This is a genomic window from Streptomyces sp. CC224B (genome assembly GCF_030010595.1).
GTDB classification, from domain to species: domain Bacteria; phylum Actinomycetota; class Actinomycetes; order Streptomycetales; family Streptomycetaceae; genus Streptomyces; species Streptomyces longispororuber.
Genome location: NZ_JASCXL010000001.1, coordinates 1 through 57,671 on the forward strand (window position 1 = coordinate 1; position 57,671 = coordinate 57,671).

Genomic DNA, 57,671 nt, shown 5'->3' on the forward strand with positions numbered 1-57,671 from the left:
GCCGCCCCCCGCCCCCGCCGCGGGGGGGGCGGCGCCCGCCGCGGGGCGCGCGGCGGGGCGCGGCCCCCGCCCCCCCCCCCCCCCCCCCCCCCCCCCGGGCGGGTCAGCGAGGCGCCGGGCCTCCCGGTCCGGGCCGCGTCACGGAGACGGCGTGCGCCGTGCCGCCCGTCCACACCGTCAGGCCGCCGGCCAGCTCCTCGGGGCCCTTCCCGGCCGCCAGCCAGGCGAACAGCGCCGACGCGCAGGCGGCCGGGTCCACGTCCCGCGCCCCGCTGGTGAGGACCAGCACCCGGCCGTCACGGGTGCGTACGGTGCACTCGCCCGGGCCGGTGACGTAGGCGGCGAGGCCGCAGTGCGGGTACCGGCCGAGGACCTCCGCCGCCCAGGCGGCGGGCGGCCCGAGCCGCGGGTCGTCGGCGGCTCCCTCGCGCACGATGACGTCGGCGACGGTCAGCAGCGCCGGGTCCAGGGTGTCCTCGTGCACGGCCGTGTGGGCCTCGCCCTCCGCGTCCGGCTCGTCGCGGGGGTCGGCGTACCGGGCCACCGCCACCTCCGCCGCGCCGCGCAGCCGGGTCAGGACCCGCACGGGGGCGGTGCGCCCGGGCGGCTCGTAGGGCGGCAGCGGCAACGGCTCCAGCAGGGCGGGTGCCGCCGGCTCCGGTATCCCCATCAGGCCGTAGAAGGCGCGCCGCAGCAGCTCCGCCGAGCGCCCCGGCGCGGACGACGTCAGCTCCGCCGGGCCGGGCACGGGGACGTGCCGCGCCACCGCCGCGTCGAGCTGCGGGCGCAGCGGCCGGTGCGGGTCGAGCCGGGGCGCGGCCCGCACGAACGCGGCGAGCGGCGAGTCCGCGCCGAGGACCCGCTCCCCGGCCGCGCCGAGCAGCACCGGCGTACCGAGGGCGGCGCTGTAGTACGACACGGACCCGAAGTCGCCGAGCGTGACGTCGGCGGCGACGAGCGCCTGCCGCCAGCCGCGCAGCGGGTCGACGAGCGTGAGCCCGCCCCGGCGCGCCCGGTCGAGCCACATCCTGACCTGGCCGGGGCCGTGCCCGTACCAGATGTTCGGGTGCAGCACGGCGGCGACGCGGTACTCGTCGGCGGGCAGCTCGGCCGTGAGGCGCGGCAGCAGCGCGGGCAGCACGTCACCGTCACGGCCGTCCCGGCCGCCCCGGTCGTCACCGGCACCGCCGTCGCCGAACAGCGACTCCGGGTTCCAGGTGGAGTTCAGCAGGACGAGGCGCTGGCCGCGCCGCACCCCCAGGGCGCGGCGGTACCGCTCACGGTGGTGCCGGGCCGCGAGCAGCCGGTCGTAGCAGGGGTCCCCGGCGAGCACGGCCGACGGCACGGCCTCGGGGCAGACGGCACGCAGCCGCTCGACCTGCTCGGGGTGCGACAGGACGAGGGCGTCCACGAACGGGGCGCCGTCCGCGAGCAGCCACTCCGGCGACAGCCCGAACACCGGCTCCGGGGCACCCGGGGCCTGACCGGGCCTGACCGGGCCTGACCGGGCCTGACCGGGCCTGACCGGGCTGTACCAGCCTCTTATTGTAGCCAACGCCGTGCGACAGCACGGCCAACTGCCCTGCGAAAAGCGGAAGTTGACCGCCGAAGCTGGCGGCGACCGCCAGGTCCACCGGGGTCCGCAGCGCCTGGTCCCAGGGCAGGACGGGAACCCCGACGTCCCGCAGCAGCTCCGCGACCCCGGCCCGGTACGGCGACGAGCCGGTGCAGGTGGCGAGGAGCTGCACGCGCAGGTCGTCGCGGAACAGCGGCAGGACGTCCAGGAGCCGGGTGGCGGACGTGACGTTGTGGACGATCAGCAGCACACGACGGCACCGCCCCCGCGTCGTCCACCGCCCGGCGTCCTCACCGACCGGTACGCGGATCCACTCCTGCCGCGCCTGCGGCGCCTGCCGCTCCTGCCCCTCGTGTCGCTCTTGCCGCTCCCTGAGCACCGCACCCCCTGGTCCCTCGCGCACGCCCGCGCCCCTGGCGCGCAACGATAACCGCGCGCCCCTCGATGCCCGAGCGCCCGTCCGGGACCCTGATGTGCGCCGCCTCACCCGCGGCCCGCGCCGCGCGGCTCTCCTACGGCCGCCTGCGGAACCGCGTGGAGGCAAGGCGGGGGAGTGCCTCCTGCTCCGTGCGCCTCCGTGCCCGCCGTGCGCCGACGCGCCCTCAGCGCGTGCTGACGCCCTTTCTCCGCGCGGACGCCGTGCCGCGCAGCTCCGCGAGCTCGCGCTCGCCCTTGCCTCCCCACACCCCGGACGTCTGCCCGGAGTGCAGCGCGTACGTGAGGCACTGCCGCATCACGGGGCAGCGCCGGCAGATCCGTTTGGCCTCCTCCTGCTCACGTTCGGCCGGTCCAGTGGTCCCGACCGGGAAGAAGAGCTCAGGGTCCTCATCGGTACACGCGGCCCGACGAGTCCAGTCCTGTCGCAGAGGTACCCATGTCATGCGCGCCGGGTGCCCGAGGCCCTGGGTCCGAAACGAAGTTTGGCGGACAGGGGGACCGGTTACACGTGGTGGTCGTGGTCCGGGCCACGCCGTGGCACCGGCCCGTGGACGCCTCAGCACGGAAGGACGCGTCATGCCCCGAGGATCGAGTGCCAAGCGCGAGCGGCAGTACGAACACATCAAGGACAGCGCCGAACAGCGCGGCGAGCCGACGAAGCGGGCGAAGGAGATCGCCGCCCGCACGGTCAACAAGGAGCGGGCCCGCAGCGGCGAGTCGAAGACGGCCTCCCGCACCTCCAAGGAGGACATGTCCTCCAGCCGCCGCGGCGGCCTGCGCTCGCACAGCGGAGCGCAGGGCCCGACCCGCGACCAGCTCTACGAAGAGGCCAAGAAGAAGAACGTGAAGGGCCGCTCGTCGATGAACAAGGCGGAGCTCTCGCGGGCCGTCGGCCGCTGACTCCCCGCGGACCGGGCGGCGCCCGCCACCGCTGTGCCCTCGTGGACCGGGCGGCGCCCGGCCCGAGGACGGCGCCGCCCGGCGGACGGCCGGCCCCTCGGGGAAGCCGCCTCAGCCGCCCGGCCGGGCGGCCGGCGGTGCGCGGAACCGGCCGGGTCAGCCCTTCAGGGCCCCGGGTCAGCCCTTCAGGGCCGCCGAGACCTCCGCCGCCCACCGCCACGGCTGCGCCGTACCGCCCGGCTGGGAGTTGAAGTACTCCCAGCCCATGACGCCGCCCATCTGCGGGTACCTGGCGACCAGGCTGCGGATGGTGGACTTCAGGCGGGCGACGTCCACATAGCCGCTGCCGCCGTTCGACGGGTCGGTGAGGGTGCCCGCGACGACCTTCGAGGCCGGGACGAGGCCGCGCCGCATGACCGCGTCGTAGCTCGACGTCGACGCCATGCTGCCCCAGCCGTTGTAGAACTGGGCGTTGAACCAGGCGATGTCGCCGCCCCGGTCGCGGTACAGGCGCTCGTAGTTGAAGCCGGAGAGGTTGCCGCCGCCGCTGAGCGCGCTGCCCACCGGCGCCAGCGTGATGAGGAAGCCGGGGCCGAAGTCGCGGCGCAGGGCGTCGATGACCCGCTCGATGCCCGCGAGGGACATCCGCTCCTCGACGTCCAGGTCGACGCCGTCGAGCCCGTACCGGCGTACGAAGTCCCGCAGCAGCGGGTAGTACGTGTCGAACTCCGTGTCGAGCCGGGTGAAGCTGCCCGGCGCCGCGCCGCCCACCATCGCGAGCACGTGCACGCCCTGGCCCTGCAGCGTCTTCAGGTCGCGCCACATCCGGTCGTACTTCGCGGCGCTCGGCGGGTCGTCGTTCACGTGCACCGGCGCGTAGGGGCCGTTGACGTCGTTGAGGTGCACCGCGGCGACGATGACGTCGGTCACGCCCGTGCGCTGCGCGGTCAGGTTCAGCGGCGAGACGTACGTGCCGTTCGTGTACTGCGTCTGGTAGTAGACGACCACGCGCCTGCTCGCGGCGGCGCGCGGGGCGGCGTGCGCGGTGGCGGCGGCGCCCGCCGTGAGCGCGAGGGCGCCGAGAAGTACCGAGCGTCTTTTCATGCGGAACTCTCCTCCGTGTGCAGCGCGTCGGCGGCCGGGCGGCCGCGGGCGCCCGGCGACCGGGAAAGACCTGGTCAGCGGGCGGGGCCGGCCCCGGCCGTGGCCGCTGACCAGGTGATCGGGGGCCCTGGTCGAGGCCGCCGTCATTCTGACGACGGAGGAGAGGCGCGGGCTAGGGTTCGGCGGGAACTAATGCGCTTTAGTTGGGCGTGGGAGAGTGGTGGGAGCGAGCGGAGGCGGGCCGGGCAGGCACCCGGCCTGCTGCCCCCCCCGGAACGCCGGGAGGGCGCGTGGCGGGCGCGTACCGCCCGACATGCGCCCTCCCGGGCACGGCAGTCCCGCAGACCTACGCCACCGGCCCCGTCGGCTCCATCGACTCCGTCGCCTCGGTCGGCCCGCCGGTCAGCGCCGCGGCCAGCCGCAGATGGGGAGCGGCCTCCGCGTCCCGGCCCTGGCGCTCCAGGGTGCGGCCCAGCATGAGGCGGGCGTAGCTCTCCACCGGGTCGCGCTCCAGGACGGCGCGCAGCTCGGTCTCGGCGCGGCGGAGCTGGGCCGAGTGGTAGTAGGCGCGGGCGAGCAACAGGCGCGGGGCGACCTGCTCGGGCACCTCGTCCGCCAGCGGGGCGAGGATGCGCGCCGCCGTGGCGTACTCCTTGGCGTCGAAGAACTGCCGCGCACGCTCCCAGCGGTCGGCCGCGGTTCCGTGGTCGTAGTACGTGATGTTCACTGCTGCCTCCTTGCCGCCTCCAACAGACCGCGTTTGTTGAATATTCCACTACACGTCGCCGCGGTGCTGCCGTCCCGCCGCCGCTCACCGGCGGGACGGCCAGGACGGCCTGGGACGGGCGGGGACGGCCCGGGACGGCCCGGGGTCTGGTCGAGCGGCGACGGTCGGCGGGCGGATGCTGACGCGGGGCCCCACCGGGGCTAGGTTGTGCGGCATGAGCAATCTTGATCGTGAGGCGGTGCCGTCCCCGTGCGGCGGCCGCGGGTTCGTCGTCGCGGAGCCCGTGCGGGAACTCCTCAGCCCGAAGAGCGTGAAGCTGGGCGAGTCCACCGAGGTGCGCCGACTCCTGCCGAACCTGGGCCGCCGCATGGTCGGCGCCTGGTGCTTCGTCGATCACTACGGGCCGGACGACATCGCCGAGGAACCCGGTATGCAGGTGCCGCCGCACCCGCACATGGGCCTGCAGACGGTGAGCTGGCTGCACGAGGGTGAGGTGCTGCACCGCGACAGCACGGGCAGCCTCCAGACGATCCGCCCGCGCGAGCTGGGCCTGATGACGTCGGGCCGGGCCATCTCGCACTCCGAGGAGAGCCCCAAGGCGCACGCCCGGTTCCTGCACGGGGCGCAATTGTGGGTGGCGCTGCCTGACGCCCACCGGCACACCGAGCCGCACTTCGAGCACCACGCCGACCTGCCGGTCGTCACCGCCCCTGGCCTGCGCGCCACGCTGCTGCTCGGCTCCCTCGACGGCGCCGCCTCGCCCGGCGCGACGTACACGCCGATCGTCGGCGCGGACCTGGCCCTCGCGCGGGGAGCGGACGTCCGCCTGCCGCTCGAACCCGACTTCGAGTACGCCGTCCTGTCCATGTCCGGCGAGGCCCACGTGGACGGTGTGCCGGTACTCCCCGGCTCCATGCTCTACCTGGGCTGCGGCCGGACCGAACTCCCCCTGCGCGCCGCCTCCGACGCGGGCCTCATGCTCCTGGGCGGCGAGCCGTTCGAGGAGGAGCTGGTCATGTGGTGGAACTTCATCGGCCGCACCCAGCAGGACATCGAGCAGGCCCGCACCGACTGGATGACGGGCACCCGCTTCGGCGAGGTGAAGGGCTACGCCGGCGCCCCGCTCCCCGCCCCGGAGCTGCCGCCGGTGCCGCTGAAGGCGCGGGGGAGGGTGCGCTGACCTGCAGGGACAATGATCGACGACGGCTCAGGGCGAAGGGCGAGGGTATACCGGTGCAGCGGTAGTCGCTCCTCTCAGGAAGTCGCCCTACTCGCCTGCCGGTGACCGTAGCGGTGTCGCACCAGAACCCAATCTGAGGCGGCCGCGGTCGGCGGCAACCGGACTCATGCCGACTGGCCCGGACTGGCCGCGGTGCGCGATCGACTCCGTCAGCGTCCGCGCCTCCACAGCGAGCAACTGACGGGACCCCATCCCGGCCGAGCGCGGCAAGAACCAATCGGCGATGCATCTCAAGCTACTGAGCGCCCGGCACTTGAGCACAGGAGGGGAGCCGGAGGCGGCGGGGGCGTTGTCACGCGGTGCTCGTGGGCGTGGTGTCGGCCGACGCAAGGCGGGGAGGGGAATGTTCATCAGTTGTTGAGATTTGTAAGTGCCATGTCATGTTGGCTGTACTGAGAAGGCTTGAATGTATGCCATCGTGGCGTATTCGCTGCCGAGATGAGGGCCGCTTCAGCAAAGGCACTGGCGCCGCGTGTGATCGATGGGCGGCAGAGCCCTCCACGCAGGGACTGGCTCCGGCACGCGGGGGCGTGAGGCCGCGGCTGCGTGGCGGCTCCGCCGGCTGGGTCCGGATTGCGGTGGGCGTGCGTGGGTCTTCCGAAACCAAGTTCCGTTTCTGCGGCGGGGTTTGGGCGTGCAGCAGGAGATGCTCGCCCCGTACCACCACTTGCTGACGACTGTCCCAGTTCGGGGCGTGCTCGTGAAGCCGGCCCGGGGTCTCGCATGCCCCCGAGGCTTTCCAGGCGCAGTGGCCGCGGGGTGCCGAGGCAGTCCCACGGTGCCCGCCATCGGGCTCACCTGACGCAATGTGCGCAATTGCAAATTGATGCATTCGATGATAGCATTTTGAAACGGGTTTGACTGCATGACTTTTGCATGGGTGGAGCGGGGGGTTATGGAGATCAAGGTTCTCGGGCGTCTTTGCGTCATGGCGGGGGAGAAGTGCACCGTTCCGGCGGACCAGGAAGTGTGCCGGGTGCTGGCCCTGCTCGCTCTCAACGCCGACCAGGTCGTGCCTACATGTCTCATCGCTCAGGAGCTGTGGCCGAAAGGGCCTTTGCCGAAGGCCGATTCCCAGGTCGTGACCTACGTCGCCTTCATCCGGGAGCTGCTGATGGCGATGTTGCGGGAGGGGGAGGGCGTACGTGGGCGCGAAGCGAGCGGTGGAGACCTGCTGATCTCCGCCCCGGGCGGCTACAGGCTGGACAGCAGAGGGTGGGACCTTGACGCTCGTCGCTTCGAGCGTGACCTCGGTGCGGGATACCGAGCGATGGCCACCGGGGAAGCCGGTCAGGCCGCAGAGCGGCTGCACGCCGCACTGTCTGTGTGGCAGGGGGAGGTGCTGGCAGGACTGCCGCACGGTGTGGGGCTTCGGTCCCATGTCGCACGGCTCCAGCGAGCCAGGGCGGATGCCTTGGAGCAGTGGGCGGGGATCGAGTTGCAACTGGGCCGGCATCGTGAACGGCTCGCCGAGCTGAGCGACCTTGCCACCCGGTATCCTTCCCACCAAGGGTTGTACCGGCACTACATCCGGGCTTTGGTGCGTTGTGGCCGACTGGCCGACGCACTCCAAGCCTACGAACGTCTGGATGCGGCTCTGCGTGAATGCGGCACGGAGATGTCTCTCCCACTGCGTCGGCTCGGACGCCGGATCGCGGTGGCCGCCGACGAGCTCCGTCACCCGCTCCTGGCGGTCGGTTGACCGCGCAGGGCTGGGGACACGCCGGGCGCGCAACCACAGTCTCGGACGGCCGAGTCCCCGGCCGGTCAGTTGTTACCGGTGCCGGGCTGAGTGAAGTCGCGGGCACCGTGCAGCCACGACACTTTGTCGTACATATCCTTGACCGACAGCGATCGCAGCATCGCGTTGCGTGCCTTGGCCGCGTCGCCCGCCGGATGGTACAGCTGGGCGCCCATCTCGCGAGCGAGCAACTGCGTCCGGCCGGCGCGCTCACGCCGCTCGGCATTGAACGTCCTCAGCTGCCGGACCAAGTCGGCACCGCCGCCACCATCGAGCAGGTCCCCAAGGACGACCGCGTCTTCCAGTGCCTGGCAGGCGCCTTGGGCCGCGTACTGCAACATCGGGTGGGCGGCGTCGCCCATGAGGACAACGCGGCCGTCGACCCAGTCGTCAACAGGATCCCGGTCGCACAGAACCCACTCACGCCAACTCTCACCGAGTTCGAGGAGGCGTCGGGCTGTTGGGCAAAGCCCCGGGAAGCGGTCGAGGACGTGTGCCCGCTCGACCGGGCGGCCCGCCACCGCCTCACGGGCGCCGTCGTCCCGGGTCGCTGCGAGGTTCAGGTACTCGCCGCCGGCGATGATGTAGTGGACGAAGTGCCATTGTGGGCCAGCCCACAGGGTCACAGCGTTCCAGCGCAGTTCCTCCGGTACTTTCTCGATCGGAATCACGGACCGGTAGATGGTGTGCCCGGAGACGCGGGGTTCGCCGTCCGCGAGCGCCTGGCGGCGTACGGCCGAGCGGATGCCATCGGCCCCCACGAGGACATCTCCCGTGAATTGCCGACCGTCCGCCGTGTCCACGGTGATGCTGTCGGCGTCCTGTGCATATCGGTCTACGGTGGCGCCACCGAACAGTTCCAGGGTGTCGGCAGCCTGGCAAGCGGCGAGCAGCGGCTGATACACATCCCCTCGATGCACCACGGCGTAAGGGTTGCCGAATCGTTCACGGTAGGCACTGGTGAGCGGCATGACGGCTATTCGTTCATTGGTTGTGCCATCCATGAAGCGCAGTTCGTCGATGAACACGGCGCGTGCTCGTACTTGCTTCCCGACGCCCAGCAGGTCCAATGCGTGGAAGGCATTCGGTCCCAGCTGGATGCCCGCACCGATCTCGGCGAAACTACTGCGGCGCTCAAGCACGACGGCGTGGTGCCCACGACGGACGAGGGACACTGCGGTGGCGAGTCCGCCGATACCGCCCCCTGCGATGAGTATCCGAGCCATCTTGCTCCTGGTGTCCCTTCTCGCTGCGCGCCCTGTGTCGAGCCGCTATCCAGCCACGGGAGTGCGCACGAGGCAACGCCACTCAGGACACTTCGTCATAACAATGCTTACTTGGTCAGATCGGCTCGCTGTATCTGCGCCACCTACGCCCCACATTTCCGGGAGCGCTCTCTTCCCAGAACCCACTCGCCGGACCGCCTGGCCGGCTCGCGGCGGCTCGCCTCTGGCGACCACAGGTGCGGGCCTGTGGCCGAGAACGTGTCCAGAGGGTGTGCAGCCGGGACCTGGCCCTCACGGGGCGGGGCTTCATCGCTCTAGTCTGCAGCGAGTTCAGCAATGCGCATTGCCTTTCGAATGCTGGGAAACCTACTGGGGGAAGGTGCCCTCGTGTCTGATGCGGCGTCACTGCATACTTACGCCTTGTCAATCCTTGAGCTGTTGGCGCATGAAGCGCCTGCCGACGAGATCGAGAACCTCCTGCACGCGGCCCTTGACGCCTCACCAAATCCCGAGCAGTCGGCGTATTTGGAACGGGCCTCTCAGTTAGGTCTGGAGGTTTTGGCACTGTTCAGCCAGCGACAGAAGCGGGAGGCGGATATGGCGGCTCTCATCGACACGGCACGTGACTTGACCTACCCGCATGACCTCGACAGCCTGCTGCGCGTGATCATCCGCCAGGCCCGTCGGCTGCTGGGCTTCGACATGACGTACATCGCCCTTCAGGACGAGAACGGGGGCGGATGGCACATCCGGATGTCCGAAGGAGAGACTGCCGACCTGCATATCGGGCTCCAGGTTGAGCCCGGCTACGGCTTCGGTCACGCACTCAAACGCAATGCCGCGTTCTGGACCCCGGATTACCTCAGGGACGGGCGCATTCAACACACCAAGCGCATGGACGATGTGGTGCGAGGCGAGGGGCAGCGCGCCATACTGGCCGTACCGCTGCATCGCGGCGGTACACCCTTCGGTGGCCTGTACGGCTCCGACCGCGCCGTGCGCCACTTCTCCCCCCACGAGGCCGGCCTCCTGCGCATTTTGGCCGACTTGGCGGCTGTCGCCATCGACAAGTCCTGGGTACTTGATCAGGCACGTGCGGATGTCGACGACTTGGAAGACGACGCCCATCAAGCCCGGCTGCAAGTGGCGCGGATGCGAGGCCTGCTCGAGGCGGAACGGCGGCTGATCGGGCTGGTGCTCGGCAGTGGAGACGTGTCCGCCGTCACCGTGGCTGCCAGTGACGCTCTGGACAGCGTTCTCGTCGTCCGGGACACCTCGGGTCAAACCATCACCGCAACGGGCGACATACCGGACCTGGATGAACGGAGTGTCGCCAGGGCTCTGCTGGATGCCCAAGCAGGCAACTGTCCAGTGGCAGCGGAGAACGGGGTCCGGATCGCTCCGCTTCAGGCCAGTGGAGAGAACCTGGGGTCGCTGTTTGTGCATCCGCGTGAGGCGCTGACGCCGGAGGACGAGCAGTTGCTGCAGCTTGTCGCACAGTGCCTCACGATCACCATGCTGCTGCAGCGGCGCGCGGTCGTTGTCGGAGGCCCCGTGCGAGACGAACTCCTCGATGACCTGCTGGCGGATCCGCCGAGCCATTCGCAGCGCCACCTCGTGGACCGGGCGGCGCGTTTGAGTATCGATCTGGCTGAACCACACGTCGTGGTGGTAGCGCGTCCTGAGGGCGGAGAGCAGGGCAGGGCCGGGGTCTGGGCCGCTTCGTACGCGCATCGCCTGAACGGACTCAAGGGAGTGCTTTCCGGTTGTGTCGTGCTCCTGTTGTCCGGCAATGACGCGTCGGATGCGGCCAAGCGAGTCTCGGCCGAGCTGTCATCGCTCCTCAGTAACCCGGTGACAGTGGCCGCCGCCGGGCCAACACGTGGCGCGACCGATGCCGGACGCGTATACCGGGAGGCGATGCGCTGCCTGGACGTTGTCACCTTGTTGCAGGGCAACGGGGCGACGGCCGCTCTCGACGACCTCGGCTTCCTTGGCCTGCTGCTCTCCGACGACCGGGACATCGACGGCTTCATCGACTCCATCCTCGGGCCCGTGCTGGCCTACGACAGCGAGCGCCTCACCGGGCTCGCCCGGACACTGCAGGCATACTTCGAAGCGGACCGCAGTCCTACCCACGCCGCAGACGTGCTTCACGTGCACCCCAATACGGTTTCCCGGCGCCTGGAACGCATCACTGAACTCCTCGGCCCGGAATGGCAGAAGCCGCAGCAGGCGCTGGAGCTGCAGCTGGCGCTCAGGCTTCAGCAGAGCCGCAGTGCCCTGCGCACGCAGGGACGCACCGCGTCGCAGTCCGACGGAGACCTGTGAGGCGTGTCCCAGCCGCAGGACACGCCGCACAGGTCGGGGTGTTCTCGCTTCCAGCGCCGCTCCACGGCCCGCCGGCGACGACGTACCCCGGAGTTTGTTCAAGAGTTCGGACACAGAAACCGCACCCTCGGCCTCTCGACCTCGGAGAAGCGGTCCACGACCTCGTCGCGAAGGAAGCCGTGTGGCGACTGCACGGTCCGCGCGGGTCGCTGTCAGGTCCCACCGGACCGCTGCCGCATGGACGGCCGCACCACCCCGGTCAGCAGATCGCGGATGATGCGAGGGCCATCCCGGGTGAGCACCGACTCGGCGTGGAACTGTACGGAGGCGAAACGGCTACCACGTAGCGCGTGAATCTCACCGGACTTCGGGTCGCGGCTCACCTCGACGGTTCCGGCGGCCGGGTGCTGGAACCAGTCAAGATCGCTTCGGGCCGCGAAGGCGTTGTAGAACCCCACCCGCTCGGTACGGCCGAACAAGGAGATCTCGCGCTGTACGCCTTGGTGGGGAACCGGACGGCGGACCACAGCGAGGCCCAGCAATGAGCTGAGTACCTGATGGCTGAGACACACCGCCAGAAAGGGTTGTCGTTCGTCCAGCAACTGGGAGGCGAGAGCCCGCAGATACGCGACCTTCGGGTGCCGGGCGTCGCAAGGGTCACCGGGCCCCGGGCCCATGACGACGAGGTCGTGGGCCCGCAGGTCATGGTCCTCGTCGAATCGCCGTACGATCACCTCGGGCCCCATGGCGCGCAGTTGTTGGGCAATCATCGCCGTGAAGGTGTCCTCGGCGTCGATGACCAGGACCCTGCGTGCGGCGAGTTCATCGACACCGTGCGCGCGTCCATCCGGTTCCCGCTGCCAGAAGTCGGCGATGCCGTCGTTGCGCCGGCCGAGTGCTGTGCGTACGTCCGGGTGGTCGGCGAACCGGGTGTGGGGGCCTTCCCCGAGCGCGGCCAGCAGTCCCGCAGCCTTGGCATGGGTTTCGCGGACTTCGGAGTCCGGATTGGAGTGGCGCACCAGTGTTGCTCCGACACCGATCCTCAGCAGGCCCGCGGCCGAGATGTCCGCGGTCCGGATCAGGATGGCGGAGTCGAGGACCTGGGCACCGGAGACGTCCCGGCCGATCAGCGCGGCCACACCGCTGTAGTAACCGCGTCCGGTCGGCTCGTGGCGGCTGATCACCTTGGCGGCGTTCTCCAGCGGGGAGCCGGTCACGGTCGGAGCGAACAGGGTCTCGCGCAGGATGTCACGGACATCGCGGTCGGTGCGGCCCTCGATGAGGTATTCAGTGTGCGCCAGCCGTGCCATCTCCTTGAGGTGCGGACCCACCACCCGGCCGCCCGACGGGCAGATCCGGGCCATCATCTTCAACTCCTCATCCAGGACCATATACAGCTCGTCGGCCTCCTTACGGTCGGAAAGGAAGGCCAACAGCCCCTGCAGAGTGGGACCGTTCGCCGGATACCGGTAGGTGCCGCTGATGGGGTTCATCACCGCCGTACCGTCACGGACGCTGATGTGGCGCTCCGGTGTGGCGCCTACGAAGGTGCGATCACCCGTGTGTATCAGAAACGTCCAGTACGCCCCGGCTTCGCGTTCGAGCAGCTTTCGGAAGAAGGCCAGTGCCGTGCTCACGGAGAAATCAGGCAAATGTGCGGTGAAGGATCGCTTGATGACAAAGTTGGCCCCCTCGCCGGTACCGATCTCGTCGGCGATGACGCGGCGCACGATGTCCGCGTAATCGCTATCGGACACATTGAACCCGGCATGGTCCACTTTTACGGGGGTATGGGGGAGCCGCGACAGCGCCTGATCGAGCGGGAGCGCCTGCTGGGCGCGCACGCGATGGACCATCAGCGGCTCACCGTCGTCGTGGACAGCGAAACCACGCTCGGCGATCTGACGGTAAGGAATGAGGGCCAGCAGTTCATGGCCGCCATCGGGGCCATGGGCCGGTACGGGAAGGTCGGCCAGCGAAGTGCATTGCGTGGCGTCGGTCAGCAGCACTTCCAGGGTTCCTCGGCCGACGGTCTCGGGGCGGTGCAGGAGGGCGAAAGCCTCGGACGAGCCGTCAAGAACCTGGTGCAGCACGTCGGATGTGCCGCGGTGTGGTGGCATGAGGATCCTTAGCGGGTCATTAGCGGGTCAGAGGTCCACGGAACGGGGAGCCGAACCGGGCCGGGCCGTGTCGAGTGCGTCGATCACGGACTTGGTGGCGACGACTCGGGCACAGCGCTGTGCCGCGTAGTCGAGGGCAAGGCGGTGGTAGGCGGCGGAGAAGTCGCCGACGGCGTCAGCCACCACGAAGGACTGGATGTCATGGGTGAAGGCGTCGACCGCTGTCATGAGTACGCCGATGTGGGCGTACACGCCACAGATGACGAGCTGGTCCCGTCCGTGGGCACGCATGCGTCGCAGCAGCTCGGACTTGAAGAAGGCACTGTAACGCCACTTCGTCAGGACCCAGTCGCCGTCGTCCGGCGCCAGGGGGCGGACCACCCGGCGGTGTTCGGATGAGGTACGCATACCAGGCCCCCAGAAGTCCGACAGCAGGCCTCGCTGTGCGGGTGTCATTCCGCCCGGCTGCGCGGTGTACGCGATCGGGACATCGAGCGCGGCACAGTGGCGCCGGATCAGCGCCGCATTGCGGATGAGCGCTTCACGTGGCCCGGCGTGACGCGGAAAGGCGTTGAGGAAGTACTCCTGCATGTCGTGGAGCAAGAGGACCGAACGCTGTGGATCCACCTGCCAGTCGACGGCCGAAGGCGGCAGTTCGCCCGGTTCGGGCAGGGCGTACGGTTCGATCGCGGGTATGCCGGCCATGGCGTAGGTCTCCTTTCTAGACGCCGAGGGTCGCCCCACCGTCGACGGTGAGGGAATGCAGGGTGATGTGTCCCGCCTCCTCCGAGAGCAGGAAGGCCACAGCCTGGGCGACGTCTTCGGGCTGAGCGACCTTGCCCAACGGGATGCCGACCCGGTACGCCTCCGGAGTACCGGCGACGGACACGGCCACGGCCGTGCGGGCTGAGTGCATGCCGTGCAGCATGAGGGTGTCCGTGGAACCCGGGGCCACTACGTTGCAGCGGATGTTGTGCCGTGCCAGTTCCAGTCCGAGGCACTTGGTGAACGCCGTTGCCGCCGCCTTGGAGGCGGCGTAGGCGGCCATTTCGGTCCGGGCCGTACCGGCCGCGTTGGACGCTACGGTGACGATGGCGCCGCTGCCGCGCGGGGCCATGCGGTTGGCAACGGCCCGTGAGACGAAGAACACCCCGCTGGCGTTCACCGCGAAGGTAGCCGCCCAGTCCTCGTCGGTCAGGGTCCTGGCCTCGCCCATGCGCAGCACACCGGCGGCGTTCACCAAGTGGATGATGGCGCCCAGCTCGCTCTCCACTTCATGCACCAGGCGCGCGACCTCATGACTCGAGGTGACGTCGGCCGGGTAGGCGGTCACAGGCAGTCCGTCGGCGACGAGCTTGTCGACGGCTCGGGTCAACCGGGCCGAGTCCAGGTCGACGGCGGCGACGGCGACTTCACGCTCGGCGAGCAGTCGCACCACGGCCTCACCGATGCCGCCTGCTGCTCCGGTGACGAGAGCCACTGTCCGCTTCATATGGGTGCCCCTTCTGTCGTGTGGAGTGGGCCGAGACATCAGCCGCGCCATGCCGAGACGACCTCGACCGCTTGCTGCGGGTTCAGGCGCGGGTCGCAGAAGCTGAGGTACTTCTCGCCGAGCCGTGCGACGCCGGACGCGTCACGGACGCATTCGGTGACGGCTTCCGGGGTGGTTTCCAGGTGCAGGCCCGCGGCGACACCGCCATTGGTGGCGACGGCATACTGGAAGCACTCGAGTTCCCGGACAGCGGTCGCGACGAAGCGGGTCTTCAGTCCCTCGGGGCCGGTGACCGTGTTGCCGTGCAGGGGGTCGGACAGCCAGAGGACCGGGTGACCGGTGTCGACCACCGCCCTGACCAGCGGGGGCAGCCTGTGGGCCACGGTGTCCGCGCCCATCCGGACGATCAGGGTCACACGGCCGGGGTGGCGCATCGCATCGAGGCGTTCGCACAGGGCCACCAGTTCGTCAGGTGTCATGCTCGGACCGACCTTGACGGCCACCGGGTTGGAGATGGCCGCGAGCAGGGCCACGTGCGCACCGTCCAGCCTGCGGGTGCGCTCACCAACCCATGGCCAATGAGTCGAGGTGAGCAGGAGCGATCCGTCGGGTTCCCGGCGCAGTTGGGAGAGTTCGTAGTCCAGCAGCAGGGCCTCGTGGCTGGTCCATACCGGTACTTCGAGCTCCGGGCGTAGTGCGCCACCGCGCCAGCCGAGGAAGTGCACGATGTCGCTGGCGGCCCGGTACGCGGTCAGCATGTGCCGTGGGTCGGGACGGCGCATGTGCGGGTCGGGTTCCGGGCGGTTGACCATATGGCCCCGGTAGGCCGGCAGTTCCGTGCCACCGACGGTCTCCGTGGGCTTGGTGCGCGGCTTGGCGTACTGTCCCGCGATGCGTCCGACGCGCAGGACGGGCTTGCCCGAGGCGAGCTTGAGGGTGCCGGCCAGGACGTCGAGGAGTGCGGTCTTGCGCGTGACGTCGTCAGGAGTGGCCTCTGCGGGGTCCTCGGCACAGTCACCTGCCTGCAGCACGTGCAGGTGGCCGAGGGCTGTCTCCATGAGCAAGCTGCGCAGGCGGCTCACGGCGGCTGCGTCCACGAGTGCGGGCATGCGGCTCAGAGCCTGGCGGACCTGGCCGAGATGGGTGTCGTCGCCCCAGTCCGGCTGCTGGTCCGCCGGGAGGGAACGCAGATGGTCGGTGATGTCAGTCATGGAAAGCCCTTGGTTTGGGTGAACCGGTGCGATGCCCGGTGGGTGTGAGTGAGGCTCGGAAGGCGGAAGAGCCACCACGAGCGTCCGGCGGGGGTCACGGCGAGGAGGAGGTGCTCGCGGACCCCCGCCGGAGTTTCTGGCAGCCCAGACCAGGACGTATATGACTATTACGGTGAGTATGTTCGTATAGCAATAACGAGTGTTTGATTTCGTCAAGTACGACTGGATCTGATGACTCGTCATGGAAAGTGCGGGTAACAGACCCGCTGTGACGCCCGCACTACGGACGGCTGTCGCGGGGGAGGCTCCGGGCCGCCGATGCTGTCCGCGTGGTGGCAGGGCCACACGCCCCGGTGGCCGGGGTGGTGGTGCGGCCACCATCTGGCCTCAGGCCGTCAGAAGGGGAGAATTGGTGGCCGGGTCCGCGGGCCCGACCACGGCACCGGCACCGGCCAGCAGACAGGCGGCGTGCGCCACCGAAGCGAGCGTGGCGTGGCGATGCCAACCGGGGTACGAGCGCCCCTCGAAATCCAGTAGTCCCACGCGCTTCCCCGTGGTGGCGAGAGCATGTGAGACCCGCTGGGTGACCTTCGTCAGCCGCAGGAGCCCGCCCACGGGCGCCGCCAGGTCGGTGAGCCAGATGCGGGTCGGTGAACGCCACAGGTCGTCCCACTCGCCCAGGAGGTACAGTCGCCGCTCTGCCGTCACGCCGGTGCTGTGTGCGGTCCGGACCGGGACCATCACGGCAATGGATGTGCGAAGGGTGCCCTGCGCGGCGTCGTGCCATTCCACACGCCGGCCCAGTCCGCGTACGGACATGAGGAGTTGCTGCGCGGACAGCGGACCGGCACCGTAGCCGGGCATCGACCTGTCGGCCATGATCATTCTCGTGCCCGCGGGGACGCGTGCCACGAGAGGAATGTCTGCATCGGCGAAGGCCCGCAGCACCGTGGGACGGGCCCAGGCGCCGGGGGCGTCCAGCAGCACCGGCCGACGCAGCACGTTCGCTGTTCGGGTCTCGGTGACTGCGGCGACCACGCTCTGCTCCAGGGTCTCGTATGACGCACGTTCCGGTACTTCGGCGCGACGCCGCAGTCCGTCGTCACGGATCCACCGCTCGGGCAGAAGCAGCCGCCAGCTGATGGGTGTGCTCATCGCTGGTGCGGTGAGCCACACGCCCAAGGCGTGCTGCCCCCGTTTCGTCTGGCCCGTCTGCGGTACGAGGCGACGTCCCACGCCCACTGAATGCACTCCTGACTTCGGGATGGCCAGTGTCTGGACCACCCAGGCCACTGGTTCGGCGATGTCTTGGAGGTGGGAGGCGAGGGCGGCCCGTACGGGTAGCCAGTCCCAGGTGGAGCAGGCAACGAAGTGGTGCAGGCGCTGCACCGCTGATCCGCCGCCCGCGCCCGACGCGATATTGCGGACCGACTTGCGGCCCGGCGTCGTCAGCAGTCCGCGCACGTATTGCTCACCCCTTTGCCGCTGGTCCCGCCTGGGCAGGGAGGCGAACACGCGCGAGCACAGTTCGCTGACGATGTCCTCGTTCGTCGTCACGTACCTCACCGGCCCGGGGGACCGTGGGCGCGAAACCTGGTTCACGTCCGGTCCTCGATTCACCCGTGGCAGTTCGAGAGCTTCCACTACAACCTCGTCTCGCAGTCGTGCAGTCTCGATCGACTGCCTCTCAACCGTGGCTGGACGAGGTGCAGCACACGAGGTGCACCAGTCACCGAGATCTGCGGGAAAGCGGTTACCGGGCCACCGCCGCCCTTGTTGGGAGCAGCGGCGAGCTGCCCGGCGCTGGCCGCCGCCGGCGCCGGGCCGTGTACCGTCTGTGGCCTGAGCACACCGCTGGGCAGCGGTTGCGTTCGGGCCGTGACCGCAGTACGCGCGGTGCGCGCGCCCGAACGCGCAACGGCCGGCACCACGCATGACGTGGTGCCGGCCGGTGCCCGGAGAGTCGCTTGCCGGGATCAGTCCGTGTGCCGGCCTCGCCGCAGCGCCGCGGCGACCTCCACGCAGCGGGTGGCCTGGAAGCGCATCGAGGCCAGGTTGTCCTCGGTGGGGCGGGCCTCGCCATGGGCGGACACACTGCTGGCGCCGTACGGATTGCCGTTGCTCGGGGCGAACTGCACCTCGTCGGCGTACCCGGGTGGGACGATGATTGCGCCCCAGTGGTAGAAGGTGTTGTTCAGCGCGAGGATGGTCGACTCTTGCCCGCCGTGCGTGCTCGATGTCGACGTGAAGGACGACACGACCTTGTCGACCAGCGCGCCCTGCGCCCATAGGCCCCCCGTGGTGTCGATGAACTGTTTGAGTTGGGCGGCCGGGAGGCCGAAGCGGGTCGGGCTGCCGAAGAGGATGACGTCAGCCCACGTCAGGTCGTCGAGCGAGGCGGGCTCTATGTTCTTGGTGGCTTCGTGATGGGCCGTCCACCCGGGATTCGCCGCGATGGCCTCTGCCGGAGCCAGCTCGGCCACCCTGCGGAGCCGGACCTCGGCCCCTGCCTTCTCGGCGGCCGTGGCTGCTGCGACTGCTAGTTCGTGGACCTGCCCGGTGGACGAATAGTAGATGACGGCGGCGTTCGTCACGTTTTCTTGCTCCTCACTCAGGAAGTGCGGGTGCCCGGGTGGCCGGGCCGGACGGTCGCGGCTGAGTGTCGCAGCGCGCCGTCGGTGCCGCAAAGCTCCGAAAAGGACTTGGTCACGTACGCCGTGATGGCGCAGGCTCGAGACCTACGCCTGCGACCGGCACGTTCTGGTGCTCGCGACGCGTCGGTGTCCGCGCACGTGCTTCCCGGCCGCAGCGGGCACCTGACGAAGTGGGGAGTGCGGCATTGCCCGGTTCTTCCCGGGCTCGGCACGCTCGGGCGCATGTCTCGATTTGACAGGACCAACGCAGTACTGGGCCGCCGGACCCTGTTGGCCACCTCTCTCTGTGCGGCGGGCGCCGGGGTCGTGGGCGCCGCGGGGTCGGCCGCTTCGGCACCGCTGTTCGGTCGGGCCGCCCGCGCGCGCAGCGCTACTGTCCGGACCACCTCCGGCTTGGTGTCTGGGAGGCCCTCCGGGCAGCTGCTCGCCTTCCGCGGCGTTCCGTACGCCCAAGCACCCACAGGGAGCCTGAGGTTTGGATCGCCCCGGCCGCCTCGGCCGTGGTCCGGCGCACGCGATGCCACCCGGTTCGGCCCTCCTTCGTACCAGTCGGCGATGCCTGGCAGTAGTGAAGACTCGCTGTACGCCAACATCTGGACGCCCGGGGTGAAGGGTTCGCGACCGGTACTCGTCTACATCCACGGCGGCGGCTGGTTCGTTGGCGCGGGTAGCGACCCCGTGTACGACGGAGAACGGCTCGCCCACCGCGGTGACCTGGTCGTTGTTACCTTCAACTACCGTTTGGGCGCGCTGGGTTGGGGGCTGCATGAAGACCTGGTCGACCCGGTCACGGGATCCTTCGCCAACTGGGGCCTGCAGGACCAGGCGGCCCTGCTCCGCTGGGTGCGGGCCAACGCCGAGGCATTCGGAGGCGACCCGGACAACATCACGCTCTGCGGTACGTCCGCCGGCGGTTCGAGCGCATGGCAGTTGGCCCTCGTGCCCGAGCTTCAGTCCGTCATCAGGCGGATCGTACCGATCAGCGCGGCACACGCCTGGAGTCCCGCGATGAGTCTCACCCCGGAGGACGCCACGGAGGCGTACGAGAGGATCGCGCACAGACTCGGCACCACGGTCCGAGGGCTGCGGCAGGTGGACGCCGCCGCACTGAAGGACTCCTGGGAGGCGCTGTTCACGGGCTCTCCCGACCGTCGTCCGCTGCGCAGCGGACGGGAGTACCGCGGGCCCGTCGTCGATGGCGCATGGGTACCCGCCCACGACCACGAGCGCCCCACCCCCTCGATGCCGGTCCTCTCCGTCCACACTCGCACCGAGGGCTCCTTCTTCACCGGGCCGGGCTCTCCCGCCCCGTCGCCCATACCCACCGACGAGACGGAGCTGCGTACCGCTGTACGCGCCAGCCTGCTGAAGGGGATGGATGAGGTGCCCGATGCGTTGGCAGAGCGGTGCATCGCCGAGTACCGCTCGGCCGCGATCACTGAAGGGCTGCCGGACGATCCCTTGTCCCTGTGGACCGAGGTCTGGGGCGACAGCCTCTTCCGCCGCCCGGTCATCCGGTTCGCCGAGCGGCACGCCCGCACCGGCACCTCGCCGGTCTACGTCATGGACTTCGCTCACCCGGTGCTACCGCCGCACTTCGGCACCCCGCATGAGGCCACTTCCCGCTTTCTGTTCGGGACCCACCGACTACCGGAACAGGCTCCCGTGTACGGAGACGGACCCCTGGAACGGCGCGTCAGCGACACGTTCATCGACCTGGTTGCCTCGTTCGCACGCGGCGCCGTCCCCATGGCGGCCCACGTGCCGGACTGGCCCGCCTTCGCGCCCGGCCGTGCCACAGTCCTGATCCTCGGCGGGAAGCAGGTGGCACGGATCGCGAGTATGCCCAAGCAGCGCCAGCTGCGCTTCTGGGACGAGGCCGGATGGGGACCGCACATCTGATCCGCCGCCGAGCCCGCACCCCGCGCGAGCACGCCGAACACTTACGAGAGGGGACGATCCATCCATGTGCGGTCTTGCCGGATGGCTGAGCTACGAGCGTGACCTGACCCCGCACACCTCCACCGCCGCCGCGATGAACGCCACCCTGGAGTGTCGCGGCCCTGACTCCCACGGCGTGTGGGGTTCTCCGCGCGTCCTGCTGACCCACCGCCGTCTGGCCGTCATCGACCTCGACGGCGGTAAGCAGCCGATGGGGGCAGGCCCGGGACCCGGGGAGCCGGTGATCACGTATACCGGCGAGACGTACAACTACCGGGAAGTGCGCGAGAAACTCCGCGGACTCGGTCACACGTTCCGCACCGAATCCGACACAGAGGTGGTGCTGCGCGCGTACCTGGAGTGGGGCGTGGCGTTCGCCGAGCAACTGACCGGCATCTACGCGATGGCTGTCTGGGACCCGCGCACCGAGGAGCTACTGCTGGTGCGCGACCGTATGGGAGTCAAACCCCTGTACTACTGGGCAACGGCCGACGGAGTGATCTTCGGCTCCGAGCCCAAGGCGATCCTCGCTCACCCCGGTACCAAGGCCGTCGTCGACGCTGAAGGGCTGCGTGAGGTATTCGGCATCGTCAAGACTCCCGGCCACGCTGTCTTCCGCGGGATGAAGGAGGTCAAGCCCGGAACCGTGCTTCGCTTCACGTGCTCCCGCAGTGAGGAGTTCCGGTACTGGCGGCTTACGGCACGTGAGCACACCGATGACTTCGGCACCACGGTCGCCCGCGTGCGCACGCTCCTGGAAGAGATCGTCTCGAGCCAGTTAGTCGCCGACGTCACGGTGGGCACACTGCTGTCCGGCGGCCTCGACTCCAGCGCCGTCACCGCCTTGGCGGCGCGGGTCCTGGCCCGCGGTGGTGCCGATAAGCAGCGCGGGGGACCGGTGCTGGCCTTCTCGGTGGACTACAGGGGGCTCGGTGAGCGGTTCAAGGCCAACGGCCAGTGGGCTGACCCCGACACACCGTTCGCTGTCGAGGTGGCCCGGCACGTCGGCGCGGAGCATGTGATCGTCGAGCTTGACAACGCCGACGTACTCGCCGACGAAGTGCGCGACCAGGTGCTGCGCGCACAGGATCTGCCCGTGTCCACGGGGGACATGGAGTACTCGCTTCTTCTGTTGTGCCGGGCCTTGAAGGAGCAGATGACGGTAGCGCTGTCCGGTGAAGCCGCGGACGAGCTGTTCGGCGGTTACACCTGGTTCCACGACCGTGAGGCGGTGGAAGCCGATACCTTCCCCTGGCACCACCCCTTCGAGAAGGCAGGGGGCATCGGGGCGCTGCGTACCATCGGTCTGTGGGGTCGTCTGGGGCTGACCGAGTACGTGAAGCAGCGTTACACGGAGGCACTGGAAGAGGTCCCCCGCCTCGCGGGCGAGGGCGGGTTGCAGGAGCGCATGCGGGAGCTGACGTACCTGAACTTGACCCGTTGGGAGAACTTCCTGCTGGACCGCAAGGACCGCATCTCGATGGCGGCGGCTCTGGAGGTGCGTGTGCCTTTCACTGACCACCGCCTGGTGGAGTACGTGTACAACGTGCCGTGGGAGATGAAGAGTTTCGACGGCCGCGAGAAGAGCTTGCTGCGGGCCGCCATGGGCGGGGTGCTGCCGGATGCGGTCCTGAACCGCAAGAAGAGCCCGTACCCGTCCACGCAGGACGCCGACTACGAACATGCGCTGCGTCAGCGTCTTGAGGCGGTGGTCGCCGTCGACGACGCGCCGGTACTGCGCCTTGCCTCCCGTGCGGAGATCCACCGACTGCTGGACGCGCCGGAGGGCAGTTACTCCATGGGCGGTCCCTGGAGTGCGCGTGCCGTGCTGGAGCGTCTCGTCGAGTTCGACCGCTGGGTCAGGGCGTACGGGGTGCACGTTGCGCTCTGACCGGTGCCTCTGCGCCGGCGCTTCGGGGCCTGTCGGCTGAACGACGGGCCCCGGCGCGGGCCTCATTCGTGCGGGGTGGAGCGCTGCGCCCGCAAGGCGGAGGCCAGGGCGCGCAACGCCGGGGCAGCGGCGGACAATGCGGCGCGCTCGTCCCGTGAGAGCGTCGCCAGGGAGTCCGCGAAGATTTCGGCCCAGGCCTGCTCGATCATGGCCATGCCCTGGGTGGCCGCCATGGTCGGAAAGAGCTGGACCGCGCGACGGTCGTGCGGGTCCGGTTGCCGGCGGATCAGGCCTTGCGCCACCAAGCCCCGCACGGTCGTGCTGACGTTGCTGGCGTGCATCCCCAGCTCCTGGGCGAGGGAGCCGACCCCGACGCCTGGTGAGTCCAGGACCTGCCGTAGTACCTCCAGATCCGCCAAGGGCAGCGGAGGCAGTCCGGCCTCGATGCTGCCGCGCAGCCGGAGCACACGCCCGAGTGCGTGGAGCGTCGGGGTCAGGTCTCTGGCCTCGCGCACGAGTCCTTCGTCGCCTGCTGCATCGTTCGCGTTCATGCGGAGATGCTAGCGGTAGTTATAAGTATATAGCTATAATGAAGTCGTTTGCCCTTCGACGCAGCCTGGAGCGCCAGATGACCTCACCACCCACCAGCCCGGCGAAACCGGCCGTGCTGCTCACCGCGACACTGGCTCTACTGTCGTTCGTCATGCCGCTCGCCACGGACATGTACCTTCCGGCCTTTCCGAAGCTGGCCGACGAGTTCGGTACTGACGCGTCCGGCGTCCAGCTGACCTTGACCGCCTTCCTCTTGGGGCAGGCACTGGGGCAACTGGTGTTCGGCCCGTTCTCCGACCGCTACGGGCGCCGCAGGCCGATCCTTCTGGGAGCCGCGGTATGCACCGTGGCCACAGCGCTGTGCGCGATGGCGCCCAACCTAGGGGTCCTGATCGCACTGCGTTTCGTGACGGGTTTCAGCGGTGCGGCCGGTCTCGTGGTGGGCCGTGCCGTTGTTTCGGACGTCGCGACCGGTGCGGCCGCGGCTCGGCTGTTCGGGGTGCTGATGGCCCTTGGCGGCATTGCTCCGATCGTGGCTCCGTTGGCCGGCGGCGCCGTCGTGGGCCATCTCGGGGGCTGGCGGGGTGTGTTCTGGGTCCTGGCGGGGATCTCACTGCTGGTGTTCCTCGCCACGATGTGTGGTGTCCCCGAGACTCTTCCCAAGGAGCGGCGCCGGTCGGGCGGTGCTGCGGCCACCTTGCAGGACGCGCGGTCCGTGCTCAGTGATCGCGTCTACGTGGGCTACATGCTCGCCTTCGTGTTCGGCTTCGGCGCGCTGTTCTGCTACATCTCGGGATCCGCGTTCCTGCTCCAGAACGTTCTCGACTTCACCGTGGGGGAGGCGTCCGTCGCCTTCTCGGTAGGTGCCCTCACCGCCACCCTCTCCAGCACCGTCAACACCAGACTGGTCAGCCACTACCCTCCGAGGTTGCTGCTGCGGATCGGGCTGGCCGCCATGCTCGCCGCCACCACGGCGGCGCTTCTGGTGACCGTTGCCGGCCAGCTCAACCGCGTTCTCGCCCTCGGATTGATCGGTATCGCCTTCCTGGGCCTCGGCCAGGTCTTCGGCACCGCTACGGCGCTCGCCATCGAGCGGGTCCCGCACGCGGCCGGGACCGGCTCGGCCGTGCTCGGCGCCCTGCAGGGCGTCCTCGGCGCCGTGGCCTCACCCTTGATCGGCCTGGGCGGGGACGACACCGCCGTGCCGCTGTTCATCGGCATGGCGAGCTGTTCCCTGATCGCCGTGCTCTCCCTGCTGCTTACCCGGCGCGGCGCAGAGACAGCCCGACCGGCACCGCGTTCGAAAACCCCGGCCGATGGCACGCCGGACCCGGCGAACGCCGCGACCTGACACACTGCTGGCCACCTGACGAGGTCAGCCAACCCTCGTTGACGGGCCTGGACCCCCTGCGTGAAGCTCATGCACGTCCTGTCAAAGGGTTCGCGAGGAAAGGGGAGAAAACGCCGACATGTCATTGTCCAATTCCACAGCGAGCCGTCAGCGCCCGCTCTGCGGCTGGCACAGCCTCACTCGAGCGGAGTTGCGGGTGGCCCGACTGGTGGCTATCGGCCTGAGCAACCGCGCGGTGGCGGAGCGCCTCGTGGTTTCGCCCCACACCGTGGACACCCACCTGCGGCACGTCTACGCCAAACTCCATATCCGCAGCCGGGTGCAACTCGTCCGGCACGCCCTCCAGCACGACATATCGGACGACTGAGGAACCGAGCCGAAGGTACCGACGAAGGCCGTGCGCCCCGCGCGCGGGTTGCACGGCCTCGGTGTGCCCGCAATCCTGAGTCCGAAAGCTATTCGTGTGCCGCGCGCATCACGACGACGTCGCCGTGAACGCCGTAGCCCAGCACCGGATGTGCCGATCCCTCCTCGTACTCCCGCCCGTCGGAGGTCACCATCAGCCACCGCTTCCGCCCGTCGCGGTCGGTGAGTGGAAAGACCTCCGGGAACGGTGTGCCCAGTGGGTACGGGGCATCGAGTCTTCGGTGTGGACGCATGTCCATGTCGCGTACCACGTACTGCTTCGACTCCGGGTCACTGGTGAGGAGATACCACCGATCGCCGAACTGTTGCAGTCGGCACCCCTCGTTGTTGTTGCGCCGGTAGTCGTCCTCCTTACGGATTCGCACGCCGTCGTGGTAATCGCCTCCTGGTGCCGCGACAGCCAGCACTGGACGAAACCGCAGGGCTGGCTGGAAGTCGGTCACGTTGACGTACGCCCAGTGCCAGCGGCCCTCGATCAGTCGCAGCGCCGGGTCCCAGGCCGCCTTCTGGAACGGCAGGTCCACACGCGTACCGCGTATGAGGTGGACACCACTCAACAGCTCCGGCCCACCGCTGCCGTGGCGTATCGTCACCCCGGGCTTCGGCAGGTTGCCGCCGCAGGCCAGCGCGATGAACCGGCCGCGGTCGGCGTCCCGCACCAACTGCCCGCCGTGATTGCCCATCAGCAACCCCTCGTACGAGAAGAAGTGCGACCCGACCTGCTCCATCCGTGTCGGGTCGGCCGGGTCCATCCGCCACATACTGGTGTGCGCCTGGTGTGCGTAACCCACTCCGGACGAGGTCGCCGTGAAGTGCAGCGCCCCTTCGTCGTCGACGTACGGCGTACCGTCCGCATTCCGGACGAGCGACACGTCCCGTAGCCCGAACTGGCCGAAGGGCCCTGCCTGCACCCGGCCGAGTGCCGCTCCCTCGCCGCCGAACGCGTAGTGCAGCCGGTGCAACTGCGCGGGCCGGTTGAGGTCCATCATGTCGGCTACGCCACCGCGGTCCGTGAGCAACGGCTGCCAGGGGCGGTCGATGCCGGCGTCGTAGCCGCCGCCCGCGCTGAAGGCACCCACTGCGTTGGCCGTCACCACGAAGGCGAGTCTGAAGGGCGCCGTCAGCAGCACCTCGGTGGAGTTCATGACGTGCACGGCGCCCGAGCGCACGACCTCCACGGACACCCGGCTCGGTCCGGCGTCGTAGCGGACTCTCACCGCGTCGCCGTCGACGGCCTGGAGTCCCATCGTCACCGATCCGTCCGCGGTGAGCCGGCGCACGTCCAGGACGACGGACGCCCACGGCGCTACAGGTCGTTCGTCCGTGCGCACGTCATCGCCGGAGCGGACTCGTTCCAGGGCTGCGCGGCCACCGGGTCGCTCAGTGTCGTACTGCACCAGGCGCGGCGGTATCACGTGCACTGGACGGAACCGATGGGTGATCTCGAAGTGCAGGTTCGACGGTGCGAGCCGGGCGGTCACGGGCCGGCTCCGTGCCGCGGCGGTTGGCCCGGAGAGGGCTGACGCGGCCGCCGCGCCGACGACCAGGGATACCGCGCCGCGCCGACTCAGATGCTGCTCGTGTCTCATGCCGGAGTCCTCCAGTGCTGGGGAAGTCGCCTGTTCACCTTGGATGGGCTTCCACCGCACGGCATCACGTGACCTCGCGATATCCGCAGGAATCCCGTGAAGACGTGATGCGGGGTGTGCAACTGGACGGGCACGGTGTCCCGCGTACCGACATCCACGGAAAGGCAGCTATAGCCATGGATCCACTTCTCGCCGTGAGCGAAGAGGTGCGCACCGCTGTTGCCGAACGACGCCCGGTCGTAGCGCTGGAATCCTCGCTCATCGTCAATGGACCGGCCTATCCGGCCAACGCTGAACTCAGCCTCGACATCGAGAAGGCGGTTCGCGACCGCGGCGCGGTACCCGCAACCATCGGCATCGCCGACGGGGAGTTCGTCGTGGGCATGGACGCCGACCTGATCGACCGGTTCGCCTCCGCCAAGAGCATCCCGAAGGTCAGCGCACGCGACCTCGGCACCGTCCTGGCCGGCGGCGGCCTCGGCGCCACGACGGTCGCCGGCACCGTGGTGCCCGCGGTCCGCGCCGGCATCGCGGTCTTCTCCACCGCCGGAATCGGAGGCGTCCACCGGCGCGCTCAGGAGACCTTCGACGTTTCCGCCGACCTCCAGCAGTTCACCCGGAGCCGGATCACTGTGGTGTGCGCCGGCGCCAAGTCCATCCTCGACCTCCGCCTGACCGCCGAGTATCTGGAGACCGCGGGCGTGCCCGTGCTCGGGTACCGCACGGACACACTCCCGGCCTTCTACGTTCGTGAGTCCGAGGTGCCGGTGAGCCGCGTCGACAACCTGACTGTCGCCGCTCGGGCGACCCGGCTGCACTGGGAGGTGAACGGCGACCGTTCGGTCTTGCTCACGGCCCCCATAGACGAGCAGGACGCCCTGGACGGCGACGAGATCGAGCGAGCCATCCAGGCCGCTCTCGTCGAGGCCGACCGGGCAGGCGTGCGCGGAAACGCCATCAGCCCTTTCCTGATGCGTGCCCTCACAGAAGTGACCGCGGGCCGCAGTGCTGCGGCGACTCGCGCGGTACTGCTGTCGACCGCCCGTGTCGCCGGCGAGTTCGCCGTCGCCCTCGCGGCCACCCCCGGGGAGCGGTGAGATGGCGGATCCGCACACCATCCCGTACCGCGGAGTCGTCTTCGACTTGGACGGCACCCTCGCCGACACTCCCGGCGCCATCGTATCCATCACTCTCCAGGTCCTTCGCGGGCTGGGGCGGGAAGCGGACGATGCGGCGGTGCGCGCCACCGTCGGCAAGCCGCTGGACCGCAACTTCGCCCAGTTGCTCGACCTGCCCGCCGATCACTCGCAGGTGCTCGACGCCATGGCCGCTTACCGCAGCGGCTTCGGTGAGTACCTTGCGGAGCATCGTGAGCGCATGCTGTACCCCGGCGTGCCGGAGGGGCTGACCAAGCTGCGCGACCTCGGCCACACCCTGGCCGTCGCCACTTCCAAGACTTACGAGGCCGCGGTCAGGACGATGGACGCGACCGGCATCTTGGATCAGTTCACGGTCATTGCCGGACACGACTCGGTGAGCCGCGGAAAGCCCGCGCCCGACATGGCGCTGTACCTGGCGGAAGAGCTCGGGATTCCTGCCGAAGAATGTGTCGTCGTCGGTGACGCGACGGGTGACATCGAGATGGCTCGCGCTGCCGGCATGGCTTCTATCGGTGTCTCCTACGGTGTCGCTACCGCCCAAGACCTCATGGCTGCCGGTGCCTTGGCGATAGCTGATTCCTTCGACAGTGTCGTCTCGGCGGTTTCGCGAGGCGGAGGCGGATGACGGACGTCCTGACCACGTCGGCCGTGTGACGGGAGGTGATGACCACTCACGAGTGGCTGATGCTCGAGGCCGCCGCCTCCTCGCTGGAGGCGGCGGGCCGGCACCAGTGGGCCGCCGTTCCCTGGACCTCATCCTGGACGCGGATGCTGTGGCGGGCGTCGAGTGGCCCGCGGATGCGGTTCGAGGCCGGCCCGTCAACGGGCCTGGTGCAGCACGCACGTGGGGCAGGTGGCTGGCAAGGGAGTTGCGGGCGCTAGCCTCCTCGCATGTCTCTCACCGTTGACCAAGTGGCCGGATACGTGGAGCGCGACCTGGACGCCGACCTGGCGCGCTGGTTCCCCGGCGCGCCGCGGGCCGGGGCCCCGGCGTCGGTCCGGCCGGTCGAGCCGTTCCTCGCCAGGCTCCCGCGTGCCGCCGCGACCGCGTTGGCCGGCTTCGACCGGAGGGTCCGGGCGGGGGCCGTGCCGGAGGTGTTCGACGTCTGCGACTGGTCGTACGGGTTCGCGTTCGGCGCCAACGACTGCCGTGTCCTCGACTCCGACTACGAGACGGAGCTCTCCGACGACGACGTGTGGTCCGTCGGCGCGGACGGCGGCGGCAACTACCACGTCGTGCTCGCCTCCGGCCGCGTCGCGCTGTGGTTCCACGAGGAGGAGGTCATCGAGGCCGACACGCAGTACGACAGCCTCGACGTGTTCCTGTGGTCGATGGTCCGCTACCACGCCGTACGTGCGGGCGTCCTCGACCTGGCGGCGGTCGAGGCCGACTTCCGCTCCCTCGGGCAGCCCGGAGCGCTGGCGCCGGAGATCGGGCTCCTCGCCTCGCTGTCCTGACGCGGGCACCGCGGCGAGCCGGGGCCGGGGTACGGCACGTCAGCCGGCCGGGCCGTCCCGCGGTTGCAGCAAGACCTGTTTGAGCAGCCAGAACACGTGGTCGGTGACGCGGGCGGGCGGCTCCCCGGTGCGGTCGGCGACGAGGCCGGTGAGCGTGGCGAGGGGGAGGGGACCTTCTCGCGCGGCCACGGCCAGGGCCGTGCGGAGGAGACTGAGGCGGAGCACGCCGAGGGCGGTGACGTACGCGGGCAGGGGGGACTCGCCCGCCAGGGCCGCCGTACCGTACGGGGTCACCGCCACCGGCGCGGTGCCGTCCAGTGTCCGGCTCGGGTAGGAGGCGAACACGGCCTTGTGGTCGATCGCGGCGTGGTCGGCGCCGCGCCGCGGCATGGGGTCCGGGAGCCGGGTGGCGACGGCCGTCAGCTCGTCCCAGAGGCGTTCGTGCGCGGCGATCACGCGGGCCCAGGAGTAGCGGGCGAGAGCGCGGCGGCGTGAGGCGTCGGCCATCCGCGCCCGCAGGCCCTCGTCCCTGACCAGGGTGCGCAGCGCGGCGCGCAGTGCCTGGGGGTCGACCACGGTGGACTGCGCGAGGAGCAGGTGCTCGGGGAGGTCCCCGCGGTCGTAGAGGCCCTGCCGGGCGAAGGCCTCGCCGCCGGCCGGGCTCCAGTAGGTCGGTACGAGGAAGCCGGTGCGGCCGTGCGCCACGCTGTCGCGGTAGCCGTCCCAGTCCGACACGACCTGGGGGAGGCCGCACGCCATGGCCTCGATGACGGTGATGCCGAAGGTTTCCTGGACGTTGTCGACCGGGGACACGAAGAGGTCCGCGGCGGCGTAGAACGTGCCCCGGTCCGCCGGGTCCACGGGTTCGACGACCCGGACGCGGTCGGCCACGCCGAGCCGCGCGGCCCAGTCGCGCAGCGTCCTGCCCCACCGGGGCGGTCCGCCCCCGGCGAGGAGCAGCAGGAGGTCACGCCCCGGTTCGTCGGCGACGAGGTGCCGGAAGGCGGTGACGAGCGGCAGCAGGTCGGCCTTGTCGCCGAACGAGAACCGGCCGAGCCACAGCAGCACGCACGCGCCGGGCGGCACGCCCAATTCCCGTCGGGCCGCCTTCCGTCCGCCCGGGCGCAGGGCGTCGGTGTCCACGCCCAGCGGGATGACGTCGAGACGGCCACGGAAGCGCAGGTCGGCGCCGTGCCGGGCCCGCAGGTCCGCCGCCACGGCCTCCAGGAGACGGCGCGCGGCCCGTCGCGCGCTCTCGCTGGTGCAGATCAGCGCGTCGCACGGGGCGGTGTCGGCGAGCAGCAGCCGCAGCGCCCAGGTGTGCGCCAGCTCCGGGTAGCTCAGGACGTGCGGCGTGGCGGTGACCGGGTGGCGGCGTGGAGCGAACCGCCCGCGCAGCGTCACGGCGGTGGCCAGGTCGCCCTCGGAGTCGTGCCAGGCCCTGAACGGATGACCCGCGAAGTCCCGTACCAGCGCGGCGAAGTCGGCGACGGTCAGCTCGACCCCCGGCCCTGCGGGGACACCGCGCAGACGCGAGCGGGCGGCGGTGGTCCGGTCGTGGAAGACGTAGTAGCGGCCCGGCGCGCCGTGGCGGAGCAGGGCCGGCCAGAACGCGTCGACGGCGGCGCCCGCGCCGTAGACGGTCCGCCGGGGCGGGGCACCGGGTGCGGGGGCCGGGTCGTCGTACAGGTACGTGGCCAGGCGGGCGGGGGATGTCACGACGAGGGCCCTTCTCCGCCGGCCTCGACCGAGCGCAGGGTCAGCTCCAGCACCGCCGCGGAGTAGAACTCCATCTCGTCGCCCGGCCCGCCGTCGGCCCAGGCCAGGTAGCGGGAGAGGAGGGCGCCGGGGTCGACGAGGCGCGTGTCGGCGAGCAGGGGAGCGGTGAACAGGGAGGTCAGCAGGGGGCGGGAGGGGCCGCGCAGGGCGGCGACCATGGCCGGTGAGAAGTCGTCCGTCCCGGCGGGGCGGCCGACGGTCCGCAGGCCGAGCCGGGTGAGCAGGTCGCGCTGCACGGTGCGCCCGGACCGCCACCGGCCCGGCAGCCGCCGGCACAGCCGGGCGAGTTCCGGCGTGCACAGCGGATGGACCGGCCAGATGCCGTGGCGGAGGTACAGGGCCGAGCCGGAGGTCACCGCCTCCACGGCGGACTCCGCGACCTGCCCCCGCGGGGCCGGGTCGAAGGCTTCCGCCGGGTCGGCCCGCGCGTCGAGGAGCATCTCCCGCGCGGAGCCGGTGAGGTGCTCCGGAACGGGGTCCGGCCCCGCGGCCGTGCTCGTCGGCCCACGGTCCTCCCGGGTCGCGGGAGGACCGTCGTCAGGGTGCGCCCCGCACAGCTCGTCGCCGCCGAAGCCGGTGAACAGGCACCGCACGCCGTCGGCGGCGGCGGTGGCGAACAGGGCGCCGACCGCCTCGTGGTAGCACTCCTCCCAGGGGACCACTCCCCGCGCACGCGCCCGCGCGCCCCCTGGCGGCAGCAGTGGATGGGCCGCGAGGGCGCGGGTGGTGTCCACCGCGCCGAACCGGTCGATCACCTCCGCGCGCCGCACCCGCTGCCCGGCCTGCTGCGCCCCCGGCATGGTGAGCCCGTAGGTACGCGGCGGTCGGCCGGTCAGCGCCGCCGCGCACGCCGTGACCAGGGAGGAGTCCAGGCCGCCGCTCAGCTCGCAGGCCGCCGGGGCCGCGTCGGCGGCGCCACCGGGCCCGACCCAGCGCCGCATGGACGCCCCGAGCGTCTTCCAGAACGCGCCGGGGACGTCACCGCCCGGCACCACCCGGCCGACGGGGGGCAGGGGTGTCGGCGGCGGGTAGCTGACGCGCAGGAGCTGTGCGGGGGTGCCGTCCGCCGGCCAGGTGCTGTGGGAGCCCGCGCAGAGCAGCCACAGGTCGCGCAGGAGCGTGCGCCGCGCGTACGGGGCGTCGGACCAGGCGAGGAACGCCGCGGCGCGCAGGGGGTCCAGGCAGTCCCGGCCGAGCAGGTGGTAGAGGCGGCCCGGGTCCCAGTCGGCGTGCAGGTCCCGCCCCCGGGCGACGGCGTAGAGGGAGCCGGTGCCCCACGGTCCCGCGTGTACGGAGAGCGCGCCCGGTGGACCGCCGTCGCCTCCGGCCCGGATGACGACGGTCACCGACTGCAGCGGCCACGCCAGGGCCGCGGCCAGTGCCTCGTCCCACGCCGGTACGGACGTGTCGGCGCCACGGGACACGGCACCGGCGGTGTCCCCGGGGAAGGGCCGAGGCGGCGTACCGGCGCAGCGCTCCCGCACCGACAGGAAAAACCTGCCGTGCCCTGCGAACGCCACGTTCTCCAGGGCAGGATGGCGGAAAGGGACGATATGGCTGTGCCCGGCCGACCAGCCGTGAGAAGTCGGGTGCCAGACGCGCCCGAGGTCGTCACGGCGTACGCGAAAGCGGAGCATGAATCCGGGCTCAGCCCTTCTTTCTCCGCTGCCTGTCCCTGCTGCCCATGAGTTTGCCGAGCACCGGGCCGGCCGCGTCGTCGCCGGGACGTTCACCGGCCGAGGCGCCGGATTCCTCCGTGCCTTCCGGTGATTCCGGCTCGAACAGTTCCTCCGCGGTGGCGACCAGTTCGTCGGTGGGGTCCTTGGAGGTATCCGCCGGGGCGGTGGTTTCGCTCGCCGGGGTCGCGGATCGGTCGGCCGAAGTGGCGGAATCGTCCGCTGGGTTCGCCGATTCGTCCGCTGGGGTCGCCGATTCGTCCGGTGAGGTCGTGGATTCGGCCGGGGGGTTCGCTGCTTCTTCCTCGCCGCCCATGGTCCCTCTCTGACGGAGTGGTTGGCTTTCCCGAGAGTCTCCGACCCCGGGGCTGCCGTCCGACAGCGTCAAACCGGTCAATGCGTGAACCACTTCATCCGCTGCCCGGTGCGCGATTGGTGTGCTATGTCGACAATCCGCGGCAATGAAAGGCAATCGGTGCCTCTCCGCCGAGGCGGCGGATGCGCATGGTGCGGGCGGGCCGCGTCAGGCGGATGGTTTCACCGGATCCGCCGCAGCGCGCGTACGACCGAACCGGACGCGGTGGCGCGTCGGTCCGGCACGTGCGGGATCCCTTCCCGGCGTCGGCTCTCGACAATGGCCAGGACACGTATTGCGGCGATTCTCATTCCAGGCCGAGACTTCAGGTGCCGACGGGCGAGCCGTCCTGGCGCAGGCGCTCGGCGACGACGGATGAACGGCGCGGCGGAAAGCGATCCACCCTGCACGGAATGCCCTGCACGGAACACTCCGCACGGAACGCCCCGCACGGAACGCCCCGCACGGAATCCCGTACGGAATCCCGTACGGAAAATCTCGCACGGCCCGGAATCGTTTCCTCCCCCACCCTTCCCCCACGGACAAGGAAGAGGCATGGCCACTTTCGACGTGCAGATAACAGCCGGTCAAGCGCCGAGCAACTGCTGGATAACGGCCACCGGTCAGGAGATCCACACGATCACCGACACGGAGAGCAAGGCCTTCGGGTTCGACGACTACGACAGGATCAGGCGGGCCTGCGGGAGCATCATCGGGGAGTCGCCGGACGAGTGGTTCCTGCACAATCCGACCAAGCCCCACCCCAACAGCGGCGACCACCGGTACGACAACGCGTACGACGTGTTCGGATGGCAGCCCGTCACGGTGACGCTCCGCCCGATCAAGTCCGAATGGCTCGGGGTCGACACCAATCCCGTCATCGCGTACCACGTCGAGTGGGACAACGAACTGGATCACCCCGCCACGTATTCCGCGGACATGTCCGTCACGAAAACCGAAAGCGTCAGCCACACCATATCGTCGAACACGTCCATCGGCGTGGGCACCACGATCAGCTTCGGCATCGGCATCGAGGGCATCGGAGACGTCTCCCGGGAGGGGAGCTTCACCTTCACCAAGGAGTGGGGCGATTCGACGACGAACACCCAGGACATCATGGTGGGTGCCAGCGCGCAGGCGTACGACGACGTTCCCGCCTACTCGTCGGAGACCGCCTACCTCTGGTCGAACCTGGGCAGCGCGCGCTTCCGGGTCACCTATCAGGCGAGCCTCAGCGGCTGGCTGATGACCATCAACAACGACTGGTACGGCGGACACGGCTACCGGGGGCTGAACCCGGGCTCCGTCCTCGGCAAGGCGGGGCTCCCCGGCGCCGTCACCGTCCAGTACGACCACACCGTGGGCTTCTACTCCGGCGCCCGGATCGACCTCGCTCCCGGGCCCTACGACCCGAACCACACCCCGCCGTACGGATCCCTGGCCCACGCGATGGTCTTCGCCCCCAGGGACACGCCAAGGCCGGGCGAGGGTGCCGAGAACACCGGAGGCACCTCCGCGTAGCCGCACCGGAACACGGGCGGAGGGCGTGGCAGCGGGCTCCGCTCCGAGAGCGTTCCCGCCCGGCCCCGTCGCGGGCTCAGGAGCCGGTGGCCGTCGCCGTCTCCTCCGGGTCCGGCCGGTGCGGGGCCCGCGGGGTCCGGGGCTCGTCGGGGTCCGGGTGCTCGGCCGCGCGTGGTGACGGCACGGGCGGGGTGGCGGCGGAGCGGCCGGCGAGGCCGAGGCGGACGTACACCAGGTGGGCGATCTCGGCGAGGGTGCCGTTGGCGCTGCGGATGAGTTCCATGGGCGGGATCTCCACCTCGTAGCGGCTCTGGAGCGTGACCAGCAGTTCCGCGGCCATGAGGGAGTCCAGGCCGTAGGTGTCGACGCGCTGGTGCGGGTCGATCCGGCCGGGGTCCATGTGCATGACCTCGGCGAGCATGCCGACGATATGGTCGGTGAGGTGGGCCAGCCCGTCGTCGGGGGACATCTGGGCCAGCATGCGCAGCCGCTCCTCCTTGCCCATGTCGTCACCGCCGAGGGCCGGGACGAGACCCCGGAGCCTGGGTGTGTTGAACAGGACGAGCAGGCGGCTGAGCCGGGCCCAGTCGGCGCGTGCGACGACCGCTGTCTCGTCCCCGGAGTGGAGCAGGTGCCCGGCCCTGGCGAAGGCTTCGGACGGTTTCATCGTCAGGAGCCCGAGCGAGGCCAACGAGGCGTCGAGGCCGTTGCGGGCGACGTAGCCGTGGTCGCTGACGGCTCCCCACGCGACGGCGAGTCCGGGGCGACCCGCGCTGCGGCGGCCGCGGACGAGGCCTTCCAGATAGAGGTTCGCGGCGGCATAGGGCGCCTGGGTCACGTTGCCGATGGCGCCCGTGCCGGAGGAGTAGGCGAGGAAGAGGTCGCAGTCGCGCTCCCGGGTCACGGTGTCGAGGACCACGGCCCCGGCGATCTTCGGTGCCATGACCGCGGCCGTCCGTGCCGCGTCCAGCGCGACGAACTCCTCGTCGTCCAGGTGCATCGCCGCGTGCACGACCCCGCGCAGCGGGTGCCCGCCGGCCTCGGCGCGCGCCAGCACGGCCTCCACCGCGGCGAGGTCGGTGACGTCCGCCGCGTACGCCGTGGCGGTCACGCCCCGTGCGCGCAGGGCCGTGAGCACCGCCCCGGCTTCCGGCGCCCGCTCACCGCGGCGGCTGACGAGGGCGAGGTGCCGGGCGCCGAGGTCGGCGAGCCACCCGGCGGTCGCCGCGCCGAACCCGCTGGTCCCGCCCGTGATCAGGTACGTGCCGTGCGGGTCCAGGCGCGGCGCTTGCGGGCGGCGTACCACCCGCGGCGGTTCGTCCAAGGGGTCGAAGGCGACGACCACCTTGCCGATGTGGCGCGAGTGCTGGAGGTGGGCGAAGGCCTCGGCCACGCGGGCCGCGGGGAAGACGGTGTGCGGCAGCGCGCCCCGCAGGCCAGTCCGGAGGACCGCGGACACGTCCCGCAGCAGGGCGTCGGTCCGCGTGGGCTCGTTGAGCACCTTCGTCAGGTCGATCCCGAAGAAGGCGATGTTGTTCTTGAAGGGGTTGAGCAGCAGGGGCTTGTTCTCGTAGATGTCGCGCTTGCCGAGTTCCAGGAAGCGGCCGCCCGGGCGGAGGAGTTCGAGGCTGCGGGGGATGGCCTCACCGGCGAGGGAGTTGAGCACCACGTCGACCCCGCGGCCCTGGGTGATCTCCCGCACCTGGTCGGTGAAGTCCAGGGACCGGGAGTTCAGCGTGTGGTCCACCCCGAGGGACCGCAGGTAGTCCCGCTTCAGTTCGCTCCCGGCGGTGGCGATCACATGCGCGCCGCGTGCGGTGGCGTAGCGCACGGCGGCGAGCCCGACCCCGCCGGCCGCCCCGTGGACCAGGACCGTCTCCCCCGGCCGCAGCCGGGCCAGGGTGCCCAGGCTGTAGTGCACCGTGGCCCACGCGACCGGCAGGGTGGCCGCCTCCGTGAACGTCATGCCGTCGGGCAGCGGAATCAGACTGGTTTCGGGTGCCAGGCAGTGGGAGGCCAGTGAGGCGAAGGCCATCCCGACGACGGGGTCTCCCGGCTCGAACCGCGTGACACCCGGGCCGCAGGCCGCGACGACGCCCGCGCACTCCAGGCCGCAGCCGGACTCGGCGGGCGTCCCCTCGTCGGCCTCCACCGGGAGCAGGCCGACGCTCCGCATGATGTCGCGGTAGTTGAGGGCGGTGGCCCTCACCTCGATCAGGACCTCACCCGGTCCCGGGTCCGGGAAGGCGGTCTCCTGCCAGTCGAGCTCGTAGGACAGGCCCGGTCGGCGCACCTCCAGCTTGTACCGCGTGTCCTCGGCCGCGGGGACGCCCGGCGGGCGCGGCACCGCCCTGAGGACGAACCTGCCCCGCTCGGTGAGCACGACCTCGTCCTCATCCGTGGGGCAGGACAACTCGTGGGCCAGGCGCCGCGCGTCGTCCGCGGCGCCCTTGCGGTGGAGGGCGATACGCCGGCAGCGGAGCTCCGGCAGCTCGTTGACCAGGCACCGGCCGAGGCCCCAGACGACGGCGTCGGCGGGGTGGCTGCTCCCGGCTCCCTCCGCCACGCCGCAGGGGCGGGTCACCAGCCACAGCTCCGCGCGGACGCCGTCCGGCAGTTCACCGCAGGCGAGCGCGCAGGTGCGCAGCAGCTCGGCCCGGCGGGTAGCGCGGGCCAGGACGTCGGGGGCCGCCTCCTCGTCCGGCTCGCCGAGGAGCAGGACGACCGCCAGGGTTCCGCGGTGTTCCCCGCCGAGGGCCGTGTGGAGCAGGTGCCGCCAGTCCTCGGGTGTCGCGGGGGCCGTGTCCGCGGCCGTGGCCCGGCCGCCGCCCGCGGTGACGGCCTCGCTCAGCGCGAGGGACAGCGGCCGGGCGTCGGCGGTCTCGGCCACGGTCAGGACCGCGGCGTCCTCGCGCGCACGGGGAACCGCCGGGAACAGAGCGACCTGTTCGGGCGGCGCGGTGGCGGTGCGGGCCAGCAGGACGGAGTAGTGGTCCCGGGCGGGAGCCCGGTCGTCACCGCTCTGGACCACCTCCACGAAACCGCACGCGCGCAGCAGCCCGGGCCACTCGTCGCGGGCCAGGAGCAGCGAGTGCGGGCGCAGTCCGGTGTCGGTGTGCCCGTAGAAGCTGTCGAGTGTCCCGAAGACCGGGGCCAGGACCTCCGCGTCATGGGACTCCACGGCGAGCAGCGCGCCGCCGGGGGCGAGCAGGGAGGCCACGCCGCGCAGGGCCGTGCTCAGGTCCTCCGCCGTGTGCAGCGCGTTTCCCGCCACCACCAGGTCGAAGGAGTGGCGGGCGAAGCCCTGCTCGACCGGGTCCTGGTCGAGGTCGAACGTGCGGTAGTCGACGAAGTCGTGGTCCGCGAACCGCTTCTGCGCCCGGGCGAAGAAGAACGCCGAGGCGTCGGTGAAGCAGTACGAGGTGCGGTCCGCGGGCAGCACCGGCAGCAGGGCGGCCGTGGTGCCGCCGGTGCCCGCTCCGACCTCGAGGACCCGCAGCGGCCGGTCGGCGGGCCACGCGCGCACGATCTCCCGCAGCAGGTGCTGTGCGAGCCGGTGGTGGAACCGGCAGACGGGCGCGGTGTCGTAGAACTGCTCCAGTGTCCTGGCGGAGGCGTCGTCGGCCAGCAGCTCCACCGGGTCCCGGCGTCCGCGCAGGACGGCGTCGAGCTTGTCGGCCTGCTGGGCCAGCAGGGCCTGGCCGTGGACGAACGCCGACGCCTCGGCCGAGGCGGGCGCCATCACCGCGGGGAGCCTCAGCCCGGCGGGTCGGACGAGGAAGCGGCCGTCGGGCCGGGGGGTCAGGACGCCGCGTCGGCGCAGGGCGGGCGTCAGCAGTTCCACGAGCCTGACGTGCCGCTCCGCCAGGCCGCGCGCCACCAGGTCCGGCATGCTCAGCGGGGTGTCGGCCGCACCGGCCAGGTCGGCGAGCACATCGCCCAAGCGGTCGACGAAGGAGTCGGTGAAGAGCGGAACCGACTGCCCGTAGCGCAGCGCCCGCCAGTCCTCCCGCAGCCGCCCGATCTGCTCGGCGCAGCCCGCCACGACGCGCTCGGGGGACGGCAGCGGCGCCGGGGCGAGCGGTTCGCCGGGCCACGGCGCGGCGCGCAGCACCGTGTGGTGGACGCCCAGCGGGGGGCGTGAGGCCGCGGTGAAACGGCGCATGCGGCAGCCGTCGAGCTGGACGGTCACCGTGCCGTCGGGGTCGGTGACGGTGATGTCCCAGCACACCTCGTCCCGGGTGCGGGAGCGCTCGGTCAGCCGGACGGCGCCGGTCGGCGCGGGGGTGCCCCACACCCGGACGGCGCCGATGAGGGCGGGCAGATAGGCCTCGCCGTCGTCCAGACGGTCGGCGAGCAGCGGCACCCCGGCCTGCAGCGCGCCGTCGAGCAGCGCCGGGTGCACGGTGTACGGGCCGCCCGGCGGCTCGTACGCGTAGGCGGCGACGACCTCGCCCGCGCCCACGTGCAGCTCGGTCAGGACCTGAAAGGCGGGCCCGTACCCGAGGCCGGCGGCGGCGCAGCGGCCGTAGTGCTCCTCCGCGGTGACCTGCCGCCGCCCCGGTCCGGGCGGGGAGGCGTGGCCGGTGGCCGGGGCCGGGCGGGGGGTGACGAGGCGCCGCACGCGGGCACGGGCGTGGACGCGCGGCTCCCGGGTCTGCTCGTCGCTCGCGGCGATCAGCAGGACCCCGTCGTCCGGGTCGAGCGAGACGTGCAGCCGCACCTGGGAGGCAGTTGCCCAGGGGACGACCAGGGCGGTCGTGATCTCCAGGTGCTCCGTCTCGGCGGGTCCGTCGAAGACGTCACGCCCCGCGGCCAGGGCCGTCTCCACGTACCCGGTGGCGGGCATGACGACGGACCCGGCCACCCGGTGGTCGGTGAGCCACGGCACCAGGACGGGCTCCACGGCCCCCGACCACAATGGCGTGGGGGCGGCCACCCGGGCACCGAGCAGCGGGTGCCGGTACGGGCCGTCCGGCGTGAACCAGTCCCTGCCGCCGCCGAAGTGGCGCTCCCGCTGCCAGGGGTAGGCGGGCAGCCGCACCACCCGGCCGCGCGCGGGGAAGTACCGCTTCCAGTCCGTGACCGCCCCGGCGGCGAGCAGGCGGGCGTGGGCGCGGGCCAGGTCGCCCGGCCCGTCGGCGTCCCGGCGCAGGGTCGGCAGCACGGCCGTGGCGGTGTGCGGGCGGCTGCCGGTGACGCGCCGCAGGTAGCCGCGCAGCACGGGGTGGGGGCCGATCTCCAGGAAGACGTCGGCGCCGTCCTCCATGGCCTCTTCGACGGCGGCGGCGAAGGCGACGGGCTCGCGGACGTTGCGCCACCAGTAGTCCGCGTCCAGGTCCGCTCCGGCGGTGCGGGCGCCGGTGACGGTGGAGTAGAAGGGGACGGAGGCGGCGCCGGGCTCCAGGTGCTTGAGCGCCGCGACGAGCGGCGCGCGCTGCGCGTCCATGGCGCGGCTGTGGAAGGCGTAGTCCAGGCCCAGGTCGCGGAAGAACACGCCGCGCCCGGCCAGTTCGTCGCCGAGCGCCGCCAGGGCGGTCGCGTCCCCGGCGACGGTGACGTCCTTGTCGCTGTTCACCCCGGCGATCTCCAGGCGCCCCTCGTACGGCGCCAGCGCCTCGACGGCGTCCTCGCGGCCCAGGCCGACGGCCGCCATCCGGCCGCTGCCCGCGGTGAGCGCCTGCACCTGGCTGCGCTCGTGGACGACGTACGCCGCGTCGGCGAGCGTCAGCGCCCCGGCGGTGTGGGCGGCGGCGACCTCGCCGACACTGTGGCCGAGGACCATGGCCGGCTCGATGCCATGGGCTCTCAGCGCGGCGACGATGCCCACCTGCACGGCGAACAGCAGCGGTTGGGCGACCTCGGTCGCCTCCAGCCGCCACCGGTCCGCAGGCCGGGCGAGTTCCTCGGCCACCGACCAGCCCAGGCGCGGGGCGAGTTCGGCGTCCACGGCCGTGACCGCGGCGCGGAAGTCGTCGTCGCCCGCGAGGAGGTCGGCGCCCATGCCCGCCCACTGTGAGGCGTTTCCGGCGAACACGAACGCCACCCGCCCGTGCCGGACCGCCTTCACCCTCAGGTCGGCGAGGACGGCCGGGTCGTCGGCGACACGGGCCAGCCGCTCGGCGGCCTGTGCGGCATCGGCGGCGAGCACCGCGGTGCGGTGCTCGAGCTTGCCGCGGCGCAGGCAGGAGGTGTATGCGATGTCGTAGAAGTCGTCGGGGTCCGCCGCGGCCAGGTGGCCGGCCATGCGGGACGCCGCTTCGCGCAGCGCCCGCGGGGTGCGGGCCGTCACCACGACCGGCAGTGCGGACGGCGCGTCCGCGGGCGGGGCCTGCTCCGGCAGTGGTGGCGGGGCCGCGACGACGGCGTGGGCGTTGGCGCCGCCGAAGCCGAAGGAGTTGACCCCGGCGACCGCCCGTCCGGTCCCGGGGAGGGGCCGGTTCTCGGTGACGAGGTCCAGGCCGAGGCCGGTGAAGTCGATCGCGGGGCTCGGCGGGTCGGCGTGCAGCGAGGCGGGGATCGTGCCGTGGCGCAGGACGAGCAGCGCCTTGCACAGGCCGGCCATGCCCGAGGCCGGTTCCAGGTGGCCGAGGTTGGTCTTGACCGAGCCGAGCGGCAGGGGGCCGTTGACGCGGCGGATGCCGAGCGCCCGGCCGATGGCCTGCGCCTCGACGGGGTCGCCGACGGCCGTTCCGGTCCCGTGCCCCTCGAAGTAGACCAGGTCGTCGGGGTGGACGCCGAAGTCGGCGTACACCCGGCGCAACAGGCCCTCCTGCGTCTCCGCGCTGGGCAGGGCCAGGCCCATCGTCCGGCCGTCGCAGTTGCTCGCGGTGCCGAGGATCACGCCGTGCACGCGGTCACCGTCGGCAAGGGCGTCGCGCAGGGGCTTGAGCAGCACCACCCCGCCGCCCTCGGCACGGACGAAACCGTCGGCGTCGGCGGCGAACGACGCGCACCTGCCCCGGCGCGAGAGCATCGCGGCCTGCGAGAAGCCCACGTAGTGGTACGGGGTGAGGAGGACGTTGGCGCCGCCGCACAGCGCGACGCGGCTGGTGCCGTCCCACAGGGTGCGGCAGGCGCGGTCGAGGGCGACGAGCGAGGAGGAGCAGGCGGTGTCGACCGCCATGCTGGGCCCGCGCAGGTCGAAGGCGTGGGAGAGCCGGTTGGCGGCGATGGACGAGGCGGCGCCGGACATCGTGTAGGGGCCGATGTTGCTGGGCCGCAGCATCTGCAGGGCGCCGTAGGAGGCGTCGGAGATGCCGACGTAGACGGCCGTGTCCGACCCCGCGAGGAGTGCCGGGTCGACGCCGGCGTCGTCCAGCGCCTCGGCGGTCAGCTCCAGAAGCAGCCGGTGCTGGGGGTCCATGTGGGCCGCTTCCTTCGGGGAGATGCCGAAGTAGGCGGCGTCGAACCGCTCGATGTCGGTGAGGAAGCCGCCGGCGGCCGTGTAGCTCTTGCCCGCCCGGGGCATCGCGGTGTCCACGAAGCGGTCGGCGTCGAAGCGGTCGGCGGGCATCTCGGTCACGAGGTCACGCCCGTCCAGCAGGGCGTTCCACAGGCCGTCCATGTCGGTGATCCCGCCGGGCAGTCTGCAGGACACGCCGACGACGGCGACGGCTCGTTCGCCGTAAGGGCTCGGCTCCAGGTTCACGTGACGGACCTTCCTCGCACCAGGTTTCCCGCTCGGCTGACAGCGCGAGCGCCGCGATGGCATCGACGTGTCCTGAGACGGCAGGACGTGTCCTGAGACGGCGTGACATCGACGCGTCCTGAACTGACTACACACGGCGACGGATTTCTGTCCGGTCGACACTCTCCGCAAGGGCCGATTCACCTGGAACGGCAACGAGGCGCTCGTTGACCCCGCATCACTCGTTAGGTGGGGGACCGGCTGTCCACGGCGCCCCGACGGGACGGCGCGCCCGGCGACGTGGAACGCTCCGACGACCCCCACGGGAGGTACGGCGCCTGGCCCCTGGCGCAGGTGACGGCGCGTGGGACGCCTCACCGGCGCCGTGGCACGGGTACGCCGCCGGACACCCCGCCGGGCATCCCGTCGGACTCGCCGCCGGACACGCCGTACGGGTGTACCGGCGGCCCGGTGTACCGGCGGCCCGGCACGACGGGCCGTCACGCCGCGCCCGTCCCCCCCCGTGATCCCTGTCCGTTCCCTCCGCGCGAAGGAGACGTCTTGTCCATCCTGTTCACCGGTGCCACCGGGTTCCTCGGCAGCCGCGTTCTGCGCGAGCTGCTCGCCAAGGGCGGCGACGCACCGGTCACCGTCCTGGGGCGCGGCAGCGAACGCGCGCTCCGCGCCCGCACCGAAGCCGCGGTGACCTGGCTGGATGCCCCGTCCCTGCCGGCCGGTGCCCTGGACCGCCTGCGCTTCCTCAGCGGTGACATCACCCTGCCGGGGCTCGGCCTGTCGGCTGCGGACCGCGCCCGGGCGACCGACGGCGTGACCGAGATCTGGCACAGCGCGGCCCTGTTGAAGCTGGAGGGCGACCCGGTGCCGCTGCACACCGCCAACGTGCTCGGCACCCGGCACGTCCTGGAACTCGCCGACGAGGCGCCCGACGCCCGTCTGCTGCACGTCAGCACCGCCTACGTGGCCGGCCGCCGCCTCACCGGCCACGTCCTGGAGAGCGACCTGAGCGAGGAGTACGGCTTCCAGACGTCGTACGAGGAGAGCAAGTACACCGCCGAACGCCTGGTCCGCGCCTGGGCGGGGCGCACCCGCCGCCCGGTCACCGTCCTGCGGCCGAGCCTGCTCGCCACCGACCGGCCCGTGCCCGAACACCTGCCCGGGCAGCCCCTGGACGTCCTGCTGCGGCTCATCGACGACGGCATGCGCGCCCGCGCCGCCCACGGCCGCGGCCTGACGCGGTACCTGACGGGAGCGGGGCTGCGCGGAGAGGCGCTGCGGATCCGCGTCCCGGCGGACCCCGAGGGGGAGGGCAACGTGGTGCCCGCCGAGTACGCCGCGCGCGCCATGGTGCGCGTGGCGGACGCGGCCCGGTCCGCGGGGTGGGACGGCGTCCGTACGGTGCACGTCACCCACCCGCACAACACCACGGCCCGCGCCGCCGTCCTGGCGCTGGGCGCCCGCTACCCGGGGATCGCCGTCCACCTCGTACCGGAGGTGGAGCGGCCCACCCCCCTGGAAGCCCTGGTCGCCCGACAGGCCGCGGGCGTGCTCGGGTTCAGCGCGTTCCACCGGACCTACGACCGTACGAACCTGCTGGCGGCCGTGGGGGACCTGCCGGACCCCGCACCCGTCGACCACGCGTACCTGGCCCGCGCGTGCGGGGCCGGTCAGGTCGCCGTCCCGGCCTGACGCCTCCGGGTCGCGCCGGGTGTGGCGGGCGTGGCGGGCGCGGCGGGCGACGGGGGTGGTGGAAGCGCGGGCGCGGCGGGGCGACGGGGGTGGTGGAAGCGCGGGCGCGGCGGGGCGACGGAAGCGGTGTCCGCGTGCACCGGTTTGCGGTTTCCGCAAAAGGCAGGGGCCCCCGAGGCGCCTCCGGCGGATGCTGTGGGCACGACAACCACCGACCGAAGGTGCCGCCCGTGCGTACGCCCACCCCTGCTGTGACCACCCCTGCCGTGACCGCCTCAGCCGCCACCGCCGCGGCCGTGCCCGCCCTCGACGCCCGCAGGCGCCGGGCGGTCCTGGCGATCTGCGCCCTGAGCATGTTCCTGGTGGGGCTGGACACGACCATCGTCAACGTGGGCCTGCCCGCGATCGGCGACGGCCTCGGGACGAGCACGCGTCACCTGGAGTGGATCGTCGACGCCTACACCATCGTCCTGGCGAGCCTGCTGACCACGTCCGGGGCCCTGGCCGACCGCTTCGGACGGCGCCGCGTGTTCCAACTCGGCCTGGGCGTCTTCGGCGTGGCGTCGCTGGCGTGCGCGCTCGCCCCGTCCGCCGGGGCCCTGATCGCGGCCCGGGCCGTCCAGGGCGTCGGCGCCTCGATGCTGAGCCCGGTGGCCCTGGCGATCGTCGTCAACGCCACGCCGGACGCCCGGGAGCGCGCCCGCGCCATCGGGGTGTGGGCGGCGGTCTTCGGCCTGAGCATGGCCGCCGGGCCCGTCACCGGCGGCGCCCTCCTCGCCGCCCTCGACTGGCGGGCCCTGTTCTGGGTCAACGTCCCGGTGCTCGTCGCCGCGCTCGTCCTCAGCGCGCTGTTCGTCCCGGAGTCGCGCGCCCCGCGGCACCGCTCGCTCGACGTGCCCGGGCAGGCCCTGCTCATGCTCGTCGTCGGCCTCACCGTCGCGATCCTCATCGAGGGCCCGCACCGCGGGTGGACCGCGCCTCTGACCGTGGCCGGTTATGCGGCGGTCACCGCGGCGGCCGTCGCCTTCGTCGCCGTCGAACGCCGGCGCCGCGAACCGCTGATGGACCTCTCGCTGTTCCGCGCGCCCGCCTTCGGCGCCGCCGTCCTCGGTGCCATGGCCGTCTTCACCGCGCTGAACCTGACGCTGCTCCTGAACACCTACTACCTCCAGCACGCCCGCGGCCTCTCCGCGCTCCTCGCCGGGTGCGCCACCCTGCCCATGGCGCTGGCGGCCACCGTGTGCGCGCCCGTGGCCGGGGCCATGGTCGGCCGCCACGGCCCGCGCCGACCGCTGCTCATCGCCGCCGCGAGCCTGACCGCGGGCGCCCTGGCCCTCGTCGGCCTCAGCGACAGCACACCGCTCGCGCTGCTGCTCGGCGCCTACCTGGTCATCGGTGTCGGCGTGGGCTTCGCCAACGCGCCCCTCACCAACACCGCGGTCGGCGGCCTTCCCCGGGAGCGCGCCGGCGTCGCGGGCGCCATCACCTCGACCGCCCGCCAGGTCGGAGCGGCGGTCGGCGTCGCGGTGGCCGGGGGGCTCGTCGCCGGGCAGGACCCCGCCCGGCTCGCCCAGGCCTCGCACCCCGGCTGGCTCACCGCCGCGGCGTGCGGAGCGGCACTGTTCCTTGTGGCGCGCACCGTCCGTCCGGCCGCCTGAGGGCCCGACGCGGACTGAAAACTGCCTCCCTTCCCGGCCGACGGCCAAAAAGGGTTGTGCGAAAGGACAGGGCGTGCGCCTGGTTCAGGCGTTCGCGCGGACCACGTACGCCCCCGGGCTCCGGAAGGAGCGACGGTGGGGTGAGTGCTGGTCGCAAGGTTTTTTCTGACCAGAACTCGTTTCACATTGGGCAGGAACGCTTCGGTGATCACCGTCTGATGCACGCCCTTGATCGCTCTGCACATGATTAGTCCTATGAGATGACTTGCATTTGTTCTGTTGCTCCGTGGCCGGAACGTGCGGCTAGCTACTCACCGGGTCGCCGCCTCTCGTCCCGGGTTCCCGATGAACCAGGGCGAGGGCGGCCACGAACCGGCGCGCCGGTTCGTGGCCGGCCGGGGAGGCGGTGGCTGAAACCGGCATGAGGAGAAGCCATGAAGAAGGCTTACGAAGCTCCGACGCTCGCCCGCCTCGGAGCGTTCCGCCAGAAGACCGGGCTGCTGCAGCGCTCCGGCAACGACCGTCTGATCTTCAGCAAGAACTGACGGCCGACGGCTGGTAGCCCGACGTCATGAATGAACCGCACCACGGTGCGGGGGCGGGCCCCGGCGACGCGCACTTCGCGGTCTTTCCCGACCGCGAGGACGCGGCCGCCGTGGCCCGTTCCTTCGCCCGCCCCGGAACGCGCACGCTGCCCCACGCCTCGGGGCGGCCCTGGCTGGTCGGCTCCTGGCACGACGACGAGATCGTCACCGCCCGTGCCGGATCGGCCGCCGTCGCCGTCGTCGGCTGCTGTCCCGCCGACGCCGCCCGCCTGCACCGGCATGCCGCCCGGATGCGGGACCTCACCCGACTCGACGTCCTGGCCCGCACCCTGCCCGGCAGCCACCACCTGGTGGCGGCGCTCGACGGCCGGCTGCGCGTGCAGGGCACCGCGTCCGGCCTCCGGCTGGTGTTCCACGCCCGGATCGCGGGCGTGCACGTCGCCGCCACCAGCGCGGACGTCCTCGCTGCCGCGCTGGGCGCCGACCCCGACCCGCGGCAGGTGGCCGTCCGGCTGCTGTGGCCGGTTCCGCACCCGCTCGCGGAAGCGCCCCTGTGGCCGGGGATCACGGCGGTGTCCCCGCACGACGCGCTGTTCGTCGCGGCCGACGGGCGCTCGGTACGCCACGCGCGCTGGTGGACGCCGCCGGAGCCGGTCCGGACGCTCGCCGACGGCGCCGCCGACGTACGCGCCGCCCTCACCGAGGCCGTCGACGCCCGTACCCGCCAGGGAGGGGTGGTCAGTTGCGACCTGTCCGGCGGCCTCGACTCCACCTCCCTCTGCTTCCTCGCGGCACGCTCGCCCGCGAAGGTGGTGGCCAGCACCTGGCCCGGGCGGGACCCCGCCGACACCGACCTGCACTGGGCCCGGCTGGCGGCCCGGTCCCTGCCCGAGGTCGAGCACGTGGTCTGGGACGCGGACGCCTCGCCGCTGGTCTACCAGGACCTGCTCGGCATCGACGACCTCCTCGACGAGCCCACCATCGGGGTGATGGACCGCTCACGGGTCCTGCACCACCTGCCGGGCATGGCCGAGCGGGGCAGCCGGCTGCACCTGACCGGCATCGGCGGCGACCACGTGGCCTGGTGCTCCGAGGCGTACTACCACCGCCTCGCGCGCACCCGGCCGCTGTTCGCCCTGCGGCAGCTGCGCGGCTTCAAGGCGCTGTGGCAGTGGCCACTCGGCGCCATGGGCCGCGCCCTGGCCGACACCCGGCCGTACGGGACGTGGCTCGCCGACGCGAGCCGGAGCCTGCGCGACCCGCTGCCCGCCACCGCGATCACGAGCCTGGGCTGGGGCATGCCCCCGCGCCTGTTCGACTGGGTCACCCCCGAGGCCCGGGAGATGGCGGTAGGGGCCCTGCGCGAAGCCGCCGAGAGCGCCGTGCCGCTGCACCCGGACCGGGGCCTGCACGCCGACCTGGAGCAGGTCCACTCCTGTACGCGCATCATCCGGCAGTGGGACCGGATGGCCGCCAGGGCCGGTGTGCCGATGGCCTCCCCGTTCCTCGACGACCGCGTCATGGAGGCGTGCTTCGCGGTCCGCCCCGAGGACCGCGTGACCCCCTGGCAATACAAGCCCCTGCTCACCGCCGCCATGCGGGGGATCGTGCCGGACGCGTGCCTGCGGCGCACCACCAAGGCCGCGGCCTCCATGGACGCCGCCAACGGGCTGCGCGAGCACCGCGGCGACCTGCTGGCGCTCTGGGAGGACTCACGCCTCGAACGGCTCGGTCTGGTCGACGGCGAAGCCCTGCGCCGCCTGGCCCAGCGGCCGTCCACCCCCGGGCTGCACCACGGGATCCTCTACCCCACCATCGCCGCGGAGGTGTGGCTGCGCGGCCTGGCCCGCGCCACTCCCGCCCCCTCCTGAGCCCGCTCACGAGCGAAAGGCACGCACCATGGCACTGCGGTTCAACGCCACGGTCTCCACGGCGGAGACCGACTACGGCACCGTCCTCCTGGACGAGCGCAACGGCGCGTACTGGGAACTGAACCCCACCGCCACCCTGGTCGTCGGCGCCCTCATGCGGGGGGACGACGAAGCCGCGGCCGCCGAAGCCCTCGCCGCCCGGTTCGACGTCGACCGGGCGCGGGCGGAGCGGGACGTGGCGACCCTGGTGGCGGAGCTGCGCGCGGCGGGGCTCGCCCGATGACGACCCCCAGCGCGCTGACACCCCCCACGGCGGTGCCGTTCCCCCGGCGCCTGGCCGCCCGTCTCGTCCTCCTGCCCGCCCTCGCCCTGTCGTTCCTGCCGCCGCGCCGCCTCCGCGCCGTCCTCGGCTTCCTGCGCCGCGGCGCCGCCCCCGCCTCCGCGGCCGGGGCCGCCGGCGCCCGGGACGCCGTCTGCGCGGTGAGCCTGCGCTGCGCCGGGCCGCGCGGCTGCCTGCCCCGGTCCATCGGGGCCGCACTCCTGTGCCGGCTGGGCGGCACCTGGCCGACCTGGTGCACCGGCGTCCGCGTCGTGCCGCCCTTCACCGCCCACGCCTGGATCGAGGTCGAGGGCCACCCCGTGGGCGAAGGGGTGCCGGACGACTACTTCACCCGGCTCATCACCATCCCCCCGGAACCCCGGCAGGCCCGATGAGCGACACCACGGACGAGCCGCGCGACCGCTCGACGTGGGGCGCGATCACCACCACGCACCGGCTCACCGCCGGCCACCGGTCCGCCGTCGTCACCGCCACCGCCCTCACGCTCGCCGCGTCGGCGCTCGGGCTCGCCCAGCCGCTCGTCGCCAAGAACGTCGTGGACAGCGGGGGACAGGGCGGGACCTTCTGGCCGCTGCTGGCCGTCCTCGCGGCGCTGTTCGTCGCGGAGGCGGTCACCGGCGCGGTGGGGCGGTTCGTCCTGGAGCGCATGGGCGAGGGTGTCGTACGGCAGTTGCGCCACGGCCTGGTGGCGCGGCTGCTGCGGCTGGAGATGCGCGCGTACGACGAGCACCGCGGCGGTGACCTCATCGCACGCGTCACCGCGGACACCACCCTGCTGCGGGAAGTGGTGTCCCAGGCGCTGGTCGACCTCGTGACCGGGGTCCTCGTCGCCGCCGGGGCGATCGCCCTGATGGTCTGGATCGACCCGCTGCTGCTGCTCCTGGTCAGCCTGACCGTCGCCGTCGCCGCCGCGGTCGTGACCTCGCTGCTCAAGGGCATCCGGGCGGCCTCCGAGCGGATGCAGAACTCCGTCGGCGCGCTCGCCGCCGACCTGGAACGCGCGCTCGGCGCTCTGCCGATGGTGCGGGTGCACCGCGCCGAGGAGCGGGAGGCGGCCCGCATCGGGGAGCGCGTCGAGTCGGCGTACACCGCGGGGGTCCGCACGGCGAAGCTGGCGTCGGTGATGAGCCCCGCGGTCGAACTCGCCGTCCAGGGCTCCTTCCTACTCGTCCTGGTCATCGGCGGGCTGCGCGTCGGCGGGAACACCACCTCGCTCGGCGACCTGGTGGCCTTCCTGCTCTACGCCTCCTATCTGGTGCTGCCGCTGTCGTCCGTGTTCCGCGCGGTCGGCCTGATGCAGCGGGGCATGGGGGCCTACCAGCGGATCGAGCAGGCACTGTCGCTGCCCGCGGAGCCGACGGAGCCCGCGGAGCCGGCGGAGCGGCCCCAGCCGGTCGCGCGTCCGCGCCGGACGGTCCCCGAGGCCACCGCCGCCGCCCGCACGGCCGACGGGACACCGGCCCTGGCCCTGCGCGACGTCCACTTCGGCTACGACCCCGACCGGCCCGTGCTGCGCGGCCTCTCCCTCACCGTCCCCCGGCGCGGTCAGGTCGCCCTCGTCGGGCGGTCGGGGGCGGGCAAGAGCACGGTGTTCGCGCTGGTGGCCAGGTTCTACGAACCGGACTCCGGGGTGCTGCTGTTCGACGGGCGCCCCGCGACCGGGCTGAGCCGCGCCGCCTGCCGGGCCCGCATCGCCGTCGTCGACCAGAACACGCACGTCGTCCACGGCACGCTGCGGGACAACATCGCCTACGCCGTCCCCGACGCCGACGACGCGGACATCCGGCGTGTCGTCGAACTCGCCCAACTGGAGGGCGTCGTCAGCCGGTTGCGCGGCGGCCTGTCCGGCGTGCTCGGCGAGCGCGGCGCCACCCTCTCGGCCGGGGAACGGCAACGCGTGGCGCTCGCCCGCGCCCTCCTCGCCCGCCCCGCCCTGCTCCTGCTCGACGAGCCGACCTCCCACCTGGACGCCATCAACGAGAGCGCGCTCACCACGGTGATGAAGGACGTCACCCAGGAGTGCGCCGTGCTCGTCATCGCCCACCGGCTGTCCACCGTGCAGCACGCCGACCGGATCGTCGTACTCGACCACGGCCGCGCCGTGGCCTCCGGCGTCCACCAGGACCTGCTGACCACCAGCCCCGCCTACCACGCCCTGGCCACCCACCAGATGCTCCGCCACCCCGGCCCTCCGACCGGATGACGGCACGGAGCGGTGGGGTACGAGGGCCCGCCCCGGGGCGGGGGAGCCGCCCCGGGCCCCTCAGTCCTCGTCCGGCCCCGACAGGGCCTGAGTGATCATGCGGGTGGCGAAGTCGTGGTCGTCGGTGAGGCGGTTGATGTGCTCCGCGAGCAGGAAGGCGGTGGCCTCCAGGGGAGTCATCTCGTCCGCGGTCCAGTCCCCGTACTGCTTGCGCCACAGGTTCGGGCTCAGGCCGGTCCCCGCGGCGACGACCAGACCGGCCATGGTGGGGATGGCCTCGGGGCGGACGCTCTTGGGCATCATGCGCATCGTGGCCACCAGGTTGGGCACCACGTACTCGATGACGTCCCGGTCGTGGTCCTCGTAGGCCATCCGCAGCCACTTCATGAACAGGAAGATGAGCGTGCAGGTGCCGTCCAGGACGTCGTCGACCTCCCGGGGGCCCAGGGAGGCGATGAACTGGTCGACCAGGGCCTGCTGTTCGGGGTCGGCCTCGGTCCTGCCGTCGTAGACCGCCTTCAGGCGGGAGTCGATCATCATGAGCGCCGCGCTCACGTCGCCGGCGGGGGCGTTCCGGGGGTCACAGGGCGATGACACAGGATGTCCTCCTCGTGCGACCGCGGCAGGCGGCGCGGTGTGCCCGTACCGTAGACCGCCGACGGGGCATAGGTCCGGTGAATCCCGATTGTTCACCGGGGGCGCTCGTGGCGCCGGGGGCGGACGGCACCGGTGCGGCCGGTGTGGCCGGTGGCCGGTGACCGGTGGTCAGTGGCCGGTGGTCAGTGGCCGGGGTGCCGCCGCCCTCCGTCGGCCCGCGGCCCGTCCGGCCGCGGGGCCCGGATCAGCCGTCCCGCAGCCGGAGCACCGCGTGCCCGGTGGCCGGGTCGTGCCGCAGGACCACGTACCGGCCGAGGACGGCGAGGGCGACGAGGCAGGCGCTCATCTCCAGGCCCTCCTCCACGAGGGTGCCCAGCATGAGTGTGGTGCTGTGGCCGTTCTCCAGCGCCCAGCCGTTGAACGCCTCGGTCAGCAGGGCCCCGCCCAGGTACACCGCCAGGGCGCCCAGCAGGCCGTTGCGCAGGTCGCGCGGGAGCTTCCGCGCCCACAGCACCGCGCAGGCGGTGCCCACCACCGCGAGCACCGCGCCGGGCAGCACCCAGGCGTGCGTGGGCAGCGCGACGCCGGCCCACTCCTTCCACGACTTGCCCGCCTCGCCGAGGCGTTCGTGCAACGAGGCCGTCTCGTCGACGCTGAGCAGGGCGACCGCGACGGCGAGGCCGAGCCAGGACAGCCGCCCGGGGCGCGCGTCGCGCCCGCTGAGCAGCGCGGCGATCAGCGCCATGCCCGCCACGGCCAGCAGGAGCGTGCTGTTCCACCACGTGGCCAGGTTCGCTTCGAGGTCGACGTTCACGAACCTGCGGACGCCGGGGATGGCGTCGTAGTGGTTGTACACGCGCGTGGCGAGGTCGGTGACGAGTAAGGCCGCGGTGGCGCCGGCGGCGAGCCGCAGGACGCGGCGGGCCGGTGGACTCGCGAGCCCATCTCCGGCGCTGCGCTGGCGAGTTCGAGTTTCGGTCATGCTCTCGGAGGCTAGCGGCTCGTCCGGAGGGCCACATGCCCGGGGTGGCCGGTACCTTGCGCTTCCTCCGGGCTACCGGGCGGGTACGGCCGCCCTGTTGAGGCGGTGCGACCTCGTGCCGGTCGCCGCGCCCGCCCTCGCGCGGGACCCGGGGGAGAGGCACGGGGGCGGCCGTCGGTGCCGCCCACCCCCCTCGCCCTCGGCCGAGGCCGCCCCCCTACGCTCGGGATCATGCGGACCCCGCCGCGACCGTCCCGGTCGTCGGGGTCCGTGCGCCGTCCCACTCGCCGTACCCACGAGACAGAACCAGCCACCGGTGCCGCCGCCCGCCCCGGGCGGGCCGCGCGGCGCCACGTACCCCTGGAGAGCGCCGTGACCGAAGAGGACCGTAACGCCGACGTTCTGGGCGAAGCCGTCACGTTCATCAACGTCTTCGAGGTGCCCGCCGAGCACCTCGACGCGTTCGTCGCCCGGTGGGAGGAGCGCGCCGCGCTCATGAGCGCCAAGCCCGGCTTCATCGACTCCCGGCTGCACCGCGCCCGCTCATCGGAGACCCGGTTCCAGGTCGTCAACGTGGCGCACTGGGAGAGCGAGGAGGCGTGGCGGGAGGCCACGGCCGACCCGGAGTTCGGCACGCGCGCCCGCGCCGCGCAGGACGACCCGGACGTGGAGATCACGTCGAGCCGGGGCCTGTACGACGTCGCCGTCGAGTTCACCGCCGTGAGGTAGCGCGCCCGCGCCGCCGCGCGGCAGCACGTCACCGCCCGGCCGGGGCCGGGTGCCGGAGGGTCGCGTTGCGCGGGCCCGGCGGTCATCGGCCGCCGGGCCGCTCCCGTGCGAGGAGGGCGCGGAAGGAGCCCGGGGGCCGGCCGGTGACGCGCTGGACGGTGTCGGTGACGCGGTCCTCCGCCCCCTCGGCGACGGCCCGGTCCATGCCCGCGAGGAGTGCGGCGAACTCCGGCGGCGTTCCCGCCGCCACCAGGCGGTCGCGCATCTCCTCGTACGTCAGCCGGTGGTGCGTCACGGGACGCCCGGTGACCTCGGTGACGGCGGCGGCGATGTCGTCGTAGCCGAGTGCCTCCGGCCCGGTCAGGACGAGGTCGGTGCCGGGGGCCCGCTCGTCGGTCAGGGCGCGGACGGCGACGGCCGCGATGTCCTCGGCGTCGACGAAGCCGACCCGCCCGCTCCCCGCCGCGGTCCGGATGACGCCCTCGTCACGGATGCTCGCGGCGTGCAGGTGCGTGCCGGTGAAGTTCTGCATGGATTGCTAGGGACCGCTGAGGGGCGCTGCTTCGGGTGGAGCCGAGCGAGTTCACAGCATGTCGCCTGCTGGCTATAACACCAGTTCAGCCTGCTGTTCCGGAGGTGGACGACAGAGGGAATACCGAGGCAGAGCCTGCTCCCACAGATCCTCCGGGAACGCTGACGAGTTCCTGGGGAGTGTCTGGGGAGATCGACAAGGAATTGGGCACGCTCGTGAACCAGGCTTCCATCGCCTGGCGCCCGCGCCCGTCTGCCTCGGGCAGGAAGTGCCCGTACACCCTCAGCGTGATCGCCGCATCGGCATGGCCGAGCCACTTCGAGACTGCCACGGGATTCTCGCGTGAATCCAGCAGGACACTGGCGAAAGTGTGCCGCAGGCAGTGGAACCCCAACTCGTGTGCCGCCGGGTACACCAGGCGGTACCGCGGCCCCGTCTTCCGTTTCACCTTCGTCGGTTCGGGGATGAGGCTCACGGCCGCGAGAGCCGGCTTCCAGTGGTGCTGGTTCCACACGTTCGCCCGCACCGCCGAACCGTTACGGTTTGTCACCAGCAGCCGGTGGGTCTGTGGCGCCCGCTCGGTCGCCTCGCGTTTGGTCTGTGCGGGGCGCGGGTCTGTCCACGGCAGGGTCACTGCCTTTGCCGGATGGGAACCCAGGTGTTCACGGATCCGGACCGCCAAGGAGGGCGACATCGGCACGGTACGGGTCTTCCTCCCCTTCGGTAGGGAGAACGCCAGCTTGCCGCTGACGCACCGGATCTGTCGGCGAACGTGAATCACCTCGGCAGCGAAGTCGATATCCCCGTCGGCCAGCCCGAGCACCTCCCCTTGACGCAGACCTGCCCCGACGCCGAGATCCACGAGGATCTGGTAGTGCGGGGGCAGGGCTGCCTGCACCGCGCTGACGCACTCTCGGGTCCAGGCGCGTGCCTGGGTGGGCGGCTTGACGGGCGCTTTGATGGTCTTGGCCCGGCAGGGGTTCTTGCGGATGCGCTCGTCGTCCACGGCGCAGTCGAGGATGTTGTTGAGGTACTGCCAGACGGTGACAGCGGTGCCGGGGGCAATCACGCCCTCGAGGTCTTTGAGCCACACCCTCAGGGTGGCGACTTTGATCTGCCGCAGGGGCTGGCTGCCCAGATAGGGAATGATCTGGTTGCGGACCCTACGGCTGACGGTCTCCAACGTGGCCGGGTCGCCGGTGCGCCCTGGCCACCAGTGCTTGTCGATGTAGTCGCGCAAGAGCATGTTGCCGTCGCGCGGGTCGACGAACTCGCCCTTGTCGTTCTCGGCTTGAGCCGTGGCGAGCCATCGCTCAGCGGCGGACTTCTGCTTGTCCGGGAATGACCTGGCGCGCACGCCCGGGATGCCGGCGACCTTGTAGCGCTTGCCCTGGCCGTGACGTTCGGTCGGTACGTTGCGCTTGCCGTCGGGCCCCTTCTTGTACCAGCGGTCCTCGATGTATCCGGGCATGGGAGCTCCCTCGGCCGGTCAGACGGGCAGCATTTCGGGGGAGTCCATGGTGACGATCTCCCCACGCCAGACCTGGAACCACTGCCGGCCGTCCAGGAACTCCGCGATGGAGCGGTTAAGTACGGGCTCGATGTCGTCGATCGTCGCGGTAGGGGGGACGTAGAGGGCGACGTGGCCCTTGTGCTCACGGATCTCCACGGGCAGTGCTGACCGGAAGGGTGAGACCGCGAAGGTGCAGCGGACCGGGCTCTGCGGATGGTCGGCGGAGATGATCTCGCCTTCCCAGAGCTGGTACCACTGGGCCTTGGATACGAGATCGAGGAGCGTCGCGTTGAGCGAGGGTATGAACACCTGCGCCTGTACGCCGCGGGCGACGCTGATCTCCAGGAGGCCTCGGTCTTCGCGCCAGCCGGACAGCTTCCCTGGTGTGAGGTCGGCGGCTTGGTATACGACACGCAGCATGGCGGCCCCTCCCTTTGGCACGGTGCACCTGTGGCAGTTCGGCCACAGGTGCACGGTTGTGGAAGGGTACGACCTGATTACGCTTGGCCACAATTAGTCGTAGCAAAAGTCGACTTGAGGAATCGGCCGATCAAGGCCTGCGCGGGTGGCGGGGGGTGTGCTAGTGCTCGCGGCGGGCCCGCTCATCAGCTTCGATCATGGCCAGCCAGCGCTTCTGCTCCTGCTCGCTCATGGCGCCGAGGTGGCCCAGGATGATCCGCACGGTACCGCCGTAGCCGGCGAGCTCGGTGGCCCGGTACTCGAGCCACTGCTCTGCGGCTGCTTCCTTGATGCGCTCCTCCGTCTTGCCGAGGGCTGCGGCGATGGCGCGCATCTGGACGGGGTTGGGTGCCGAGGCGGGAGGGTTCTTGACGAGCTTTTGGAAGTACTGCCAGGAGATCTTTTCGCCGGTCGTCTTGTCCACTGCGGCTTTGCCGAGCTGACGCAGCGTCTTGCCGCTGTCGAGGGCTTCCTGGATGAGTCGGGAGAGTGCACCTGCCGGGGCGGCCTCGGCCGTGCCGGAGGTCGGCGCGGCAGTCGCTGCCGTCATGTCCTCGTGATCCTCTCGCTTCACTCTTCCACCGGGTGTTTCTGTCTGTGGGGGATGGCGTCGGGAAAGTTGCAGGTCAGTCGCTACAACCTTCCTCGTTTGTAGACGAAGCGTCTACAGATCAATGTTATCTGGCCAGAAATTTTGCCGAGATCCGACATTAGGGTGACCCAATTTGTAGACAAGCTGGCGCGCAGTGTGGTCAACTGGGAACCAGTCAAGGCCACTCCGTCCCACTGGAGATCCGTTGAGCCACGTCCGCTACACGCTCAAAGATCCAGAGAAGTTCAGATGGCTCATGGAGAACCCCGGCCGCGGCGCCCCGTACTCCGTGCGCACCCTCGCCGAAGCGAGTGGCTGCAGTCGACCGCTGATCCAGAAGCTTGCTGGTGGAGCTCAGTCCACGGCTAGCGTCCACGACGCGCATGCCCTCGCGGAGGCCCTCGGTGTCGCCGTGCTCGTCATTTTCATGCCACCGGTGACGCCAAATCGCGTCACTTCGACTACGAACGATATGACACGACAGGAGTAACCGTGCCTCGAACTCCGAGCTACCCCCAGGACCCTCCGCCCGGCCACGTCTGGGCCGACGGAGCCTCCAGGCTCACCGGACGCTCCATCGAGCAGCTCTACAAGGACCGGCAGGCACAAAAGCAGGGCAGCACGAACCACGGCCCCAAGTCGGTCACCCTCGGCGCCCGCAAGGCCGCCTGGAGGATCGCCGACATCGAAGCCTGGCTGGCCGAACAGGGGTACGTCGCTCCCGCCCCCGAGCACCTACATGACGGCCGTCCGCACGAGCCCCGCCGGTCGCGCCGCAAGCGCGCCGCACGGCCCGCAGAGGCCGAAGACGCCAGGCCACGCGCCGCTGCCTGAGGCGGTATGCGGCCCCAACCGCCGGGCTTCCACACACCGGCAGCCGGGGCCTTCGAGATCCACCTTCACCACTGAGAAGAAAGGGGACCCCGTGTCTCCATCATCCACTGAGTCGCGTGAGGTCGTGAAACTGGACCTGTCCGTCGGCTCCATCCACACCACCCTCGTCGACGGCCAGCCGCACATCGTGCTGAAGCCGGCAGTCGACGAGCTGGGGCTCGACTACTCCACCCAGCTCGCCAAGCTGCGCAGCCGGTCGTGGGCAACTGTGGGGCAGAGCCCCATGGTCGCTGAGGACGGCAGGACCCGCAGCATGACCGTCGTCCCGGTCCGCACCTTCCTGATGCTGCTGGCGACGGTCAACGAGAACCGCGTCGCCGACGAGGTTCGCCCAACGCTGATCGCCTTCCAGAACGAGACGGCGGACGCGATCGAGGCGTACTGGACCGCAGGCGCCGCCCTCAACCCGCGTGCCAGTGAGGAACAGCTGGATGCGCTGATCTCGCGGGCGAAGCAGCAGGCCGAAGTGCTGTCGATCCTGGCACCGATCGTCTCGCCGGAGTGGCTGGAGACGAAGGGACGCCTGGTCGCGGCCCGCGCGCTGGGGGAGGAGCCGGAAGTCGACCCGCTGGAGGTCCCGCTGTACGTGCCGGACTTCCTCAAGGGGAAGGGCTTGAAGCGGCGGGAGATCGAGTCGGTGCAGTCCTGGTTCGGTCGGCGTGCCGCGGCTGTGTATGAGGAGCGGCACGGGGAGAAGCCGGGGAAGCGGCAGTCGGAGATGCCGAACGGCGCGGTGCGGGAGACGTTCGCGTGGACGGAGCGGCACCGTCCGGTCTTCGACGAGGTCTGGGACAGCTTCTACGCGCACCGGTATCCCACCCAGCTCGGGATCGGCGGTGCCAGCTATGAGTGATCTGTTCGAGGAGATTATTGCCGGGGCGGATCTGCGGCCGTTGTGGTCGCGGCTGTTCGACGAGTCCGAGCAGGAGTTGCTGGCCGGTCGGCCGGAGGGCTTCAACG

45 protein-coding genes and 1 pseudogene (1 of these 46 running past the window's edge) are annotated in these 57,671 nt (G+C 71.4%); 23 read left to right on the plus strand and 23 right to left on the minus strand.

Annotated elements, in window-relative coordinates:
- Nucleotides 1–103 precede the first annotated feature (103 nt).
- Entirely contained in the window at nt 104–1,459 is a 1,356-nt protein-coding gene (locus QK440_RS00005; RefSeq protein ID WP_349239253.1) for a hypothetical protein, read from the minus strand.
- A 139-nt stretch (nt 1,460–1,598) separates the two neighbouring features.
- Between QK440_RS00005 and QK440_RS00010 the strand changes: the two genes are divergently transcribed.
- Nucleotides 1,599–2,006, plus strand: a complete 408-nt coding sequence (locus QK440_RS00010) for a hypothetical protein (protein ID WP_282790793.1) — start codon at nt 1,599–1,601, stop codon at nt 2,004–2,006.
- A gap of 172 nt (nt 2,007–2,178) precedes the next feature.
- On the opposite strand, the gene QK440_RS00015 is transcribed toward QK440_RS00010, so the two are convergent.
- Nucleotides 2,179–2,457 (minus strand): WhiB family transcriptional regulator, encoded by a 279-nt coding sequence (locus QK440_RS00015; RefSeq protein ID WP_282790794.1) that lies wholly within the window; start codon nt 2,455–2,457, stop codon nt 2,179–2,181.
- A gap of 133 nt (nt 2,458–2,590) precedes the next feature.
- Between QK440_RS00015 and QK440_RS00020 the strand changes: the two genes are divergently transcribed.
- Complete coding sequence (locus QK440_RS00020) at nt 2,591–2,914, plus strand: plasmid stabilization protein (RefSeq protein WP_282790795.1); 324 nt, start codon at nt 2,591–2,593, stop codon at nt 2,912–2,914.
- A 177-nt stretch (nt 2,915–3,091) separates the two neighbouring features.
- Here QK440_RS00020 and QK440_RS00025 read toward each other — a convergent pair whose 3' ends face one another.
- On the minus strand, nt 3,092–4,018 hold the full coding sequence (locus tag QK440_RS00025) for a glycosyl hydrolase family 18 protein (RefSeq protein WP_282790796.1): 927 nt from the start codon (nt 4,016–4,018) through the stop codon (nt 3,092–3,094).
- Between the two features lie 346 nt (nt 4,019–4,364).
- The gene (locus tag QK440_RS00030) at nt 4,365–4,745 is read right to left on the minus strand and encodes a tetratricopeptide repeat protein (RefSeq protein ID WP_282790797.1); all 381 of its coding nucleotides are present in this window, start codon (nt 4,743–4,745) and stop codon (nt 4,365–4,367) included.
- Nucleotides 4,746–4,959: 214 nt separating this feature from the next.
- Between QK440_RS00030 and QK440_RS00035 the strand changes: the two genes are divergently transcribed.
- Complete coding sequence (locus tag QK440_RS00035) at nt 4,960–5,925, plus strand: pirin family protein (RefSeq protein WP_282790798.1); 966 nt, start codon at nt 4,960–4,962, stop codon at nt 5,923–5,925.
- Between the two features lie 955 nt (nt 5,926–6,880).
- Nucleotides 6,881–7,687 (plus strand): AfsR/SARP family transcriptional regulator, encoded by an 807-nt coding sequence (locus QK440_RS00040; RefSeq protein ID WP_190135426.1) that lies wholly within the window; start codon nt 6,881–6,883, stop codon nt 7,685–7,687.
- A gap of 65 nt (nt 7,688–7,752) precedes the next feature.
- Here QK440_RS00040 and QK440_RS00045 read toward each other — a convergent pair whose 3' ends face one another.
- Nucleotides 7,753–8,952 (minus strand): 3-hydroxybenzoate 6-monooxygenase, encoded by a 1,200-nt coding sequence (locus QK440_RS00045; protein WP_282790799.1) that lies wholly within the window; start codon nt 8,950–8,952, stop codon nt 7,753–7,755.
- Nucleotides 8,953–9,339: 387 nt separating this feature from the next.
- On the opposite strand from QK440_RS00045, the gene QK440_RS00050 reads away from it, so the two are divergent.
- Nucleotides 9,340–11,283, plus strand: coding sequence for a GAF domain-containing protein (locus tag QK440_RS00050; protein WP_282790800.1), 1,944 nt, complete (start codon nt 9,340–9,342; stop codon nt 11,281–11,283).
- Nucleotides 11,284–11,495: 212 nt separating this feature from the next.
- Here the strand turns inward: QK440_RS00050 and QK440_RS00055 are convergent, their stop codons facing one another.
- The 6 genes from QK440_RS00055 to wrbA all read right to left on the minus strand — a co-directional run bounded on the left by QK440_RS00055 (nt 11,496) and on the right by wrbA (nt 18,700).
- Nucleotides 11,496–13,403 (minus strand): anthranilate synthase family protein, encoded by a 1,908-nt coding sequence (locus QK440_RS00055; protein WP_282790801.1) that lies wholly within the window; start codon nt 13,401–13,403, stop codon nt 11,496–11,498.
- Nucleotides 13,404–13,430: 27 nt separating this feature from the next.
- Nucleotides 13,431–14,108, minus strand: a complete 678-nt coding sequence (locus QK440_RS00060) for an isochorismatase family protein (protein ID WP_190135423.1) — start codon at nt 14,106–14,108, stop codon at nt 13,431–13,433.
- Between the two features lie 16 nt (nt 14,109–14,124).
- The gene (locus QK440_RS00065; RefSeq protein WP_190135422.1) at nt 14,125–14,895 is read right to left on the minus strand and encodes a 2,3-dihydro-2,3-dihydroxybenzoate dehydrogenase; all 771 of its coding nucleotides are present in this window, start codon (nt 14,893–14,895) and stop codon (nt 14,125–14,127) included.
- A gap of 38 nt (nt 14,896–14,933) precedes the next feature.
- On the minus strand, nt 14,934–16,106 hold the full coding sequence (locus QK440_RS00070) for a 3-deoxy-7-phosphoheptulonate synthase (RefSeq protein WP_282790802.1): 1,173 nt from the start codon (nt 16,104–16,106) through the stop codon (nt 14,934–14,936).
- Nucleotides 16,107–16,493: 387 nt separating this feature from the next.
- Nucleotides 16,494–17,663: a transposase gene (locus QK440_RS00075; RefSeq protein WP_282790803.1), complete on the minus strand. Its 1,170-nt coding sequence runs from the start codon at nt 17,661–17,663 to the stop codon at nt 16,494–16,496.
- A gap of 419 nt (nt 17,664–18,082) precedes the next feature.
- Nucleotides 18,083–18,700, minus strand: coding sequence for an NAD(P)H:quinone oxidoreductase (gene wrbA / locus QK440_RS00080; RefSeq protein WP_282790804.1), 618 nt, complete (start codon nt 18,698–18,700; stop codon nt 18,083–18,085).
- A 282-nt stretch (nt 18,701–18,982) separates the two neighbouring features.
- Here wrbA and QK440_RS00085 point away from each other — a divergent pair, with 282 nt between their 5' ends.
- Both QK440_RS00085 and asnB read left to right on the plus strand, forming a co-directional pair.
- Nucleotides 18,983–20,662, plus strand: a complete 1,680-nt coding sequence (locus QK440_RS00085; RefSeq protein WP_282790805.1) for a carboxylesterase family protein — start codon at nt 18,983–18,985, stop codon at nt 20,660–20,662.
- Nucleotides 20,663–20,726: 64 nt separating this feature from the next.
- Nucleotides 20,727–22,592, plus strand: a complete 1,866-nt coding sequence (gene asnB, locus QK440_RS00090; protein ID WP_282790806.1) for an asparagine synthase (glutamine-hydrolyzing) — start codon at nt 20,727–20,729, stop codon at nt 22,590–22,592.
- Between the two features lie 62 nt (nt 22,593–22,654).
- On the opposite strand, the gene QK440_RS00095 is transcribed toward asnB, so the two are convergent.
- Nucleotides 22,655–23,143 (minus strand): MarR family transcriptional regulator, encoded by a 489-nt coding sequence (locus QK440_RS00095; protein ID WP_190135417.1) that lies wholly within the window; start codon nt 23,141–23,143, stop codon nt 22,655–22,657.
- Nucleotides 23,144–23,181: 38 nt separating this feature from the next.
- On the opposite strand from QK440_RS00095, the gene QK440_RS00100 reads away from it, so the two are divergent.
- Nucleotides 23,182–24,495, plus strand: a complete 1,314-nt coding sequence (locus QK440_RS00100) for a multidrug effflux MFS transporter (protein WP_282790807.1) — start codon at nt 23,182–23,184, stop codon at nt 24,493–24,495.
- Nucleotides 24,496–24,613: 118 nt separating this feature from the next.
- The gene (locus tag QK440_RS00105; RefSeq protein ID WP_268257276.1) at nt 24,614–24,862 is read left to right on the plus strand and encodes a helix-turn-helix transcriptional regulator; all 249 of its coding nucleotides are present in this window, start codon (nt 24,614–24,616) and stop codon (nt 24,860–24,862) included.
- A gap of 88 nt (nt 24,863–24,950) precedes the next feature.
- Here the strand turns inward: QK440_RS00105 and QK440_RS00110 are convergent, their stop codons facing one another.
- Nucleotides 24,951–26,510, minus strand: coding sequence for a hypothetical protein (locus QK440_RS00110; RefSeq protein WP_282790808.1), 1,560 nt, complete (start codon nt 26,508–26,510; stop codon nt 24,951–24,953).
- A 176-nt stretch (nt 26,511–26,686) separates the two neighbouring features.
- Between QK440_RS00110 and QK440_RS00115 the strand changes: the two genes are divergently transcribed.
- The 3 genes from QK440_RS00115 (at nt 26,687) to QK440_RS00125 (ending at nt 29,128) form a co-directional block, all read left to right on the plus strand.
- Complete coding sequence (locus tag QK440_RS00115) at nt 26,687–27,607, plus strand: pseudouridine-5'-phosphate glycosidase (RefSeq protein ID WP_282790809.1); 921 nt, start codon at nt 26,687–26,689, stop codon at nt 27,605–27,607.
- Between the two features lies 1 nt (nt 27,608).
- A complete protein-coding gene (locus QK440_RS00120) occupies nt 27,609–28,295 on the plus strand; it encodes an HAD family hydrolase (protein WP_282790810.1) in 687 nt (228 codons plus the stop codon).
- 266 nt (nt 28,296–28,561) lie between these two features.
- Nucleotides 28,562–29,128, plus strand: a complete 567-nt coding sequence (locus tag QK440_RS00125) for a hypothetical protein (protein WP_282790811.1) — start codon at nt 28,562–28,564, stop codon at nt 29,126–29,128.
- 39 nt (nt 29,129–29,167) lie between these two features.
- On the opposite strand, the gene QK440_RS00130 is transcribed toward QK440_RS00125, so the two are convergent.
- From QK440_RS00130 to QK440_RS00140, 3 genes are all read right to left on the minus strand, one after another.
- Nucleotides 29,168–30,847: a glycosyltransferase family 4 protein gene (locus QK440_RS00130; RefSeq protein WP_282790812.1), complete on the minus strand. Its 1,680-nt coding sequence runs from the start codon at nt 30,845–30,847 to the stop codon at nt 29,168–29,170.
- The gene (locus QK440_RS00135) at nt 30,844–32,427 is read right to left on the minus strand and encodes an asparagine synthase-related protein (RefSeq protein WP_282790813.1); all 1,584 of its coding nucleotides are present in this window, start codon (nt 32,425–32,427) and stop codon (nt 30,844–30,846) included. Before QK440_RS00135 ends, QK440_RS00130 begins: the two co-directional genes overlap by 4 nt.
- A gap of 127 nt (nt 32,428–32,554) precedes the next feature.
- The gene (locus QK440_RS00140; protein ID WP_282790814.1) at nt 32,555–32,899 is read right to left on the minus strand and encodes a hypothetical protein; all 345 of its coding nucleotides are present in this window, start codon (nt 32,897–32,899) and stop codon (nt 32,555–32,557) included.
- Nucleotides 32,900–33,493: 594 nt separating this feature from the next.
- On the opposite strand from QK440_RS00140, the gene QK440_RS00145 reads away from it, so the two are divergent.
- A complete protein-coding gene (locus QK440_RS00145; protein ID WP_282790815.1) occupies nt 33,494–34,459 on the plus strand; it encodes a hypothetical protein in 966 nt (321 codons plus the stop codon).
- A gap of 76 nt (nt 34,460–34,535) precedes the next feature.
- Here the strand turns inward: QK440_RS00145 and QK440_RS00150 are convergent, their stop codons facing one another.
- Nucleotides 34,536–42,110, minus strand: coding sequence for a type I polyketide synthase (locus QK440_RS00150; protein WP_282790816.1), 7,575 nt, complete (start codon nt 42,108–42,110; stop codon nt 34,536–34,538).
- Between the two features lie 540 nt (nt 42,111–42,650).
- Between QK440_RS00150 and QK440_RS00155 the strand changes: the two genes are divergently transcribed.
- The 7 genes from QK440_RS00155 to QK440_RS00185 all read left to right on the plus strand — a co-directional run bounded on the left by QK440_RS00155 (nt 42,651) and on the right by QK440_RS00185 (nt 50,413).
- Complete coding sequence (locus tag QK440_RS00155; RefSeq protein ID WP_282790817.1) at nt 42,651–43,796, plus strand: SDR family oxidoreductase; 1,146 nt, start codon at nt 42,651–42,653, stop codon at nt 43,794–43,796.
- A gap of 266 nt (nt 43,797–44,062) precedes the next feature.
- Nucleotides 44,063–45,454, plus strand: a complete 1,392-nt coding sequence (locus tag QK440_RS00160; protein ID WP_282790818.1) for an MFS transporter — start codon at nt 44,063–44,065, stop codon at nt 45,452–45,454.
- A gap of 434 nt (nt 45,455–45,888) precedes the next feature.
- Entirely contained in the window at nt 45,889–45,999 is a 111-nt protein-coding gene (locus QK440_RS00165; RefSeq protein WP_282790819.1) for a keywimysin-related RiPP, read from the plus strand.
- A 26-nt stretch (nt 46,000–46,025) separates the two neighbouring features.
- Entirely contained in the window at nt 46,026–47,870 is a 1,845-nt protein-coding gene (locus tag QK440_RS00170; protein ID WP_282790820.1) for a lasso peptide isopeptide bond-forming cyclase, read from the plus strand.
- 28 nt (nt 47,871–47,898) lie between these two features.
- Nucleotides 47,899–48,153, plus strand: a complete 255-nt coding sequence (locus tag QK440_RS00175) for a lasso peptide biosynthesis PqqD family chaperone (protein WP_282790821.1) — start codon at nt 47,899–47,901, stop codon at nt 48,151–48,153.
- Complete coding sequence (locus tag QK440_RS00180) at nt 48,150–48,584, plus strand: lasso peptide biosynthesis B2 protein (protein ID WP_282790822.1); 435 nt, start codon at nt 48,150–48,152, stop codon at nt 48,582–48,584. Before QK440_RS00175 ends, QK440_RS00180 begins: the two co-directional genes overlap by 4 nt.
- Nucleotides 48,581–50,413, plus strand: coding sequence for an ABC transporter ATP-binding protein (locus tag QK440_RS00185; protein ID WP_282790823.1), 1,833 nt, complete (start codon nt 48,581–48,583; stop codon nt 50,411–50,413). Before QK440_RS00180 ends, QK440_RS00185 begins: the two co-directional genes overlap by 4 nt.
- Nucleotides 50,414–50,473: 60 nt before the next feature.
- Here the strand turns inward: QK440_RS00185 and QK440_RS00190 are convergent, their stop codons facing one another.
- Nucleotides 50,474–51,010, minus strand: coding sequence for a hypothetical protein (locus QK440_RS00190; RefSeq protein ID WP_282790824.1), 537 nt, complete (start codon nt 51,008–51,010; stop codon nt 50,474–50,476).
- Nucleotides 51,011–51,254: 244 nt separating this feature from the next.
- Nucleotides 51,255–51,992, minus strand: coding sequence for a hypothetical protein (locus tag QK440_RS00195; RefSeq protein ID WP_282790825.1), 738 nt, complete (start codon nt 51,990–51,992; stop codon nt 51,255–51,257).
- Between the two features lie 372 nt (nt 51,993–52,364).
- On the opposite strand from QK440_RS00195, the gene QK440_RS00200 reads away from it, so the two are divergent.
- Nucleotides 52,365–52,721: an antibiotic biosynthesis monooxygenase family protein gene (locus QK440_RS00200; protein ID WP_282790826.1), complete on the plus strand. Its 357-nt coding sequence runs from the start codon at nt 52,365–52,367 to the stop codon at nt 52,719–52,721.
- A gap of 82 nt (nt 52,722–52,803) precedes the next feature.
- Here QK440_RS00200 and QK440_RS00205 read toward each other — a convergent pair.
- From QK440_RS00205 to QK440_RS00220, 4 genes and pseudogenes are all read right to left on the minus strand, one after another.
- A pseudogene (locus QK440_RS00205) lies at nt 52,804–53,253 on the minus strand (ergot alkaloid biosynthesis protein); the annotation flags it as partial.
- Between the two features lie 85 nt (nt 53,254–53,338).
- Nucleotides 53,339–54,724 carry a site-specific integrase gene (locus QK440_RS00210; protein ID WP_282790827.1) on the minus strand — a complete coding sequence of 462 codons (1,386 nt, stop codon included), beginning with the start codon at nt 54,722–54,724 and terminating at the stop codon, nt 53,339–53,341.
- An 18-nt stretch (nt 54,725–54,742) separates the two neighbouring features.
- Nucleotides 54,743–55,186: a hypothetical protein gene (locus QK440_RS00215; RefSeq protein ID WP_282790828.1), complete on the minus strand. Its 444-nt coding sequence runs from the start codon at nt 55,184–55,186 to the stop codon at nt 54,743–54,745.
- Between the two features lie 160 nt (nt 55,187–55,346).
- Entirely contained in the window at nt 55,347–55,775 is a 429-nt protein-coding gene (locus QK440_RS00220) for a hypothetical protein (protein ID WP_282790829.1), read from the minus strand.
- 1,000 nt (nt 55,776–56,775) lie between these two features.
- Here QK440_RS00220 and QK440_RS00225 point away from each other — a divergent pair.
- Both QK440_RS00225 and QK440_RS00230 read left to right on the plus strand, forming a co-directional pair.
- On the plus strand, nt 56,776–57,564 hold the full coding sequence (locus QK440_RS00225) for a phage antirepressor N-terminal domain-containing protein (RefSeq protein WP_282790830.1): 789 nt from the start codon (nt 56,776–56,778) through the stop codon (nt 57,562–57,564).
- Nucleotides 57,557–57,671: the 5' portion of a hypothetical protein gene (locus QK440_RS00230; protein ID WP_282790831.1), read on the plus strand. The gene runs 320 nt beyond the window's last position; the window shows 115 of its 435 coding nt (coding positions 1–115); its start codon is at nt 57,557–57,559; its stop codon lies off the right edge, out of view. The genes QK440_RS00225 and QK440_RS00230 overlap by 8 nt, the downstream gene beginning before the upstream one ends.

What these genes read in the sequence shown, in the direction of transcription:
- QK440_RS00125 (WP_282790811.1), top strand. Translation starts at nt 28,562, where the DNA reads ATGTCTCTCACCGTTGACCAAGTGGCCGGATACGTGGAGCGCGACCTG.
- QK440_RS00085 (WP_282790805.1), top strand. Translation starts at nt 18,983, where the DNA reads ATGTCTCGATTTGACAGGACCAACGCAGTACTGGGCCGCCGGACCCTG.
- QK440_RS00115 (WP_282790809.1), top strand. Translation starts at nt 26,687, where the DNA reads ATGGATCCACTTCTCGCCGTGAGCGAAGAGGTGCGCACCGCTGTTGCC.
- QK440_RS00120 (WP_282790810.1), top strand. Translation starts at nt 27,609, where the DNA reads ATGGCGGATCCGCACACCATCCCGTACCGCGGAGTCGTCTTCGACTTG.
- QK440_RS00040 (WP_190135426.1), top strand. Translation starts at nt 6,881, where the DNA reads ATGGAGATCAAGGTTCTCGGGCGTCTTTGCGTCATGGCGGGGGAGAAG.
- QK440_RS00175 (WP_282790821.1), top strand. Translation starts at nt 47,899, where the DNA reads ATGGCACTGCGGTTCAACGCCACGGTCTCCACGGCGGAGACCGACTAC.
- QK440_RS00065 (WP_190135422.1), bottom strand. Translation starts at nt 14,895, where the DNA reads ATGAAGCGGACAGTGGCTCTCGTCACCGGAGCAGCAGGCGGCATCGGT.
- QK440_RS00180 (WP_282790822.1), top strand. Translation starts at nt 48,150, where the DNA reads ATGACGACCCCCAGCGCGCTGACACCCCCCACGGCGGTGCCGTTCCCC.
- QK440_RS00055 (WP_282790801.1), bottom strand. Translation starts at nt 13,403, where the DNA reads ATGCCACCACACCGCGGCACATCCGACGTGCTGCACCAGGTTCTTGAC.
- QK440_RS00105 (WP_268257276.1), top strand. Translation starts at nt 24,614, where the DNA reads ATGTCATTGTCCAATTCCACAGCGAGCCGTCAGCGCCCGCTCTGCGGC.
- QK440_RS00100 (WP_282790807.1), top strand. Translation starts at nt 23,182, where the DNA reads ATGAAGTCGTTTGCCCTTCGACGCAGCCTGGAGCGCCAGATGACCTCA.
- QK440_RS00195 (WP_282790825.1), bottom strand. Translation starts at nt 51,992, where the DNA reads ATGACCGAAACTCGAACTCGCCAGCGCAGCGCCGGAGATGGGCTCGCG.
- QK440_RS00145 (WP_282790815.1), top strand. Translation starts at nt 33,494, where the DNA reads ATGGCCACTTTCGACGTGCAGATAACAGCCGGTCAAGCGCCGAGCAAC.
- QK440_RS00165 (WP_282790819.1), top strand. Translation starts at nt 45,889, where the DNA reads ATGAAGAAGGCTTACGAAGCTCCGACGCTCGCCCGCCTCGGAGCGTTC.
- asnB (WP_282790806.1), top strand. Translation starts at nt 20,727, where the DNA reads ATGTGCGGTCTTGCCGGATGGCTGAGCTACGAGCGTGACCTGACCCCG.
- QK440_RS00220 (WP_282790829.1), bottom strand. Translation starts at nt 55,775, where the DNA reads ATGACGGCAGCGACTGCCGCGCCGACCTCCGGCACGGCCGAGGCCGCC.
- QK440_RS00070 (WP_282790802.1), bottom strand. Translation starts at nt 16,106, where the DNA reads ATGACTGACATCACCGACCATCTGCGTTCCCTCCCGGCGGACCAGCAG.
- QK440_RS00015 (WP_282790794.1), bottom strand. Translation starts at nt 2,457, where the DNA reads ATGACATGGGTACCTCTGCGACAGGACTGGACTCGTCGGGCCGCGTGT.
- QK440_RS00045 (WP_282790799.1), bottom strand. Translation starts at nt 8,952, where the DNA reads ATGGCTCGGATACTCATCGCAGGGGGCGGTATCGGCGGACTCGCCACC.
- QK440_RS00035 (WP_282790798.1), top strand. Translation starts at nt 4,960, where the DNA reads ATGAGCAATCTTGATCGTGAGGCGGTGCCGTCCCCGTGCGGCGGCCGC.
- QK440_RS00060 (WP_190135423.1), bottom strand. Translation starts at nt 14,108, where the DNA reads ATGGCCGGCATACCCGCGATCGAACCGTACGCCCTGCCCGAACCGGGC.
- QK440_RS00095 (WP_190135417.1), bottom strand. Translation starts at nt 23,143, where the DNA reads ATGAACGCGAACGATGCAGCAGGCGACGAAGGACTCGTGCGCGAGGCC.
- QK440_RS00140 (WP_282790814.1), bottom strand. Translation starts at nt 32,899, where the DNA reads ATGGGCGGCGAGGAAGAAGCAGCGAACCCCCCGGCCGAATCCACGACC.
- QK440_RS00185 (WP_282790823.1), top strand. Translation starts at nt 48,581, where the DNA reads ATGAGCGACACCACGGACGAGCCGCGCGACCGCTCGACGTGGGGCGCG.
- QK440_RS00110 (WP_282790808.1), bottom strand. Translation starts at nt 26,510, where the DNA reads ATGAGACACGAGCAGCATCTGAGTCGGCGCGGCGCGGTATCCCTGGTC.
- QK440_RS00020 (WP_282790795.1), top strand. Translation starts at nt 2,591, where the DNA reads ATGCCCCGAGGATCGAGTGCCAAGCGCGAGCGGCAGTACGAACACATC.
- QK440_RS00215 (WP_282790828.1), bottom strand. Translation starts at nt 55,186, where the DNA reads ATGCTGCGTGTCGTATACCAAGCCGCCGACCTCACACCAGGGAAGCTG.
- QK440_RS00210 (WP_282790827.1), bottom strand. Translation starts at nt 54,724, where the DNA reads ATGCCCGGATACATCGAGGACCGCTGGTACAAGAAGGGGCCCGACGGC.
- QK440_RS00025 (WP_282790796.1), bottom strand. Translation starts at nt 4,018, where the DNA reads ATGAAAAGACGCTCGGTACTTCTCGGCGCCCTCGCGCTCACGGCGGGC.
- QK440_RS00170 (WP_282790820.1), top strand. Translation starts at nt 46,026, where the DNA reads ATGAATGAACCGCACCACGGTGCGGGGGCGGGCCCCGGCGACGCGCAC.